Annotated in this window: 50 protein-coding genes, 1 pseudogene and 1 riboswitch (2 of these 52 cut by a window edge); of the genes and pseudogenes, 29 read left to right on the top strand and 22 right to left on the bottom strand. The window is 69.3% G+C overall.

Annotation, left to right across the window (positions count from 1 at the left end; genetic code table 11):
• Together EV192_RS37170 and EV192_RS37165 are read left to right on the top strand one after the other, a co-directional pair.
• A protein-coding gene (locus tag EV192_RS37170) for a low temperature requirement protein A (RefSeq protein WP_132123307.1) crosses the window boundary here: on the top strand, window positions 1-856 show its 3' portion. 332 nt of this gene lie to the left of the window's left edge; the window shows 856 of its 1188 coding nt (coding positions 333-1188); the start codon falls outside the window, past its left edge; it ends in the stop codon at window positions 854-856.
• A 154-nt stretch (window positions 857-1010) separates the two neighbouring features.
• Window positions 1011-2582, top strand: a complete 1572-nt coding sequence (locus tag EV192_RS37165; RefSeq protein ID WP_132123306.1) for an alpha/beta hydrolase — start codon at window positions 1011-1013, stop codon at window positions 2580-2582.
• Here the strand turns inward: EV192_RS37165 and EV192_RS37160 are convergent.
• The 5 genes from EV192_RS37160 to EV192_RS37140 all read right to left on the bottom strand — a co-directional run bounded on the left by EV192_RS37160 (window position 2579) and on the right by EV192_RS37140 (window position 7068).
• On the bottom strand, window positions 2579-3322 hold the full coding sequence (locus EV192_RS37160; RefSeq protein WP_132123305.1) for a macro domain-containing protein: 744 nt from the start codon (window positions 3320-3322) through the stop codon (window positions 2579-2581). The genes EV192_RS37165 and EV192_RS37160 overlap by 4 nt on opposite strands.
• 68 nt (window positions 3323-3390) lie before the next feature.
• Window positions 3391-4014, bottom strand: a complete 624-nt coding sequence (locus EV192_RS37155; protein WP_132123304.1) for a hypothetical protein — start codon at window positions 4012-4014, stop codon at window positions 3391-3393.
• Between the two features lie 357 nt (window positions 4015-4371).
• A complete protein-coding gene (locus EV192_RS37150; RefSeq protein WP_132123397.1) occupies window positions 4372-5013 on the bottom strand; it encodes a response regulator in 642 nt (213 codons plus the stop codon).
• A gap of 26 nt (window positions 5014-5039) precedes the next feature.
• The gene (locus EV192_RS37145; RefSeq protein WP_132123303.1) at window positions 5040-6191 is read right to left on the bottom strand and encodes a sensor histidine kinase; all 1152 of its coding nucleotides are present in this window, start codon (window positions 6189-6191) and stop codon (window positions 5040-5042) included.
• Between the two features lie 82 nt (window positions 6192-6273).
• A complete protein-coding gene (locus tag EV192_RS37140) occupies window positions 6274-7068 on the bottom strand; it encodes a TIGR02569 family protein (RefSeq protein WP_132123302.1) in 795 nt (264 codons plus the stop codon).
• A 97-nt stretch (window positions 7069-7165) separates the two neighbouring features.
• Here EV192_RS37140 and EV192_RS37135 point away from each other — a divergent pair, with 97 nt between their 5' ends.
• Window positions 7166-9469: an RCC1-like domain-containing protein gene (locus EV192_RS37135; protein ID WP_165960831.1), complete on the top strand. Its 2304-nt coding sequence runs from the start codon at window positions 7166-7168 to the stop codon at window positions 9467-9469.
• 1 nt (window position 9470) lies between these two features.
• On the opposite strand, the gene EV192_RS37130 is transcribed toward EV192_RS37135, so the two are convergent.
• Window positions 9471-10430, bottom strand: coding sequence for a U32 family peptidase (locus EV192_RS37130; protein ID WP_132123300.1), 960 nt, complete (start codon window positions 10428-10430; stop codon window positions 9471-9473).
• Between the two features lie 152 nt (window positions 10431-10582).
• On the opposite strand from EV192_RS37130, the gene EV192_RS37125 reads away from it, so the two are divergent.
• From EV192_RS37125 to EV192_RS37100, 6 genes are all read left to right on the top strand, one after another.
• Window positions 10583-11350: an IclR family transcriptional regulator gene (locus tag EV192_RS37125; RefSeq protein ID WP_132123299.1), complete on the top strand. Its 768-nt coding sequence runs from the start codon at window positions 10583-10585 to the stop codon at window positions 11348-11350.
• Between the two features lie 125 nt (window positions 11351-11475).
• Window positions 11476-12771 carry an alpha-galactosidase gene (gene melA / locus EV192_RS37120; RefSeq protein WP_132123298.1) on the top strand — a complete coding sequence of 432 codons (1296 nt, stop codon included), beginning with the start codon at window positions 11476-11478 and terminating at the stop codon, window positions 12769-12771.
• Window positions 12772-12785: 14 nt separating this feature from the next.
• Complete coding sequence (locus tag EV192_RS37115) at window positions 12786-13841, top strand: amidohydrolase family protein (protein WP_132123297.1); 1056 nt, start codon at window positions 12786-12788, stop codon at window positions 13839-13841.
• Window positions 13838-14758: a carbohydrate ABC transporter permease gene (locus EV192_RS37110; protein WP_132123296.1), complete on the top strand. Its 921-nt coding sequence runs from the start codon at window positions 13838-13840 to the stop codon at window positions 14756-14758. Before EV192_RS37115 ends, EV192_RS37110 begins: the two co-directional genes overlap by 4 nt.
• A gap of 8 nt (window positions 14759-14766) precedes the next feature.
• Window positions 14767-15657 carry a carbohydrate ABC transporter permease gene (locus EV192_RS37105; RefSeq protein ID WP_132123295.1) on the top strand — a complete coding sequence of 297 codons (891 nt, stop codon included), beginning with the start codon at window positions 14767-14769 and terminating at the stop codon, window positions 15655-15657.
• Window positions 15654-16970, top strand: a complete 1317-nt coding sequence (locus EV192_RS37100; RefSeq protein WP_132123294.1) for an ABC transporter substrate-binding protein — start codon at window positions 15654-15656, stop codon at window positions 16968-16970. The genes EV192_RS37105 and EV192_RS37100 overlap by 4 nt, the downstream gene beginning before the upstream one ends.
• On the opposite strand, the gene EV192_RS37095 is transcribed toward EV192_RS37100, so the two are convergent.
• The gene (locus tag EV192_RS37095) at window positions 16971-17687 is read right to left on the bottom strand and encodes a methyltransferase domain-containing protein (RefSeq protein ID WP_243727315.1); all 717 of its coding nucleotides are present in this window, start codon (window positions 17685-17687) and stop codon (window positions 16971-16973) included.
• 233 nt (window positions 17688-17920) lie between these two features.
• Window positions 17921-18535 (bottom strand): TetR/AcrR family transcriptional regulator, encoded by a 615-nt coding sequence (locus EV192_RS37090; RefSeq protein ID WP_132123292.1) that lies wholly within the window; start codon window positions 18533-18535, stop codon window positions 17921-17923.
• Window positions 18536-18635: 100 nt separating this feature from the next.
• Between EV192_RS37090 and EV192_RS37085 the strand changes: the two genes are divergently transcribed.
• The 3 genes from EV192_RS37085 to EV192_RS37075 are packed head-to-tail and all read left to right on the top strand — an operon-like array spanning window position 18636 to window position 20268.
• Entirely contained in the window at window positions 18636-19094 is a 459-nt protein-coding gene (locus EV192_RS37085; protein WP_132123291.1) for a nuclear transport factor 2 family protein, read from the top strand.
• Entirely contained in the window at window positions 19091-19936 is an 846-nt protein-coding gene (locus EV192_RS37080) for an NAD(P)H-binding protein (RefSeq protein ID WP_132123290.1), read from the top strand. Before EV192_RS37085 ends, EV192_RS37080 begins: the two co-directional genes overlap by 4 nt.
• A gap of 26 nt (window positions 19937-19962) precedes the next feature.
• Window positions 19963-20268, top strand: coding sequence for a hypothetical protein (locus tag EV192_RS37075; RefSeq protein WP_132123289.1), 306 nt, complete (start codon window positions 19963-19965; stop codon window positions 20266-20268).
• Between the two features lie 73 nt (window positions 20269-20341).
• Here the strand turns inward: EV192_RS37075 and EV192_RS37070 are convergent, their stop codons facing one another.
• From EV192_RS37070 to EV192_RS37055, 4 genes are all read right to left on the bottom strand, one after another.
• Window positions 20342-21745, bottom strand: a complete 1404-nt coding sequence (locus EV192_RS37070; protein WP_132123288.1) for a leucyl aminopeptidase — start codon at window positions 21743-21745, stop codon at window positions 20342-20344.
• Window positions 21742-24249: a tetratricopeptide repeat protein gene (locus EV192_RS37065; RefSeq protein WP_132123287.1), complete on the bottom strand. Its 2508-nt coding sequence runs from the start codon at window positions 24247-24249 to the stop codon at window positions 21742-21744. The genes EV192_RS37070 and EV192_RS37065 overlap by 4 nt, the downstream gene beginning before the upstream one ends.
• Window positions 24250-24524: 275 nt before the next feature.
• Complete coding sequence (locus EV192_RS37060; RefSeq protein ID WP_165960830.1) at window positions 24525-25640, bottom strand: aminotransferase class V-fold PLP-dependent enzyme; 1116 nt, start codon at window positions 25638-25640, stop codon at window positions 24525-24527.
• Window positions 25637-26827 (bottom strand): MFS transporter, encoded by a 1191-nt coding sequence (locus EV192_RS37055; RefSeq protein ID WP_165960829.1) that lies wholly within the window; start codon window positions 26825-26827, stop codon window positions 25637-25639. The genes EV192_RS37060 and EV192_RS37055 overlap by 4 nt, the downstream gene beginning before the upstream one ends.
• 128 nt (window positions 26828-26955) lie before the next feature.
• Here EV192_RS37055 and EV192_RS37050 point away from each other — a divergent pair, with 128 nt between their 5' ends.
• Together EV192_RS37050 and EV192_RS37045 are read left to right on the top strand one after the other, a co-directional pair.
• A complete protein-coding gene (locus EV192_RS37050) occupies window positions 26956-27780 on the top strand; it encodes a methyltransferase domain-containing protein (protein WP_132123284.1) in 825 nt (274 codons plus the stop codon).
• A gap of 43 nt (window positions 27781-27823) precedes the next feature.
• Entirely contained in the window at window positions 27824-29101 is a 1278-nt protein-coding gene (locus EV192_RS37045) for a cation:proton antiporter (protein WP_243727314.1), read from the top strand.
• Here the strand turns inward: EV192_RS37045 and EV192_RS37040 are convergent.
• Entirely contained in the window at window positions 29075-29701 is a 627-nt protein-coding gene (locus EV192_RS37040; protein ID WP_132123283.1) for a DJ-1/PfpI family protein, read from the bottom strand. The two genes, EV192_RS37045 and EV192_RS37040, sit on opposite strands and share 27 nt — an antisense overlap.
• A 13-nt stretch (window positions 29702-29714) precedes the next feature.
• Window positions 29715-29888, bottom strand: a complete 174-nt coding sequence (locus EV192_RS54305; protein ID WP_165960801.1) for a hypothetical protein — start codon at window positions 29886-29888, stop codon at window positions 29715-29717.
• Between the two features lies 1 nt (window position 29889).
• Between EV192_RS54305 and EV192_RS37035 the strand changes: the two genes are divergently transcribed.
• The 3 genes from EV192_RS37035 to EV192_RS37025 are packed head-to-tail and all read left to right on the top strand — an operon-like array spanning window position 29890 to window position 34250.
• Window positions 29890-30786 carry an alpha/beta hydrolase gene (locus tag EV192_RS37035; RefSeq protein ID WP_207926512.1) on the top strand — a complete coding sequence of 299 codons (897 nt, stop codon included), beginning with the start codon at window positions 29890-29892 and terminating at the stop codon, window positions 30784-30786.
• A 9-nt stretch (window positions 30787-30795) separates the two neighbouring features.
• Window positions 30796-32511, top strand: a complete 1716-nt coding sequence (locus EV192_RS37030; protein ID WP_132123281.1) for an ABC transporter ATP-binding protein — start codon at window positions 30796-30798, stop codon at window positions 32509-32511.
• Entirely contained in the window at window positions 32508-34250 is a 1743-nt protein-coding gene (locus EV192_RS37025) for an ABC transporter ATP-binding protein (RefSeq protein ID WP_132123280.1), read from the top strand. The genes EV192_RS37030 and EV192_RS37025 overlap by 4 nt, the downstream gene beginning before the upstream one ends.
• Here EV192_RS37025 and EV192_RS37020 read toward each other — a convergent pair.
• Complete coding sequence (locus EV192_RS37020) at window positions 34213-34635, bottom strand: hypothetical protein (RefSeq protein ID WP_132123279.1); 423 nt, start codon at window positions 34633-34635, stop codon at window positions 34213-34215. The two genes, EV192_RS37025 and EV192_RS37020, sit on opposite strands and share 38 nt — an antisense overlap.
• Window position 34636: 1 nt before the next feature.
• On the bottom strand, window positions 34637-35164 hold the full coding sequence (locus tag EV192_RS37015; RefSeq protein ID WP_132123278.1) for a DUF2231 domain-containing protein: 528 nt from the start codon (window positions 35162-35164) through the stop codon (window positions 34637-34639).
• Window positions 35165-35291: 127 nt separating this feature from the next.
• On the opposite strand from EV192_RS37015, the gene EV192_RS37010 reads away from it, so the two are divergent.
• Complete coding sequence (locus tag EV192_RS37010) at window positions 35292-35981, top strand: helix-turn-helix transcriptional regulator (RefSeq protein WP_132123277.1); 690 nt, start codon at window positions 35292-35294, stop codon at window positions 35979-35981.
• Here the strand turns inward: EV192_RS37010 and EV192_RS37005 are convergent.
• Together EV192_RS37005 and EV192_RS37000 are read right to left on the bottom strand one after the other, a co-directional pair.
• On the bottom strand, window positions 35978-36889 hold the full coding sequence (locus EV192_RS37005) for an NADP-dependent oxidoreductase (RefSeq protein ID WP_132123276.1): 912 nt from the start codon (window positions 36887-36889) through the stop codon (window positions 35978-35980). The two genes, EV192_RS37010 and EV192_RS37005, sit on opposite strands and share 4 nt — an antisense overlap.
• A gap of 172 nt (window positions 36890-37061) precedes the next feature.
• Window positions 37062-38975 carry a gamma-glutamyltransferase family protein gene (locus EV192_RS37000; protein ID WP_132123275.1) on the bottom strand — a complete coding sequence of 638 codons (1914 nt, stop codon included), beginning with the start codon at window positions 38973-38975 and terminating at the stop codon, window positions 37062-37064.
• A 148-nt stretch (window positions 38976-39123) separates the two neighbouring features.
• Here EV192_RS37000 and EV192_RS36995 point away from each other — a divergent pair, with 148 nt between their 5' ends.
• Window positions 39124-40158 carry a ThiF family adenylyltransferase gene (locus EV192_RS36995; protein WP_132123274.1) on the top strand — a complete coding sequence of 345 codons (1035 nt, stop codon included), beginning with the start codon at window positions 39124-39126 and terminating at the stop codon, window positions 40156-40158.
• Here EV192_RS36995 and EV192_RS36990 read toward each other — a convergent pair.
• Both EV192_RS36990 and EV192_RS36985 read right to left on the bottom strand, forming a co-directional pair.
• On the bottom strand, window positions 40142-41227 hold the full coding sequence (locus tag EV192_RS36990) for a sensor histidine kinase (RefSeq protein WP_132123273.1): 1086 nt from the start codon (window positions 41225-41227) through the stop codon (window positions 40142-40144). The two genes, EV192_RS36995 and EV192_RS36990, sit on opposite strands and share 17 nt — an antisense overlap.
• A complete protein-coding gene (locus EV192_RS36985; protein WP_132123272.1) occupies window positions 41224-41880 on the bottom strand; it encodes a response regulator transcription factor in 657 nt (218 codons plus the stop codon). Before EV192_RS36985 ends, EV192_RS36990 begins: the two co-directional genes overlap by 4 nt.
• Before the next feature lie 86 nt (window positions 41881-41966).
• On the opposite strand from EV192_RS36985, the gene dacB reads away from it, so the two are divergent.
• Genes dacB through EV192_RS36970 form a run of 3 tightly spaced genes read left to right on the top strand, consistent with a single transcriptional unit; the run spans window position 41967 to window position 45405 of the window.
• Window positions 41967-43499 (top strand): D-alanyl-D-alanine carboxypeptidase/D-alanyl-D-alanine endopeptidase, encoded by a 1533-nt coding sequence (dacB, locus tag EV192_RS36980; protein ID WP_132123271.1) that lies wholly within the window; start codon window positions 41967-41969, stop codon window positions 43497-43499.
• Complete coding sequence (locus EV192_RS36975; RefSeq protein WP_132123270.1) at window positions 43499-44524, top strand: serine hydrolase domain-containing protein; 1026 nt, start codon at window positions 43499-43501, stop codon at window positions 44522-44524. The genes dacB and EV192_RS36975 overlap by 1 nt, the downstream gene beginning before the upstream one ends.
• Before the next feature lie 17 nt (window positions 44525-44541).
• Window positions 44542-45405, top strand: coding sequence for a class II glutamine amidotransferase (locus tag EV192_RS36970; protein ID WP_132123269.1), 864 nt, complete (start codon window positions 44542-44544; stop codon window positions 45403-45405).
• Here EV192_RS36970 and pcaB read toward each other — a convergent pair.
• Together pcaB and EV192_RS36960 are read right to left on the bottom strand one after the other, a co-directional pair.
• Window positions 45394-46773, bottom strand: coding sequence for a 3-carboxy-cis,cis-muconate cycloisomerase (gene pcaB / locus EV192_RS36965; RefSeq protein WP_132123268.1), 1380 nt, complete (start codon window positions 46771-46773; stop codon window positions 45394-45396). The genes EV192_RS36970 and pcaB overlap by 12 nt on opposite strands.
• A complete protein-coding gene (locus EV192_RS36960; protein ID WP_207926480.1) occupies window positions 46773-48713 on the bottom strand; it encodes an FAD/NAD(P)-binding protein in 1941 nt (646 codons plus the stop codon). The genes pcaB and EV192_RS36960 overlap by 1 nt, the downstream gene beginning before the upstream one ends.
• 556 nt (window positions 48714-49269) lie before the next feature.
• Here EV192_RS36960 and EV192_RS36955 point away from each other — a divergent pair.
• The 7 genes and pseudogenes from EV192_RS36955 to EV192_RS36925 form a co-directional block, all read left to right on the top strand.
• Window positions 49270-50319: a prenyltransferase/squalene oxidase repeat-containing protein gene (locus EV192_RS36955; protein WP_132123266.1), complete on the top strand. Its 1050-nt coding sequence runs from the start codon at window positions 49270-49272 to the stop codon at window positions 50317-50319.
• 85 nt (window positions 50320-50404) lie between these two features.
• A riboswitch (adenosylcobalamin (AdoCbl) riboswitch) is annotated at window positions 50405-50546 on the top strand.
• 43 nt (window positions 50547-50589) lie between these two features.
• Window positions 50590-53061 (top strand): prenyltransferase/squalene oxidase repeat-containing protein, encoded by a 2472-nt coding sequence (locus tag EV192_RS36950; RefSeq protein WP_243727312.1) that lies wholly within the window; start codon window positions 50590-50592, stop codon window positions 53059-53061.
• Entirely contained in the window at window positions 53058-53909 is an 852-nt protein-coding gene (locus EV192_RS36945; RefSeq protein WP_243727311.1) for an ABC transporter substrate-binding protein, read from the top strand. Before EV192_RS36950 ends, EV192_RS36945 begins: the two co-directional genes overlap by 4 nt.
• Window positions 53906-54907 carry an ABC transporter substrate-binding protein gene (locus tag EV192_RS36940; RefSeq protein ID WP_132123264.1) on the top strand — a complete coding sequence of 334 codons (1002 nt, stop codon included), beginning with the start codon at window positions 53906-53908 and terminating at the stop codon, window positions 54905-54907. The genes EV192_RS36945 and EV192_RS36940 overlap by 4 nt, the downstream gene beginning before the upstream one ends.
• A 4-nt stretch (window positions 54908-54911) precedes the next feature.
• Window positions 54912-56021, top strand: coding sequence for an energy-coupling factor transporter transmembrane component T (locus EV192_RS36935; protein WP_132123263.1), 1110 nt, complete (start codon window positions 54912-54914; stop codon window positions 56019-56021).
• A complete protein-coding gene (locus EV192_RS36930; RefSeq protein ID WP_132123262.1) occupies window positions 56018-57622 on the top strand; it encodes an ABC transporter ATP-binding protein in 1605 nt (534 codons plus the stop codon). The genes EV192_RS36935 and EV192_RS36930 overlap by 4 nt, the downstream gene beginning before the upstream one ends.
• A pseudogene (locus EV192_RS36925) lies at window positions 57619-57671 on the top strand (ECF transporter S component family protein) (its annotated part continues 754 nt past the right edge of the window); the annotation flags it as partial. The gene EV192_RS36930 and the pseudogene EV192_RS36925, both read left to right, overlap by 4 nt.

Raw genomic sequence — 57671 nt, 5'->3', positions numbered from 1 at the left:
CACCGCGATCGGGGTGAACGCGTTCCAGCGGTCGGGAATGGTGTTGCTCACGTGGACGGCCGCGTCCCAGAACGCCGGGCTGGTGCCGTGGGTCGTCTCGTTCTGGGTCGGCAACCCGTGGTGGAAGCTGGGACTGTGGCTGTTCGGCATCGCCCTCACCATGTTCGCGAGTGTGCTGATGAGCCGCGGCGACCACGAGGAGATGCTGACACGGCTGAACGAGCGGCTCGCGAAGCGGGCCGAACGGCAGCCACGGGGGAGCAAGGAACCGGGATGGACCGCGCTCGTCGCCGCCCGGTTGGACGCCGGGCATCTCGGCGAACGGTTCGGGTTGTTCGTGATCATCGTGCTCGGCGAGGCGATGCTGCAGCTCGTCGGCGCGGTCGCCGCGATCGAGGACTGGCGGCCGGGCGGCGGCGAGGGGTGGCTGCTGCTGCTCACCGTCGTGTCCGCGTTCCTGCTGCTGATCACGTTGTGGGGGCTGAACGTCCGGCACGCCTTCGCCGAGGAGACGCATTTCCCACCCGCGCTGCTGCTGCCCGCGCACTTCGTGGTGATCGCGTCGATCACGACCGTCGCGGCCGGGCTGGGGGCGGCCGCCGCCGGGTCGGCCGACCACCTGAATCCGTCGTCGACCTGGCTGATGTGCGGCGGTGTGTCCGCGTTCCTGCTGGTCGTCAACCTGCTGGTGACGCACACTCGCCTTTGGCCGGTGCGCGCGGTCGCCGTGCTGTTGCCGTTGGTGGTCGCCGTGGTCGCGCCGTGGCTGCCGGCTGCGGTGATCGTGACTGTGTTGGCTGTCGCCGCCGGTGGACAGTTGATGTCGTTGTTCGCCGTGTCCCGGTCGGACAAGTGATCCTCGCGGGTGCCATCCACAATGGTCTCACGGTCACGCATCTGGGCGTAGGTCTCGCGGGGGAGGCGGTTTCGGTCCTGCGGGAGAGGCGTTCAGAGCTCACTGTGCCTAGCGTTTTCGTGTGTCGAGTTCGAAATCTCACGCGAGGACACAGATGAACAATCGCATTGCTGCCCTGGTGGTGGCCGCCGCGGCGCTCGTCGGGGTTCAGTCGTCCGCAGGAGTCGCGGAAGCCCAGGCACTGACCCGGTTCGAACATCAGCGGATCGCTTGGCACGACTGCCGGACTGGCCCCGACGATCCCCTGGGCGCGCAGCTGGCGTCGGTCGGCGCGCGCTGCGCCGAGGTCACCGTTCCCCTGGACTACGCCGATCCCGGCGGGCGGACGATCTCGCTGGCGATCGCTCGGCGCGCCGCGACCGACCAGGCGCACCGGCGGGGCACGTTGATGGTCAACACAGGCGGCCCTGGCCCGTCCCGGGACGGCGTCGTGTGGCTTACCCAAGGCCTTCCCCCGGAAGTGCCGCAGAGCGCCCCGGCGGTGGCGGCCGGCTACGACCTGGTTGGGATGGACCCGCGGTTCTTCGGGTTAAGCACCCCGTTGGAGTGTGGGTGGCCCGCTGACCGGTATCTGGCCAGTGCCCAGTGGTCGGGCCTGGACCGGGCCGCGTTCGACCGCAGCGTGGCAGTCGCGAAGGACCTGGCGGCCAAGTGCGCCTCGCGACGGGATGTCCTGCCGTACGTCTCGACGAGGAACGTCGCGCGGGACATGGACATCGTGCGTGCCGCACTGGGCGAGCCGAAGGTCTCCTACCTGGGTTGGTCCTTCGGCGCCTATCTCGGTGCGGTCTACTCGCAGATGTTCGGCGACCGCCTCGACCGGCTTGTGATCGACAGTGTCGCCGCCCCTGACGCCCCAGGCCCCCGCTTCACCCGTGACACCGCGCCGGCGGACGCCGCCGCGTTGCGGGACTGGGCGACTTGGGCCGCACGACGCGACAACGAATACCACCTCGGCTCCACCACGAATCGTGTGCTGGCCGCGGTGGACGAGATCGTCCGCGCCGCCACCCGGGAGCCGCTGAAGGTCGGCACGTACCGGATCGAGGCGCCGATGATCCCGGGAATGCTGCTGACCGTCGACGACTCCGACGACTTCTACGCGGCGTTGAGCACACAGGTCCGGGAGATGCGCGACGCCGCCAGCGGCCGCACGGTCATCCCCACCGGCATGTTGGCACAGAAGCTCGCGCTGTACACCACCACCGACGTGATCCCAGCGTTCGGCTTCAGCGCCACGGTCGCGAACCACTGCGCGGACCGCACAGGCTCCCGCGACCCGGAGACCTACTACCGTGACATCCAAGTACACCGCGCCACCGAACCCCTGTTCGGCCCGCTGGCCCGGCAGATCACCCCGTGCGCCTTCTGGCCCACCGCGCCGGCCGAACCGCCCACCAAGATCGCCAACTCCCACCCGGCACTGATCATCAGCGCGTCCGGCGACCCGGCCCTGCCCTATCCCGGCCAGCAAGCGATGCACCGAGCACTGACCGGCTCCCGCATGCTCACCCTCACCGACGCCTTCCGGCACGGCGTATACCTGGGCGACACAACGAAATGCGTACGCGAGACGGTCGAGACATACTTGCTTGACGGCACTCTGCCGGGCGCTGACGTGAGCTGTCCGCAGGATCCGTCGAGCGGTGGCGGGTCGGCGTCCTAGTCCATTTGGGCCGCGGCCGCCAACACGGCAGTGTGGTGGCGCCGGTCGTCCTTCTTGCCGTTGGTCCAGCAGTGGGCGCTGTCCTTGGTACACGCCCACTGCGGGTCAACGTCCTCGCCGCGGCGAAGACAGCCGCCCAACCGGACCAGCCCGGCTTCGGCCGCGGCGCGCACGGCCGGAACCGGCAGGCCGATCACGAACGGGATCGCGCCGGCGCCGCAGGTCGGGCAGTGCTCGACGATCGGCTTGGCCACTCCGGCGGTGAGGGCGGCATACGTCTCGTCGTCGAAGGCGACAAACCGGATCAGGTCGATGATCGGCAGCGACCGCACCGCCATGGTCGCGATCTCGGCGGCGCGCCCGGTCGGGAAACCGTAGACCCCGGTGGCGATGGCGGGAAACGCGATGCTGGCCACCTCGAGTTCCTCGGCCAGCAGCAGAGATTCCAGGTAGCAACTCGTCAACACCAGGTCCTCGCCGTGCTCCCCGCCCTCCCACACCGGTCCGACAGTGTGGATCACGTACTTCACCGGCGCGAGGTCGAACGCGGGCGTCGCGATCGCCTTCCCCGGCTCACAGGGCCCGGCCTTCGCGCCGGCGGCGGCGAGCCGGGGTCCGGCCGCCCGGTGAATCGCCCCGTCCACCCCACCACCGCCCATCAACGACTCGTTCGCGGCCGTGACGATGATCTCCACGTCCTCGGTCGTGATGTCCCCAAGAACCACCTCGATCGCGCCCATGACCTCAGCATGGCATCGGCGGACGCCACGCGTGCCTGCTTTCCGCCGATCCTGACCGGATCGGGAGGTCAGCGCAGCGCGGCCAGTATGTGGGCGGCGATCAGCACCCCGGTCTGGTTCATCTCAGTCATGTCCGGTGCCTTGTCCAGGCTCGGCGTATAGAGGTACAGGACGTCCAAGTAGTCCCCGCCCAGGCACGCGGCGATCTGCGCCTGGCCGACAAACCCGAGTGTGTCCGGCTTGAGGGTGGCCGAGCAGGAGCGGTCGCCGACCCCGACGGAGGTGTTGAAGTGCTGGAGTGGCGTTTCGGGATGGTAGTAGCTGTCGCAAGTGTCGCCGACCTCGTCCTCGGCTTGTTGTCGGGGGGTCAGGGGCCCGTTGGGAGTGCGGCTGCCGGGGCCGAACCGGGTGAGTCGCAGGCGGAGCCTGCCGCGGGGGACAGTGACGTACCCGGGTCTGCGGCGGTCGTCAATGTGCAGTCGGTCTGGACCTGGTTGAGGGTGAGATTCGGGGTGGGGGTCGCGGTCGGCGTGGGCGGCTCGCGATGTGGTTTCGGCACGGCGCGCTCGGTGAGTTCGGGCCCGACCAGCTCGCACAAGTCGTCCGGCGCGGCCGGTGGCCGTGGCGTCGTGGTCGAAGTCGTCACCGTCGGTGACCACGAGGCGGAAGGAACCGATATCGGCCCCACGCACCTCGACATGATCGCGGCAACCAGCGCCACCGTCAGCGGCGCGGCCACCCGTCCAAGCCGGGCGGGCTTGGCAACTGATGGCCGCGCGGACCCCTGAGGGTTACCCGAACCAACGGGATTCTGTTCAGACATGTCGCTCACGCTCTGGCCCGATGGGAAGACCATGGCGGTCTGTTCTCGTCGCGAGGACGGTAGCGAGGACGGATGAGATTCTGATGACACGACAAGGCTGACCGGATGTCGCGCGCCCACTGACAGGGCAGCGAAACGGTTGTGGTGGCGTCGATCCACAACGGCGTGTGGTGGACTTCACGCGCCCCGATGGCCACGCTCAGTTGCCGGGTGGCTCGGCGAGTGGTTACCGGTCGCCAGGGCGGACCACGCCGGCTTCGTAGGCGGTGACCACCGCTTGCACCCGGTCTCGGACCCGCAGTTTGGCCAGGACGTTTCCGACGTGGGTCTTCACTGTGCCGGGTGCCACTACCAGGCGTTCGGCGATCTCCGCGTTGGAGCAGCCGCGTGCCATCGCGACCAGCACTTCCCGTTCGCGCTCGGTCAGTGCCGTGACCAACAGGAGCGCGGCGGGATCGAGCGGCGGTGCCAGGTGGTCCAGCAGTCGGCGGGTGGTCGAGGCGGCCAGCACCGCGTCCCCGGCGTGCACTGTCCGCATGCCGGCCAGGAGTTCCTCCGGGGTGGCGTCCTTGAGGAGGAACCCGCTGGCGCCGGCACGGATCGCGGCGAGCGCGTGCTCGTCGAGGTCGAACGTGGTGAGCATGACCACTTTGGGCGCGTCGGGGTGGGCGAGGACCCTGCGGGTGGCTTCGACGCCGTCCAGCACCGGCATCCGGACGTCCATCAGCACCAGGTCGGGACGTAACCGCCGGGCCTGCTGTACGGCGGTGAGACCGTCGCCCGCCTCGCCGACCACGGCCAGGTCCGGTTGGGTGTCGATCACCATCCGCAGGCCCGTGCGGACCAGGACCTGGTCGTCGACCAGCATCACCCGCGCCGGGCGGTCGCCGCCGTTCACGCGGGCACCGGGATCCGCGCGGACAGGACGTGGCCGCCGCCGGGACGCGGTCTCAGCGTCACCGTGCCGCCGTAGGCGCCTGTGCGCTCACGCATGCCGGCTATCCCGTACCCACCGCTGGAGTTCGGCGTTGATCTGCCGTTGTCCAGGACGTCGATCGTCAACCCGGCAGTGGACCAGCGCACCGAGACCTCGGCGCGGGCCGTCGGGCCGGCGTGTTTCACCACGTTCGTCAGTCCTTCTTGGACGACCCGGTAGGCGGCCAGCGAAAGGCCCGGGTCCACTGTGCCGGGCGCCGGCTCGAGGGTGAGCCGGACGTCCAGCCCGCTGGTCCGCAGCCGGTCGACCAACGCGGGCACGTCGGCCAAGCCGGGTTGGGGTGCCGCCGGGCCGTCCCGCAGGATCCCGAGCACCCGCCGGATCTCGCCGAGCGCCTGCCGGGCACAGTCACCGATGGTGGCCAGCGCGGCAAGGCCGGCCTCGGGCGAGGACGCGGCCACGTAGCGCCCACCGTCGGACTGCGCGATCATCACCGCCAGGGAATGGGCGACGATGTCGTGCATCTCGCGAGCGATCCGGGTCCGTTCCGCCATCACCGCGAGCCGCGCCCGCTGATCCCGCTCGACCTCCAGCAGCCTGGCCCGGTCCGCCAGCGCCTCAGCCTGCGCCCGACGGACCTTCTGCAACACCCCGACCGCCCACGCGGCCACCACCGTGCTGGCCAGGAACGTGCCGATGACGAGGTGCATGGTCACCGAGCCGGTCAGCAGCGGCCAACTCAACCCGCCTAACACCGCACCGGACAAACCAGCGGCCAGCGCGGCCCGTCCCGCCCACGATGGTCCATAGGCAGCGGCCGCGTGCACCGCGAGGGGGACGGCGACGTTGGCCAGGAGCAGACCAGTGCTGTCCCGGAGGGTCAACCACTGTACGAACGCGACAGACGTCACCAACGTCAGGCACGCAACGACTTGCCGTCGACGCAACATCACCGGCACCAGTAAAAGCGCGGTGAACAGGAAGTACGCGGTATCCGAGCGCGTGACCAGTCCGAACAGGACACACACGGCGGCGGGCACCAGCGCCGTCAGGACATCGACCAACGACTCGTGGCCGCGCAGCCACGAATCCAACCGTTCACCAAGCATGCGGCCACCGTAGGACCGCACGGCGTCAACCCACGTCGTCACGCAGGAGGACATGGGGCATGACTTGCCTATGCCGATCGGCCTATGCCGAACGGACCAGGTCGATCACCGGCCGGTAGGCGCGGATCTGCTGCCGCGTCCACCCGGCGAGCCCGAACGCCTTGTCGTGCGTGACGATCCGGTAGATCAACGCGCGGACCAGCACCTGACCCCACTCGGGCAGGTGTGACCAGCGGGCGAGCAGGTCAGGGGAGGCGGAATACCAGCACAAGGCGTCGGCGACCGCGACCGCTGACGCCCACGAGGTGGGCCGCCAGTACGCGGGCCAGTCGATGATCGCCGGTGGCAGGCCGTCGGCGAACAGCACGTTGCCGGGCAGGTCGCCGTGCACCATCTGGGAGACAAGGTCGATCGGGCGGCGGGCACGCAAGAGTGGCGCCAGCAGCTCCATGGCGGCCGGGGACGCGTCGACGGGCAGTTCGTCCCAGGCGACACGGTCCCCATAAGACCACGGGTCCGCGCGCAGGTCCAGGAAGTCCGGCCGGGGCAGGGCGGCGATGGCCGCGTGGAACGCGATCCCGGCGCGCAGTACGTCGTCCTGACGGGTGACGTCCGGTGCGCCCGCGACGAGGCAGGTCGCCTCCCAGCCGTCGGCGATCCACGCGCTGTCCTGTGTCCTGGCCGGCCGGGCGATCCGGAACTCGGCCGAGTCCGGCAGTTCGTCGAGCACCTGGGCACGCCAGTGCGTCTCAGCCGGGAACTCCACCGGCTTGAGGACCAGGTGGCCGGCACGCCAGGTCCCGCCTTTGCCGCCGGGCAGGAGGACCGGGTCGTCCTTGACCCCGAACGCGGCGGCCGGCGGGCTCGCGGGCGGCATGGTCAAGATCGTAGGCGAATCCGGCGAAAGGTGGCTTCCCGAATATCTCCCGCTGTCTTATGCTGCCGCTGTTTGCGACGTTTTTGGGGGGATTTCAGTGCGTATCCGGCGGTCTGTCACGTTCGCGTTCGCGCTCGTGCTCGGCGCGGTCCTTGTCGGTGCTCCGGCGTCCATAGGGGCGCCGGCCAGCCCGATGCCAGTGCTCGGTGCCGCGTCCCGATACACGCCACTCGCGCCGGTTCGGGTCCTGGACACCCGCAGCGGGCTGGGCGCGCCGGCCGGTGCCGTGGGTCCGGGCCGGACGATCACTGTGGACCTGTCGGCGAAAGTGCCGGCAGGGGCGACCGCCGTGGTGGTCAACCTGACCGGCACCGGGGCGACCGCGGCCACGTATGTGACGGCATGGCCGACCGGAGAAGACCGCCCGACCGTGTCCAACATCAACCTGCTCCCGAACCAGACCAGGCCGAACGCGGTCACCGTACGGCTGGGTGCCGACCGCAAGGTGGACCTGTTCAACGATTCGGGCAGCACGCACCTGATCGTCGACCTGGCCGGCTACTACGGGCCGGACGGGTCGAAATACGCGGTGCTTGACCCGGTTCGCGTGCTGGACACCCGGAGCGCGCCGGCCGGTGCCGTGGGTCCCGGCGGGACAATCAGCCTGGACCTGTCGGCGAAAGTACCGGCGACCGCGACGGCAGTGGTGTTCAACCTGACGGGCACAGGACCTACCGCGGCGACGTTCGTGACGGCGTGGCCACACGGCCAGGCACGGCCGGTCGTGTCGAACCTGAACCTGGCGCCCGGCGAGACCGCGCCGAACCTGGTCACCGTGCGGCTGGGTGCCGACCGCAAGGTGGACCTGTTCAACGATTCGGGCAGTACACATCTGATCGCCGACCTGGCCGGCTACTACGACCCGGCCGCCGATGCGCTGTTCGTGCCGAGAACCCCGCAACGGTTGCTGGACACTCGAACCGGCCAAGGCAGGTACCCGCAGGATCCCGGACCGCTCGGCCCGGGCCAGTGGGAGCGGGTCAACCTGTGGGCGCTGACGGGTCCGTCGGACGTTGTCGGGGTGGTGGCCAACCTGACCGGCATCGTCCCGTCCGCCAACACGTTCCTGACCGCGTCGCCGGGCTACCAGGCCGTCCCGGCGGTGTCCAACCTGAACCTGGCGGCTGGCCAGATCGCCGCGAACATGATCTCGCTCGGCGCGGACCGGTACTTCAACCTGTACAACGACTCCGGCGAGACGCACGTGGCCATCGACGTCGCCGGGTACTTCGTCCGGACGTGCTCGGGTGTCAGCGGCTGCGTGTTCGCCTGGGGCCAGGCCGAGGCCGGGCAGTTGGGCGACGGGACCGTGGACACCGACCGGCCGCAGCCGAAGCCGGTGCGTGGCCTCTCCGAGGTGACCGCGGTGGCCGGTGGCCTGGCGGAGAATCTGGCGCTGCGGTCCGACGGGACCGTGTGGGCGTGGGGCACTGGTCAGGACGTGCCGGGCGGGAAGTCCCTGGTCGCCGTGCAGGTGCCCGGACTCGCCAACATCACGCGGATCTCGGCGGGCAGGAACAACGGGCTGGCGATGCGTTCCGACGGCACGGTGTGGGCGTGGGGCAAGAACGACCACGGCCAGCTCGGCGACGGTGTGGACCACGGACCGGACGGCTCTCCGACACCGGTGCGTGTGCTCGGCCTCACCGATGTGGTCGCCATCGCCACCAGTGGAACCAACGGCTATGCCGTGCGTTCCAACGGAACCGTCTTCTCGTGGGGGGACAACACATACGCTCAGCTGGGCACCGGCACGTTGTGCGACAAGCAGGTACCCGGCAGTTGCCAGTCGAACGTCCCGGTCCAGGTGTCCGGGCTGACCGGCGCGGTCGCCGTGTCCGAGGACGGATTCGCGCTGCGGTCCGACGGCACAGCCTGGACCTGGGGCACCAACTACTGGGGCGTGCTCGGTGCCAACCTACCGTTGAACAGCGTCAGCGCGGTGCCCGTGCAGGTGTACGGCCTGACCGGGGTGGCGAAGATCAGCGGCACCATGCAGAACCGGTACGCGTTGAAGTCCGACGGCACGGTCTGGTCATGGGGCCCGAACCGCGAGGGGCAGCTCGGCAACGGCACCACCGGCGGGAACACCATCGTTCCCGTCCAGGTGTCCGGCATCGCCAACGCGACGTCCATCGGGTCCGGCGAGGGCCTCAACGGGTACGCCGTCACCCCGGACGGCCAGGTCCTCGGTTGGGGCTACAACATCGCCGGCCAGCTCGGCCCGAACGCGCCGTTGAGCTCCAACGTGCCCGTCCGGGTCACGGGGCTCGCCGGAGCGACCGAGGTCAGCGGTTACTACGCGGGTGCGATCGCGCTCGTTCCCCATCCGGCGAACTGAGTCACACCACGGGAATCGCCAGGCCGGTGGCGTGCGGGACGGAGTGGGTGGCGGTGGAACCGGCTCGTTCCAACAGGTCCAGCCCCAGTCTGGCCCTGCGGACCCGCTCCTTGGACAGGGCGATCGCGAGCGGTTCGAGGTGGCTGCCGGACGGGTAGATGTCCGGCGCGTTGCGCAGGCCGAACTTGACGTGCACCGGCGCGGCGAGCTGGACCAGCCTCGGCAGCTCGTAGTGGCGGACGAACCCGCCCAGGTTGTCCGGCGCCTCCACGTACACGTCGAGGGGGATCGGCACCGCGACCCGGATCGTCGCGATCTGCGCCAGGGTCAGGTCTGTGGGCAGGTTCAGGGTGTCGGCGCCGAGCTGGTCGAGCACCTGCGCGGTGGCCGGGTTGGCGACCGGGATCATGGCCGAGACCTTCGAGCGCATGTCCCCAGGCAACACTCCGCTCGCCCGCAGCCGGCCGAAGATGTGCAGCACCCCGAGGTCCGCGATCAGGACACTGCGGACACCGAGGTCGGCGGCCCGTCTGATCTCGTCGACGACGGCGGCCACCTGGTCCTGGCCTCGGGCGGCGGCGGCCAGCAGCCCGCCGGCCGGGGCCATCGACATCGCGGACGCGTCCCAGCCCGCGCACGGCCGGGCGAACATGCTCAGCTCGATCCCGGCCGAGGCGCAGAGCGTCACCATCGCCCGGATCTCGGCGTCGGTGAGCAGCCCGATCCCGGTGCCCTGGGAGACCCGGGTGACCGGCACCCGGAGCCGGTCGGCTTCGGCGAGCACCGCTTCCAGACACGCCGGGCCTTCGACGCTGGGGATCTCGACCCGGTGGTGCGCGCCGTCCGGGAACCGCCCGGTCGCGCCGGGGAGCGCCGGCAGGTCCTCGTCCGGCAGACCTAGGCCGACGAGTAACTCGCCAGTGGTCTGCACGGGACGCGCGGTGAGGCTCTGTCCGCTCATCTGCCCTCGACTCTGTTCGAGGTATCGAACATGATACGATATTCCGTTAGTGACGGTAGGCAAGTAAGGAAACGCTGTCAACGAGCGATCCGCCTGGCCCGACGACTACGGTTCCTCATCGACTTCAGCCGCCTGCCGAGAGGATGACGATCATGGGCCGCGCTGTGCCGGCGGTCAGCCGCGCGCTGGACATTCTGGAGCTCTTCCTGGACGCGACGACGCTGTCGACGCCGCAGATCGTCGAGCGTCTCAACCTGCCGAGGACCACGGTGCACGAGCTGGTCGGGACGCTGGCCGAGCGGGGATATCTCACCCCGGCCGGCGGCCAGCCCGCGCACTACCGGCTCGGCCTGCGGCTGTTCCAGCTCGGCAGCGGCTTCGCGGAGAACATCGACCTGGTCCGCGAGGCGCAGGACGTGGCGACCGAGGTCGCGTCGGCGTGCGACGAGGCGGTGCACGTCGCGATCCTCGACGGCACCGACGTCGTCTACATCGCCCGAGTCGACAGCACGCACCCCGTGCGGATGGTCTCCGCGGTCGGCCGCCGGCTGCCCGCGCACTGCACCGGGCTGGGAAAGATGCTGCTCTCGGGGCTGTCCCCGGAGTCGTTCGACGCCCGGTACCCGGCCGGGCAGCGGCTGCCGGCGATGACGCCGCGGAGCATCACGTCGGTGACGAGGCTGCGGCTGTTGGTGACCGCGATAGCCGCCACCGGGGTCGCGTACGACGACGCCGAGTCCAATGACGACGTGTACTGCGTGGCCGCCCCGGTGTACGACCATTCCGGGACGATGGTGGCCGCGATGAGCATCTCGGTGCCCGGCGCGCGCTGGTCCCCGCAGCGGCGCGACGAGTGGACCGAACTGGTCCGCCGGGGGTCCGCCGGCCTGTCGGAGCGGCTCGGCTACCAGGCCCACTAGTTCGGTATCTCGAACACGCGGCGATATCCCGGATTGGCGCATTGACACGCTGACTGGCTGCCCCCTACCGTCCTCATGACGTAATACCGGACCACGTCCGAAATCTCGAACGACGTGGAGGTGTGATGGCGAGGATCGTTCTTCTCGGCGCGGGCAGCATGGTCTTCACCAAGAACCTGCTGTCCGACCTGCTCAGCTATCCGGAGTTGGCCGAGTCGACGCTGGTTCTGCACGACATCGACGGGCTGCGGCTCAGCGACGCCCGCCTGCTGGCCGAACGGATGGTGGCCGGTGCCGGCAGCGGGATCCTGATCGAGTCCCACCTCGACCAGGATCCCGCGCTCGACGGCGCCGACTACGTGATCAACGAGATCATGGTCGGCGGCATGGCGAGCGCCGAGACCGACTTCCAGATCGCCGCCGGGTACGGCGTCCGGCAGACCATCGCGGACACGCTCGGGATCGGCGGCGTCTTCCGGGCGCTGCGCACGATCCCGGTGATGGTCGCGTTGGGCGACAACATGGCCCGGCGATGCCCGGACAGTCTGCTGTTGAACTACACCAATCCGATGTCCATGGTGCCGTGGGGCGTCTACGCGGGCAGTCCGTTCCAGCGGGTCGTCGGCATCTGCCACTCGGTGCGGGACACCCAGGCCCTGCTCGCGGACCTGGTCGGCGTCCCGGCCGCGGAGGTCGACTTCCTCACCGCCGGCGTGAACCACCAGGCGTTCGTGCTCCGGTTCGAACGTGCCGGCGAGAACCTGTACCCGTTGCTGGACAAGGTGATCGACGCGGACCCAGACGGGCTCGGCCGGCGGGTACGGGTGGCCATGTACCGGGCGCTCGGCTACTTCCCGACCGAGTCGAGCGAGCACGGCGCCGAGTACGTGCCGTGGTTCATGCGCCACGACGGGGAGATCGAGCGGTACCGCATCGAGGTCAGCGGCTACCTGCGCCGCCTCGCGGCCCACCGGGACGAGTACTACGAGGTCACCCGGCAGCTCGCCGACGGCGAGCCGGTCCGGCCGGAGCCGACGAACGAGCTGGCGCCGTTGATCATCCGGTCGATCGAGACCGGCACGCCGGCGATCGTGCACGGCAACGTGCGCAACGGATCCAAGATCACCAACCTGCCCGCCGACGCGTGCGTGGAAGTGCCCTGCCAGGTCGACGGTTCGGGTGTGCACCCGATGACGATCGGAGACCTGCCACCGCAACTGGCCGCGCTGAACCGGAACTTCCTCAACGTGAGCGAGCTGACCGTGCGGGCCGTCCTGGAAGGCCGGCGGGACTACGTGTACCACGCGGCCATGCTCGACCCGAACACCGCGGCGACCCTGCCGCTGAGTCGGATCCGCCAGATGGTGGACGACTACTTCGCCGTCTACCGCGACTCGCTGCCACCAGGCCTCCGCCGTTGAAGAAGGACGGTCCGATGCCCCACATCCCGCTGCTGAGCCAGTTCCGGCCGCGGAGCACCCTACGGGCGCCCGAACACCACGTGCTGCGCGCCCGGTTTCCGGCGGTCGACGCGCACGCCCATCTCGGCCGCTGGCTCGCGTCCTGGGTCGGTGACGGTCGTGAATGGACAGTTCGGCACGTGCCCACGCTGCTGGCGACCATGGAGGCGCACAACATCCGGGCGATGGTGAACCTGGACGGCCGGTGGGGTGACGAGCTGGAGGTCAACCTGGACCGGTACGACCGGGCGCATCCGGGCCGCTTCGCCACGTTCTGTCACGTCGACTGGCAGGACGTGGACTCGCCGGAGGCGTTGGTGGGCAGCCTGGCCGCGTCGGCCGCGGCCGGTGCCGCCGGGCTCAAGGTCTGGAAGGATCTCGGGCTCGAGGTCCGGGACTCCGGCGGCCGGCTCGTCCTGCTCGACGACCAACGGCTTGATCCACTGTGGACTGCGGCGGGCGAGCTGAACCTGCCGGTGTGGGTGCACTCCGCCGATCCCGTGGCGTTCTTCGATCCGGTCGACGAGCGCAACGAGAAGCTGGACGCGCTGATCGGCCGACCGGACTGGTCGTTCGCCGACCCGTCCTTCCCGGCCTTCCGGACGCTGATCGACAGCCTGGAATCGGTCGTGGCGGCGCACCCGGGGACGTGTTTCGTCGGGGTGCACGGCGGCTGCTATCCGGAGAACCTCGGCTGGGTGAGCCGGATGCTGGACACGTACGCCAACTTCCACGTCGACATCGCGGCACGGATCTCCGAGCTGGGCCGTCAGCCCCGCGCGGCCCGTACGTTGATCCTGCGGCACCCTGGCCGGGTGCTGTTCGGGGTGGACGAGATCCCCGTGGCCGGCCGCGAATACCCGTACTACTTCCGGTTCCTGGAGACAGCGGACGAGCATTTCCCGTACTCGCCGGACGATCCACCGCCGCTGGGGCGGTGGGCCATCCACGGCCTGGATCTGCCGGACGGCGTGCTGCGCCAAGTCTACTCCGACAACGCGGCCCGACTGGTGCCAAGGCTCGCGTCATGACCGTCGCCTTACCCCGCGAGACGGTCAAGCCGACGGTCGCGTCCGGCGGGCGACGACGGGATGGTCGAGCCGCCTTCTGGTTCCTGCTTCCGGCGGTCGCCGGTTTCCTGGTCTTCTATGTCTATCCGACCGTCCGCGGGCTGTGGATCTCCACCACCGACTGGACCATGCTCAGCCCGCCGTCCGGCATCGGTCTGGACAACTACCGGGAACTCGCACACGACCCGCTGTTCTGGAACGCACTGAAAGTCACCGGCTACTACGTGGCGCTTTCGTTGGCCGTGCAGACCGTGTTAGCCCTTGGGCTGGCCGCGCTCATGCACAGGCTTACTCGTTCAGTGGCGCTGCGGGTGACGTTGCTGCTGCCCTGGCTGGTTCCCAACGTCACCACGGCGCTGCTGTGGTTGTGGCTGCTGGACGGGAACATCGGTTTCGTCAACAGCGTGCTGCAGTCGCTCGGCCTGTCCACGCACGGCTTCTTCAGCGCGCCCGGCGAGGCGATGCCGACGATCGTCTTGGTCAACACGTGGGCGTTCACCGGGTACACCGCCTTGCTGTACTACGCCGGGATGCTGCAGATCCCCCAGGACGTCTACGAGGCGGCGGCGCTGGACGGGTCCGGTGAGATCCGCACGTTCTTCCGGATCACGCTGCCGCTGCTGCGGCCGGTTCTCGCGCTGGTGCTGGTCGTCTCGCTGATCGGGTCGTTCCAGATCTTCGACACCGTCGCGGTCACCACCTCCGGCGGGCCGGTGCACGCCACCAGGGTGGTCTACTACTACATCTACGAACTGGCGTTCCGGCAGTTCCGGATGGGATACGCGACCGCGATCGCCATCACGCTGATCGCCGTTCTCAGCGTGTTCACATATGTCCAAATGCGACTCTTGCGAGCGTCCTCATCGGACCTTTCCTAGGGAGATGTATGCGTGCGGGCCGGATTCTCGCGTGGGCACTGTTGTGGCTGGCGGTCCTGCTCACGGTCTTCCCGTTCTACTGGATGGTACGGACGTCGCTGACCGACAACGACACGGTCTACGCGAGCAACGGCTCACTGGTGCCGCCCGGATTGACCCTGAGCAACTTCGCCAGGGTGCTCGGCCTGACCGACCTGTCCTCGGCGCAGGCGGCCGGCGGCTCCGGGGCGAAGGTGAATTTCCTGGTGTACCTGCGGAACTCGGTCATCTTCACGGCGCTGATCGTGGTCGGGCAGACGCTGTGCTGCGCGATGGCCGGCTACGCGTTGGCCAGGCTGCGGTTCCGCGGCCGCGAGCTGGTGTTCTCGGTCTTCGTCGGATCGCTGATGGTCCCGCCGATTCTGACCTTGCTGCCGAACTTCACCATGGTCAAGAGCCTCGGCCTGCTGAACACGTTCGCCGGGCTGGTCGCGCCGACCATGCTGATGACCCCGTTCGCGGTCTTCTTCCTGCGGCAGTTCTTCCTGTCCACGCCAAGGGAGGTGGAGGAGGCGGCGCGGATCGACGGGGCCGGCACGTGGATGGTGTTCTGGCGGGTCGTGCTGCCGATGAACGTCGGCCCGCTGCTCACCATCGGCCTCACCACAGCGGTCTGGACGTGGAAGGACTACTTGTGGCCGTTGCTCGTCGGCCCCAAGGACGACACGCGCGTGCTCACCGCGGCGCTCGGCATTTTCCTGCAGCAGCAACCGACTGCGCACCCGGACTGGACCGGCCTGATGGCGGCGTCCACGCTCACTGTGGTCCCGGTGCTGATCCTGCTGCTCCTGTTCGGCAGGCGGCTGGTCGCCGCCCTCGATTTCACCGGAGTGACACCCCGGAAGGGAGCCAGCACATGATCAGGTCCAGATTGGCCGGCGTGGCGCTCGCGATCGTGGTCACCGCCGGTTGCGCTACCGAGGAAAGTGGCGCGGCCGTCACCCTCAACTACGCGATGTGGGTCGCGAACCAGGTTCCGCCGTACCAGAAGTGCGCGGACGCGTTCCACGCCAAGAACCCGTCGATCACTGTCAAGATCACCCAGACCGGGTGGACCGACTACTGGCAGAACCTCACCACCCAGGTGGTCTCCGGCGAGGCGCCGGACGTGTTCCGCGACTCGGTCGCCTACTACCCGACGTACCAGAAGAACAACCAGATCCGGGACATCACGCCGATGGTCCAGCGCGACCACGTGGACCTGGCGCGCTACCAGCCGGGCTTGGCCGACCTGTGGGTGCGCGACGGCAAACGGTACGGCCTGCCGCTCGACTGGGACACCATCGCTGTTGTCTACAACACCGAACTGGTCAAGCAGGCCGGCGTCGACCTGTCGGACCTCAGCTGGAACCCGCGTGACGGTGGGGACTTCGAGCGGGCGCTGGCGAAGCTGACCGTGGACACCGCCGGCCGCCGGGCCGACCAGCCCGGGTTCGACAAGAACAACGTCAAGACGTTCGGCTTCATCCCCGATCTCGCGTCCGGCGCGAACGGCCAGACGTCGTGGGGGAACTTCGCGGTGAGCAACGGGTTCACGTTCACCGACCGGAACCCGTTCGGCACCCACTACAACTACGACGATCCGCGGTTCGTCGAGACGATCGGCTGGTTCGCCGGGCTGGCCGGCAAGGGGATCAGCCCGCCGTACGACAAGACCGGCCGGCTCGGCAGCCAGGCGCTTCTTGAGTCCGGCCGCGCCGCGATCGGCATCACCGGCAGCTGGATGGCCACCACGTACCTGGACGACCAGAAGCAGAAGTTCGCCTTCGCGCCGTTGCCGAAAGGCCCGGTCGGCCGCCGTTCCGCGATCAACTCGGTCTCCGACGCCATCTATGCCGGCACGAAACACCCGGAGGAAGCGTGGAAATGGGTCCAGTTCACCGGTTCGGCGGAATGCCAGGACCTGGTCGCCGACAGCGCCGTGGTCCTGCCGGCCATCAAGTCCAGTTCGGACCGTGCCCTAGCCGCGCACAAAGCCGCCGGCCGTGATGTGCAGGTGTTCCTTGACGAGGCGAACGCACCGGCCGGCACGTTCCAGCTGCCGTTGACCGACAACGCGGAACGGATCAGCGAACTGGTGCAGAGCGCGATGGACACCGTCTGGCTGGGCCAGTCCACCGCCAAAGACGCGATGACGAAGGTCAACGGCGACGTCAATGCCCTCTTCAAGTGATCACCCGGTTGGACACACCGCCTGGCTTTGGTCGGGTTCGTGGTGGAGGATTGCGAGATATTCGTGCTGCTCCCGCAGAAGTTCGCCCATGCCTGGGTGCGGCGACGGCGATAGCACTCGGTCTCCGACGACGATCTTGGTCAGTGTCAGACCGGTGCCGGTCAGCAGTAGGGCCAGGTCGGCGGGTGTGTAACACCGTAGGACCTGGCTGATCTGTCGGTCGGGGCTCGTGGTCTCCCACCAAGTGTCGATCGCGGTGCACATCACCGGGTCGAAACTCGTCCGCTCTCGCAGTTCGTGGTCGTAGCCGGCGGCGGCGTCCGGGGCCAGGTGCTCCTCGTCACCGTCCCATCGGGACCAGACGAACGGGTTGAACACGTCGATCAGGGCGACCCCGCCCGGCCGAAGCCATTCGGCCGCGATCCGCACCAGCAGTCGACGCTGCTCGGCGTCGGATCCGACGCCGAAGCCGTTCCAGTAGCAGACGATGTCGAACCGATCCTCCAGGTCCAGTTCGTAGAAGTCCGCCTTGTGTACGGTCAGCGACCCCGGAGCCACATCCTTGGCCAACCCGCTGGTGACGTCCGCGCGATTGCTGACCTCGACCGCCGTCACCGAATAACCCGCCCGCGCGGCGGCGGCGGCCGTCGCCCCATAGCCCGACCCGAGTTCTAGCACCCGCCCCACGTCGCCACCGTGGTCATGCAGGAGACGCACCCTGCGATGGTCCCGATCAGTGACCCGCGCATCTGCCTTCGCCCACCACGAGCCAGTCCTCGAGTAGAACTCCCGCACCCAGTCCATGAGCCACAGTCAAGCAAATAACCCGACCAACCGACCACGCGGTTTCACCCTCCGAGCACCTGCTCAACGACAGTGCGGCCGTGGCCGACATCCGTGCTCCACCACCGGACTCCCGACCACCCGGCACTCCCATTCACAATCGTGGTTCACGAAGGGGGTGCGGTGTGGGCGCCGAGTGCGCGCAGGATGTGGTCGACGAGTTGGTCGAGGTAGGTGGGTTCGATCGGGGCCTGGCGGACGGTCAGCCGCCAGTAGATGGGGGCGGCGGTCAGGTCGAGGGCGAGTTCGAGGTTGAGGTTGGTGGGTAGTTCGCCCCGGTTGATCGCGCGGCGGAGGGTGGCCGCGCCGAGTGCCCGCCGTGGTTCGCCGATGGTGGCCGCGATTGCGGCGGCCAGTGTTGGGTTGCGTGCGGCTTCGGCGGTGAGGTCGGGCAGGATGGTGGCGAAGCGAGGATGAGTCAGCCAGTCGTGGACCGCGCGCAGGGTCTCCAGCAGGTCTCCGCGTAGTGATCCCGTGTCGGGAATCTCGGCTAGCGGCACACTGAATTCCGAGAGTACCGCGATCACCATGTCCTGTTTGGATGGCCAGCGGCGGTACAGCGCGCTCTTGCTCACGTCGGCGCGTTTGGCCACCGCCTCCATGGACAGCCGGCCGTAGCCCTGTGCGGCGAGTTCGTCCAACACGGCTTCGGTGATGGCTGAGGTGATGTGTGGTTGCAGGACGGCGGCGCCGGTAGGGGCGCGCCGGGGGCGGTCGGTCATACCGCGGAGTCTACGTGTGGACGGTACCGACCCGTCGTGCCTATAGTAGCGGTCGGGACGGGTCCGTACCGTCCGCGCATTGTGGAAGGGGAGTCACCCCGTGACCGAACCATCTCGTACCGTCCGCGGCCTATTTGCCGAGTCGCTGCGATTGCTGCTGGCCAAGGACATGATCGGCTACGCCGGGTTGTGGGCTGTCGACGGTGTGATGGAGTTCCCGTTCGCCACGGCGAACTATCCGGCACGGCTGGAGGGTCGTGCGGCAGTCGAGGACTACCTGCGGGGCTATCCCGACCTGTTGGACGTGCAAGAGATCACCGAGCAAACCGTCCACCAGGCGACCGACCCCGATGTCGTCGTGGCCGAGTTCGAGGCGGCGGGCAGGGTGGTGGCCACCGGCCGGCTGTATCGGATGCGCTACGTCGCCGTCATCACCGCAAGGGACGGTGAGATCGTGTCCTACCGTGACTATTGGAGTCCGCTGGCCGGCGCCGAGATCCTTGGCGGGCTGGACGAATTCACGGCCGCCTTCACCGGTGGTGGGGAGTCAACCGGATGAGCACGCAGGTGACCGTGTTGGTCATCGGCGGGACCGGCACCACCGGCAGCCGGATCGCCGCCCTGTTGCGTGAGCAGGCAGCCACGGTGCGCATCGGCACCAGGAAACCCACCCACGGACACCCGGAACACGTCGGGTTCGACTGGAGCGAGCCGGCCACGCACGGCCCCGCGGTGGCCGGCGTGGACCGGGTCTATGTACTCGCGCCGCTCGGCGTAGCCGAGCCCGGGCGACTGGTCGAGGGGTTTCTCGCAGAAGCGAGGCGGGCTGGAGTCCGGCGAGTGGTTCTGCTCAGTTCCTCCGCGGTACCTGATGGCACGTCCGGGTTGGGCGCCCTGCCCCCTCTTGTCCGAGCGGCGATGCCCGAGTGGGGTGTGCTGCGGCCGTCCTGGTTCATGCAGAATTTCGTCGGCCAACTCGCGGCGGGTATCCGGGAACGCGGGGAGATCATCACCGCGACCGGGCCGGGCCGGGTCGGGTTCGTCGACGCGGCCGACATCGCCGCGGTAGCAGCCAAGGCTCTGCTGGATCCCGTGCCGCACAACACCGATCACCTGATCACCGGTCCCGAAGCCCTCAGCTACGCCGACGCCGCCGCGATCATTGCCGACACCACCGGTCGGGTCGTCCGGCACCGCGCCGTCAGCACCGCCGAGATGACCACCCGGTTGGTCGCCACCGGTCTGTCGCCGGAATACGCCGCCCTGTTGGCCGGCCTTGATGAGGACATCCGGCACGGCGCGGAGGACCGCGTCGCCCCGACCGTGCAGGACGTCACCGGACGGCCCTCCCGATCGTTCCGCGAGTTCGTCTCGGCCCACCGAGACGCCTTCGCCGCCTGAGGACACCCCTATCCAAGGGAGGATTCATGCGCGCCCTGCTGTTCGACGACAACCAGCAGTTCTGGTTCGAAACATTGCGCGTGCTCGGCCACGCCACCTACGGCGGATCACACCCGGCGACTACCACAGTTGGCACGATGCCTGGCTGGCCGCCGCCGAGCGGGTCGCGACCGAGGCGGCCCACAGGGATGCCGCCGGACCGACTGACCGCTCCCAAGACCTTCCTGCGCTTCACCAGTGCGGAAGGTGCCGGCGCGCACTGTCACAGCGGGGCACAACGGCTTGCGATGAGCCGCATCTACGACTGGCTCGATGACAATCTGCGCAAGTAGTGAGCACCGGGTTGGAATCGCGGGTAGGGGTTGCGGCTGGCCGTAGCTGTAGGCGTAGTGGGCCGGCACGCGCTCACGCCACTGGGCCGGACCCTGCTTGACCGTTGACCAGGAGCTCGACCAGGGTGCGGACGCCGAACCCGGTGCCGCCGGCGACCCATTCGCCGTCGTCGGCGTCGCAGATCGCGGTGGCCTGGATGTCCATGTGCGCCCATGGGATGCCGGGTGGCACGAACTCACGGAGGAACAGGCCGGCGAGCAACGCTGTGCCGTGCCGGTTTCCGCTTGTGTAGTTGACGAGGTCGGCCACCGCGGAGTCGAGTTGGGGCCGGTAGATGTCGGGCAACGGCAAGGGCCACACCGGTTCGCCGGCCCGCTCGGCCGCGGCGCACACCTGGCCCACCCAGGCTTCGTCGTTGCCCATCACGGCGGCGAACTTGCGGCCCAACGCGATCGCCGCCGCGTCGGTGAGGGTGGCCACGTCGACGATCGCGTCCGGCGCGGTCTCCCCGGCCAGGACGAGCGCGTCCGCCATGATCAGGCGGCCTTCGGCGTCGGCGTTGCGGATCTCGACCGTGGTGCCGTCCCGGATCCGCAGCACGTCACCGATCCGGATCGGGTCGGCGTTGAGCATGTTCTCGGTCAACGGTAGCCAGCCGTCCACCCGGACCCGGCACCCGAGCGGGGCGAGCACGGACATGGCGCCGAGCACGACGGCGGCGCCGGCCATGTCGGCCTTCATGTCCAGCATCTGCGGGGTCGGTTTGAGCGACAGGCCACCCGCGTCGAACGTGACTCCCTTGCCCACCAACGCGATGTGCGCCACCGGCTGGTCGGGTTCGTACACCAGCCGGACCAGCCGGGGTGGCCGGGGCGAGCCGCGGCTGACGCCGAGCAGGCCGCCCAGCCGTTCCCCGGCGATCCGATCGGCGTCCCAGACCTCGCACTTCAGGCCGATCGCGCCGGCCCGGTCGGCGAAGACAGCCGGGGTGAGCGCGTCACCGGGCTCGTTGACCAGGTCACGCGCCAACAGCACGCTGTCCGCCAGCAGCCGTCCACTGTCCACTGAGGACTGATGGTCGACGGACGCGACCACGTCGATCCGGTCGGGCCCCACCGGGGGAGTGGTGGACTTGTAACGGGTGAACCGATACCCGCCCAGGGCGAAGCCCTCCACGAAGACGCGCAGCAACAAAGGCGGCAACGACAGGTCGACTGTGCACGTGCGGTAACGCCGAATCTCTCTGGCCAGGCAAGCCGCGGCACGCCGGACAGCCTCGCTGTCAAGATCCTGCTCACGGCCAAGCCCAAGCAGTACCTGAGGTGGCTCGCCGGGCAGGTGCAGGACCTCGCCCACGCCGCCGCCGAAGCCAGGCCCGGCAGGGAGTCCAGGCGGGAGTGCGTCCGCGAACGCCGGCAGCACCACCGCGTCGGTATCGGTGGACGGTGACGGCACCAGTCGCCATTCGGTCGTCATGTCGTGCGCGCTGCCTGACGGGCCGCGCCCCACTGTTCCAGGCCGTCGGCGTACTCCGCGGCCAGTTCAGGAATCCCGGTGGCGACTCGGCGCCAGCCACGCGCCGCCGACACCGCGTGCGGATCGACTCGCAGCGCCTGCACGAAGCAGTCTTCGGCCAGCACCGGTAGCCCGGCCCGCTCGAAACACTCGCCCGCCAAGGCGTAACCGCGTGCCGTGCCGATCGGCCCGAGCCTGGCCGTGCGCAGGTAGCTGTTCCCCGCTTCCAACGGGTTTCCCTGCAGCAGAAGGGTTTCCGCCAGCTCCATGTGGGTCTTGGGCTCGTACGGGTCGATCTGGAGGACTTCCAGCACCCGGCGGTGTCCCAGGTCGTTCTCGCCGAAGCCGAACGCCTCCTTGGACCGGCTCTCCACACACGCGCGCAGGTTTTCTTGTTTGAGGAACTCCTCGTACGGGGTGGTCGGCTCGACCGACCGGGCGAGCTCCTCGGCCCGGTCCATCTCGGCAGCAAGGGTTCGCGTGTCCCGTCGCAGGAACGGCACATACGTGACGCTTCGGTAGAACCGGCTCTCCATCATCGCCTTCTCGAACGGCGTGTACCCGGCACTGGCGAGCAACTCGTCCAGGCAGCTTTGCGCCTTGTCACGCCACTTGCTGGCCTCGTCGAGCGATTTGGTCTCCCTGGCGTGGAACACGACCGCGAACACCGAGATGACGAACCGCAAGTGGGTCGGACAGTCGGGATGGTCGGCGACCTCGAACGACGCTCGTGGTTCGACGACGGCGCCGCCGATCGACCCGACGTAACGAACGACGTCACGCCAGTGCTGGATCCGCAGTTCTCGTGGGTCGCGCAACTGCGCGATCGGGCGAGCGGGGACGAGGTCGAGGACGACTTTCCCGAAGCCCAGCCGGAACAGGATCATGGCGGTCAGGTACTGGCGGTCCACATCGGACTCAGAGAACTCGGCGACCCACTGGCACAGCTGGTTCCACGCCGGGGTGCGCAGCTCTTGGGGCAGCTCGGCGGGGTGGGTCACGGCGAAGTCGGTGAGGCCGGACTCGCGGACCAGGTTGGCGCGGAACGCCGGTGGCATGAGCCGCTGCCAGTTCGTGTCCGGCGGCGCGCCCAGCTCGGCGAACTCGTAGGCCAGCGAAGGCAGTCTGGCGTACAGGCACGGCGACTGCGACTCGCCGAGATTGAAGTACGAGGCGTACATCTGGTAGTGCCAGTTGCCTTCGTGCGGTTGTTCGGGCGTGGCGGCGCGACGCGCCACCTCGGCCATCGGTTCGTCGCCGGCGGACTGGCAGATCTCCACCAGCGCGTCGCGGGTTCTCGCCGACCGTGGTGCGGTACGGAACGCGCGCTCGGTGAGGACACGCGCGAACTCGTTGTGGCCCAAGCGTTGCGCGGATCTGGCGGCGGCGAGCAATGCGAACGCCGTGCCGTACGGGCCGAGCCGGGCGGCCAACAAGTACTCGGCCAGCGCCTTCTCGTCGTCGCCGTCGCGTTCGGTCGCCTGCGCCGCCTGCATGCGGATCTTCACGTCGTACGGGTCGAGCGCGAGCCCCTCGGCGATGCCCTGCCACTCGGCTTCGCGGTCCTGCCGGCGGACCGCGATGTCGACCCGCCGGTCGATCAGCCGCCGCCACATCTCGGCCCTGACCGCCTTGTCCTCGCTGGTCACCGGACTGGCCTCGGACACGATGTCGGACGCCGAGCCGAGCAGCCGCCAGGCCAGGTCGAAGTCACGGCGCCGCTCGGCGGCCATCACCTCACGCAACCGCAGCCTGGCGAGCAGCACCGCGTGATCGAATCCGGTGAGCTCACCGGCGAGCACTTTGAGCAGCTCACCAGCTCGCGCGAAGTACATCGACGACGCCGAGTCGTCCTGGGCGTGCCGGGACAGCAGATAACCCCACGCGGCCACCGCCTGTGCCTGCGGAACTGTCGCAACGGGGTTATCAATCAATTGTCGATATGCGGACGCGGTTCGTTCGGAAAGCCCTTCGACCGCGAACAGTGCATTGGCTCGTGCCAATTGCAGGGTGCCGACGACCGGATTGCCGCATTTCGCTTCGGTCAGGTCGGCCGGCGCGATATCGAGCACCGATTCCGGCAGGCACACGGCAATGAGCCAGCCGGCCAGCCCGGCGCGGTCGACGTCGTCCAGATCGTCCTTTCGGTCGAATGCGTCGGCCAGTGTGCGCCAGTTCGTGGACGCGAGTTCACGCGGTAGGTCGGCCGGTCCGCGCACCCGATAAGCCGCCAGTCGGGACTCGTCGGTAAGTAACCGACGGTAACTCGCCGGCATGCTCATCCCGTATCTCAGCGCGGTCGGCAGACGCTGTTCGAACCGTCGGGCGGCCAGCAGGCTCGCCCGCGCGTGCACGGTCGCCAGCGGCGAGTCGGCGCCGTCGAAATAGGGCCGGTGCACCTCGAACGTCAGCCAGCTCGGCGCGTTCACCCCGATCCGGCCGTGCGTGAACTCCCAGCGATCCATGGTCGGCTCCGGTCGGTCGGGGCTCCGCGCGGGGGCTGCCCGCGCGGAGCCGGTCACAGTGTGATCATCGGGCGATCACTGGTCGACCAGGCAGACCCAGCAGTCAGCGGCGCCCGTGCTGATCTCGACCTCGTCGGCCAGCGATTCCCAGGTCTCGTAAGTCATATAAGCCTCCGTTGTTCGTCGGAAACAGTGGGGTGTTTCTCCTGGAGAAGAAACAAACAATATCGCGGCGCGACGCTTTGAACAAGTGTCGAATATCAATGATAACAATGTCAAATAATGCGTTTCCTGACCGCGTGTAGAAAGGCCGTCAACTCAGCGTCACTTGTCCAGTAGTGCGGCGCGATTCTGATCTTGCCGTCCGGCTGGGATACGTGGAACCCGGTCGCGACCAGTTCCTCGACCGTTCGGACGCTGTCCAGATCCGGATGGGTGAAACTGACAATGCCGGACCACGAGCCGTCGTCGTTCCCGGCGGAAATCGCACAGCCCAGACCGGTGAGCTCGTCGTGCAGCCGCTGGGTCAGTCGGCGGATCCGGGCGGCCACGGTCTCGACGCCGACCTGGTTGAGTTCCCGAAGCGCGGCCGCCAGGCCGACCATGCCGAGGACGTTGTACATCCCGCCCTCGGCCTGGGCGGCGGTCGGGACCAGCGGCAGGTCGTAGCTGAAGTGGCCGGCGCCTTTGGCGAGCATGTCGTTGGCGCCCGCGTAGCCGAACCAGCCCGCCGGCAGCCGCAGCAGCGGCAACCGGCTGGCGCGGCAGAAGAACACGCCGGTGCCGACCGGGCCGTTGAGCCACTTGTGTGCGCCGGCCGCGAGGAAGTCGACCGGTGCGCGGGCCATGGACAGCGGCAGGGTGCCGAGACTCTGGATCGCGTCCACACAGACAAGGGCGCCTTGCTGGTGCGCGAGGGCGCACACCGCGTCCAGGTCGATGCGGAAACCGGTGGCGAAGTTGACGTGGCTGACGGCGACCAGCCGGGTCGCCGGCCGGATCGCGGCCTCGACGTCGTCCAGCAGGTAGCCGCCGGCCCGCATCGGCACCCACGCCAACCGGACGCCCTGGTCGCGCAGGGCTCGCCACGGATGGACGTTGGCGGGGAAGTCACGCTCGAACACGACGACCTCGTCGCCCGGCCGCCAGTCCATCCCGTCGGCCACCAGATGGATGCCGGTCGACGTGTTCGGCACGAACGCGATCTCCTCGGGCGCGCAGCCGAGCAGGTCGGCGACAGCGAACCGGGCCTCGCGACGGGCCGGGAAGATGCGGCCGATCTCCGCGCTGCCGTGGGGAAGTACGTCGGTCAACGCCTCCCGCATGGCCCGCACGGCCGGTTCCCGCAGGCGCCCCAGGCCCGCGTAGTCGAGGTACGCGTGGATGGTCACCGCGAGCGCAGCCGGATCGCCGACCACGCGGCCGCGAGCAGCGGGATGCCGTGCAGCAGCAGGACCCACTGGGGCACCCAACTCGGGCTGAGCACGAGACTGGTCGCGACGAGACCGGCCATGAAGCCGCTGTTCACCACGACCTGCGACAGCCCGAACACCGCGCCACGGTCTTCGTCAGGCAGCCGTTGCACCGCTTGTTTGAACGCCACCTCGCTGAACGCGTCGCCCACGCCGGCCACCGCCGCGGCGAGCAGGCGCAGCCACAGCGGGTCCAGCCAGAAGATCCCGACGAACCCGACCGACATCACCATGGTGGCCACGCAGAACACCACCCCGGGCGTCCGCGCGATGATCCGGTTGGCCAACGGCCGGAGCACGAAACTGCCGAGCAGCAGGCCGGCGGCCCACGCGCTCCACACCGCGCCGGCCAACTCGGTCGGCGCCTCGGGCCGCAACTGCCCGCCGAGGATGGGGATGCCCACGTGCTGCGACGAACTGCCGACCGCGTCCAGGCAGCGCACCACCAGCAACGGCACCAGTCCGGCGGCGACCACCGCCGGCCACACCACCGGTTTTCGCTCGACCGCCCGGCGCGCGGCGCTGTCCTCCCGGAACCGCACCCGGATCGACAGCAACACCAGCGCCGACAAGGCGTAGCTGGCCGCGTCCAACGTGAAGACACCACGGTAGCCGACCCACTGGACCGCGATCACCGACAGCCCCATGCCGACCATGAACGCGATGCCCTTGAGACCGGCGAGCACGCTGTTCACCAGCTGGGTGCGTTCCCCCGCGAGCACCGGGGTGGCCGCCGACATCGTCGCCTCGAACACCGAACGCCCGACTCCGACCAGGAAGACGGCGACGTACAACCACCAGTCCTGGGCGCGGTCCGGGAGCACGGCCAGCAGCACGAGCACAACCATCCGCACCACGTCGGCGGTGACCATCGCCGAGCGCCGGGCCCACCGGTTGCCGTACGTGTGACCGAGCCGCCCGCCGACGATCGCCCCGGCGTACAGCACCACGCTCACCAGACCGGTCGACAACGCCGACTGGGTGCGTTCCCACACGAAGATCGACAGGCAGACGAAGTCCAACCCGTACCCGATGTCCGAAACAGCCTTGGCGCCCAACAGGACGGACAGCTGGCGGGTCCGGCTGGGCGCTTGGATCGACGACACAGAGCCATCTAAGCCGGAAATCCCGGCAGGGCAATCCTCCCTTCGGTTCTCTTCCCGGCCGATGACATCGTTTCCGACTGTTTTCCCGCCACCATTGGGCCAATTGCGGGGTGGCTACACTCGCGGGCATGTCCGATGTTGATCAGCCTGTGTCGTTCCAGGCTCCGAAAGGCGTCAGCAACGACGCCGACCTGCAGCGGCTCACCATGGCTTTGGACGTGCAGGCCAAGCTGCTCAGCGTGCGGCGGCTGCGGTCCTGGGCGCACGACGCGCTCGCCCCCCGGCCAGGTCACCGTGCGGTCGACGTCGGCGCGGGCACCGGCGAGGAACTGCAGGTGCTGGCGATCAGTGTGGGACCGTCCGGTGACGCGATCGGTATCGAACCCAACGCAGGGTTGCGGGCTGAGGCCGAACGCCGCGCCGAGGCAGCCGGATCCACGGCGCGGTTCGTCGACGGGGACGCCTACGCGTTGCCGTTCGAGAACTCCTCAGTGGACCTGGTGCGCTGTGAGCGGGTCTGGCAGCACCTCGCGGAGCCCGAGCGGGCCGCCGCGGAGATCTTCCGGGTGTTGCGGCCCGGCGGCCGCGCGGTCGTGATCGACACCGACTGGGCGACCACCATCCTGCATCCCGGCGACCCGGCGGTCGTCGACGCCATGGTCCAGTCCTGGCTCAACGGACACCCCAACCCGTTCTCCGGCCGCCGGCTGGCCGGCCTGCTCACCGCCGCCGGACTGGCCGTGGCCGACATCGGCTCGCAGGCGCAGATCCACGACGCCGGCCTGATCGAGATGGTGCGCAAGTCGATGGGCGCCGGTGCCGTGGAGGCCGGCGTGATCACCGAACAGCAGCTCGACCAGTTGCTCACCGACCTCTATGCCGGCGCCGACCGTGGCGACTTTCACTCGTCCGTGACGATGTTCGCGCCGGTGGCCCACAAGACGGGCGACTGACCCGCGGTCCTCTTCGGACTCCTGATCGTGAGATCCTGGTCGGGTGAGCTTCCTGTTCTTCATGGTCGCCGTCGCGATCGCGGTGCGGTCGCTGGCGGCGTCCCGTTTGGACCGGTGGAATCTCGGGGCGCCCGTGGTCATGGTGGCGGCCGGCGTCGCCGTCGGTGTGCTCAACGAGGATTCCATCGCGGCCGGGTTGAACATCGAAGCGGTGCAGCGCGGCGCGGAGATCATCCTCGCCGTGCTGCTGTTCGTCGACGCGACGGAAGTGCGCGGCGGACGGCTGTGGGGCGGTTCGCCGGGGCTGGTGGCGCGGGTGTTGTTCGTGGCGCTCCCGCTCAGCCTCGGCCTGGCGATGCTCGCCGGCTGGGCGCTGTTCCCGGAGCTGCCGTGGCCGGTGCTGCTGCTGATCGGCTGCGTCGTGGTACCGACCGACTTCGCTCCCGCCGATCGCCTGGTCCGTGATCGCGCGGTGCCGTCCAGGGTGCGGGTCGTGCTCAATGTGGAGAGTGGCTACAACGACGGCATCGTCTCGCCGATCTTCCTGTTCGCGCTGATCCTGGCGGGCGACCAGAGCCGGCCGCAAACACCGGGCGACGCGCTGTTGACCGCCGTTCCCTTCGCGCTGAAGGCCGTGTTCGTCGGTGTCGTGCTTGGAGCCGTCCTCGCCTGGCTGATGGACCGTGCCCAGCAGGCCGGGTGGATGACCCGCCAGTCCGCGCGCGTCACCGTGCTGCTGACGCCACTGCTGACCTACTCGGTGACCGTCGGCATCGACGGGAACGGGTTCGTCGCCTCCTTCGTCTGCGGTATCGCGTTCCGGTACGTGCACCGGCTGGCCAAGGCGCACCGGATCCACCACGATCCGGCCAGCCGGGGGAACCGGACCGGTGTCCTGAACGAGGACTTCCAACTCCTGGAGGACGTCACCTCGGTGCTGACCATGACGATGTGGTTCACCATGGGGATCGCGGCGGTGCTCGCGGTCTACATCGGGGTCTCCTGGCAGGTCGTGCTGTTCTGCGCGGCCGCGTTGACGCTGGTCCGGCTGGTACCGGTGCTGGTGGCGCTGCTGGGATCCCGGCTGTCCCAGCGGGAGCGCCTGCTCGTGGGCGTGCTGGGGCCCAGGGGGACGACCACGATCGTGTTCGGGCTGCTGGCGTTCAACCGGCTGCCGGAGGGCTCGGCCGCGGACACGATCCTGATCATGACGGTTACGTGCGTTCTCGGCAGTGTGCTCGTGCACGGTATCGGCGCGAGATGGCTGACCCGCGTGCTGACGGGAAAGCCGACGTCACCCGCTGGTGAAGGCGTTTCGTAGGGCGGCGACGATGTCGGCGGGCGCCTTGTCCACCGAGCCGCTGTCGAACGGTGGCCGCGGGTCGTACTCGAGCGCGAGTTGGATCGCCTGGGCCGTCCACTCGTCCCACAGGATGGCGGCGAGGGTGAGCGCCATGTCGATCCCGGCCGAGACGCCGGCGGCGGTGATCACGTCCCCGTCGACGACCACGCGTTCGGTGCGGACGTCGGCGCCGTGGGCGGCCAGGGCGTCCCGGACCGCCCAGTGCGTCGTGGCTGGACGACCAGTGAGCAGGCCGGCTTTGGCCAGCAGGGTGGATCCGGTGCAGACCGCCGCGGTCCAGGTGGCCGTCGGGGAGATCGCGGCCAGCCAGGCGATGAGCTGCTCGTCGTCCAGCGCCCGCAGCCAGCGTGAACTGCCCGGGACCACCAGGACGTCCGCTGTGGACAGATCGTCGAAGCCGACGTCCGCGTGCAGCGTGAGGCCGTTGTCGCAGCGCACCGGCCCGACCTGCGCGGCGGCGAACAACGGCTGCACGTCGTGATGGCCCGCCAACGTCTCATAGGGGCCGACGATGTCGAGCGCGGTCATCTGGTCGTACAACACGAACACCACGTCCACGGTGGGGATCTCCTCACGGGTAACGCTGTCGTCCTGCGGTAAGCCTCGCCGAGTCGCCGGGTGTCAACAAGGACAGGTATCCCACGGATCCGGACATCTGGCCGCGCCGTTCGGCGCGTTTTTCGGACGGGATGCGCGACAGTTGGCGGGTGATCTCGGCGGTGACGGCCGGGAGGATGACCATCATGATGGATCCCGAGCTTGAGGCCTTCGTCCCGTTGTTCCCCAAGGCTGACCTGTCCGACCCGGTCACGTCGCGCAAGAACCTGGCCGAGTTGGCCGCGTCGATACCAGCGCCGGACGTCGCCGGGATGGAGGTGACGGACCGCATCGTGCCGGCCGATCCGGACGTGCCCGTTCGCATCTACCACCCGCAGGACGCGCACGGCGCGATCGTCTGGCTGCACGGTGGTGGCTTCGTGATGGGCAGCCTGGCCACCGAGCACCCGTGGGCCACCCGGGTCGCGGAGAGTTCCGGCGCGGTGGTGATCTCGGTGGGCTACCGGCTGGCGCCGGAACACCGGTTCCCGGCCGCCCTGGACGACGTCTACGCGGTGCTGTGCTGGGCGGCCGAACACGCCGCCGAACTCGGCGTCGACCCGGAGCGGATCGCGGTCGGCGGCCACAGCGCGGGCGCGGCGCTCGCGGCGGCGGTGGCGCTGCGGGCGCGGGACCAGCACGGGCCGTCGATCCGCTGCCAGCTGCTCAACCAGCCCGGCCTGGACGACCGGCAGGAGACCTGGTCGGCGCAGGCGTTCACGGACACGCCGTGGATGACCAAGACCAAGATCGGCCAGATCTGGCAGCACTACCTGGGCTCCCGGCCGGCCACGCCGTACGCCGCCCCCGCGCGGGCCACCGACCTGTCCGGCCTGCCGCCCGCCCACATCGCGACCGCCGAGTACTGCCCGAACCGCGACGAGGGCATCGGTTACGCGCTGCGGCTGATGCAGGCCGGCGTGTCGGTCGAGCTGCACCAGTGGCCCGGCACGTTCCACGGGTCGCAGGCCATCCTGTCCGCCGAGGTGTCCCAGCGGCAGCTCGCCGAACTCGCCGCGGCCCTGCGCCGGGCCCTGGCCGAGTGACGTGCGGCGATGACCACCGTGTCAGCGCTGGTGCGCCCGTATCGATGGAGTTTCGCGGCCGTCGTCGTCCTGCAGGTCATCGGTGCCATCGTGGGGTTGGCACCGCTGCTCGCAGTCGTCGAACTCGGCCGTGCGCTGCTGTCGCCCGATCACGGCCACGTGTGGACCATCGTGACTGTGGGCGCGGTCGGCCTGTTCGTCCGGCTGCTGTTCACCGCCGCGTCGTCCGGGCTCGGGCACATCGTCGACGGCCACGTTCAACTGTCCTTCCGTCGGCAGTTGGCCGCGCGGCTGGGGCGGGTCCCGATCGGGTGGTTCTCCCGGCGCCGGACCGGTGAGCTGGCTAAACTCGTGGGTGAGGACGTCAGCGCCGTGCACCCGTTCATCGCCCACGCTCCCGGCGAGCTCGTTTCCGCGTTCGTGGTGCCGCTGGTGTCATTGGTCTACCTGGTCACCGTCGACTGGCGGCTCACGCTGATCACGTTGATCCCGGTGGTGCTGGCGGTCGCGCTGGTCCCGTTGATGATGACGCCGGCCCGGACACGTGCGCAGCACGAGTTCGACGCGGCCATGGGACGGATCTCGAGTTCCGTCGTCGAGTTCGTCCAGGGCATCTCGGTGGTCAAGGCGTTCGGCGGATCCCGGCGCGCCCATCGGAAGTTCGGCACGGCCGTGGACGACTTCGTCAGCATGTTCCTCCGGTGGGTTCGCGGGGTGTCCGTGATCGCGGCCGGGATGCAGCTGGCGCTGTCGCCGCCGTTCGTCCTGCTGGTCGTGCTGATCGGGGGCGCGTCGCGGATCACGGGCGGTGGCATGGCCCCGGCCGACCTGCTGCCGTTCCTGCTGCTCGGACTGGGCCTGACGGCGCCGGTGGCAGCCCTCGGCCACGCCTTCGACGACCTGACGGCCGCGGGGCGTGCGCTCGGCCGGATCCGGGACGTGCTCCAGGTGCGGTCGCTGCCGGAGCCGACGCACCCGGTCGCGCCGCGAGGCCACCGAGTGGAACTGCGGGACGTCCGGTTCGCCTACGAACCCGACCACGAAGTGCTGCGCGGGATCGACCTGGTGCTCGAACCGGGGACGGTGACCGCCATCGTCGGGCCGTCCGGCAGCGGAAAGTCCACTGTGGTCCAACTGCTGCCGCGGTTCTTCGACCCGACCCACGGCTCGGTCACCGTGGGCGGTGTCGACCTGCGCGACCTCGGCAGCCGTGAGCTCTACCGGATGGTGTCGTTCGTCTTCCAGGACGTTCGCCTGCTGCGCGCGTCGGTCGCGGACAACATCGCGCTGGCGGTGCCGTACGCGGATCTCGACGACGTGGTCCGCGCCGCCCGGCTGGCGAACATCCACGACCGTGTCCTGAAGTTGCCGTTCGGGTACGAGACCGTGATCGGGGAAGACGTCAAACTGTCAGGCGGCGAGGCACAGCGGATCTCGATCGCCCGCGCACTGCTCGCCGACGCGCCCGTTCTGGTGCTCGACGAGGCGACCGCGTTCGCCGACCCGCAGACCGAACAGGCGGTGCGCGGCGCCCTGGCGACGCTGAGAGGCGACCGGACGATCCTGGTCATCGCCCACCGGCTGGAGACGATCGCCGACGCGGACACCGTCGCGGTGCTGGAGAACGGGTCGATCGTCGAGCGCGGCAAACCGGCCGAGCTGTTGGCACAGAACGGAAAGTTCGCCGCGTTCTGGAGGACAAGGCAAGGAGACGAGCCTCGATGATTCGACTGCTGCTTCGTGTGCTGGGACGCGAGTACGCCCAGCCGATGCGTCGCACAGTGGCCCTGATGACGACGACCGCGGTGGTCGAGGGCCTGTCCTACGCGCTTCTCGTTCCGGTGCTCCGGGCACTGTTCGGGAGCACGCCCGCGGATGCCTGGTCCTGGCTGATCGCGTTCGGGGCCGCTGTCGTTGTCTACGCGGTACTCCGGTATATCAGCAGCCTGTCGGGTTTCCGGGTTGGGACGACGTTGTTGCGGGGCATGTACCACCGGCTCGGCGACCATCTGGCCCGGCTGTCGATCGGTTGGTACAACGCCCGCCGGGTCGGCGAAGTGTCCATTTTGGCCAGTCGCGGCCTGCTCCGGGCGATGGGGGTGGCGGCGCATCTGTTGGGGCCGCTCATCTCCGCCGCGGTGACACCGTTGACGATCGTCGGCGTGATGCTGGCGTTCAACTGGCAACTGGGGCTGGCCGCGTTGGTCGCCGCGCCGATCGTGGCGGCGATCCAGGTCTGGGCGGGACGCGCAATGTCCGCCAGTGACGCGGAGCGTCACGAACGCGACGAGGAGGCGGCCGGGCGAGTCGTCGAGTATCTTCAAGCCCAGCCGGTGTTGCGGGCCGGCGGCCGGACCGTCGAACGGTTCCGGTTGCTCGACGACTCGCTGCGGGAGGTCCAACGGACGGCTCGCCGGCAAGCGTTGTCGGCGCTGCCCGGCGTGGTGGGCATGACCCTCGCGGTGCAGGCGGTGTTCACTGTTTTGTTGGTGCTGGGCGCTTATCTCGCGCTCGGCGGGAACGTCGGCACGGCTGAGGTCCTTACAATCCTGGTCCTGGCCGCTCGCTGCGCGGATCCGCTGCTGTCGCTGGCGGAATTCGGGGCCAAACTGCGCGGCGCGCGTAGCGAGTTGGCGAGGCTCGACGCGGTGTTGCGTACCGAACCGCTGCCGGAACCGTGCGAACCGGTCCTGCCGCAACGGCATGATCTGGAGTTCGAGTCCGTCGCGTTCCGGCATGGCGACCGCGTGGTTGTGGACAACGTGTCGCTGTCCGTCCCAGAGGGACAGCGGCTTGCCGTTGTCGGACCGTCGGGTGCGGGCAAGAGCACGTTGCTGCAGTTGCTCGCGCGGTTCTACGACGTGGACGCAGGTGCGGTCCGGGTGGGCGGGGTGGATGTGCGTGACGTTGACACCGAGGCGTTGATGTCGCGGATCGCCATCGTGTTCCAGGACGTCTACCTGTTCGACGGCACCATCGAGGAGAACGTGCGGCTCGGCCGTCCCGACGCCGACGAGGCCGAGGTGCGGGCGGCGGCGTCCGCGGCGCGGTTGGACGAGGTGGTCGAGCGACTGCCCGGCGGGTGGGCGACGAACGTCGGCGAGGGCGGCGCACTGCTGTCGGGTGGGGAACGCCAGCGGGTCTCGATCGCCCGAGCGCTGTTGAAGAACGCGCCCATCGTGCTGTTGGACGAGGTGACCGCCGCGCTCGATCCGGTGAACGAGGCAGCCGTGCACGCGGGCATCGAGCGCCTGATGGCGGGCCGGACGGTGGTGATGGTGGCGCACCGGATGCGGACCGTCCGACGTGCCGACCGCGTCGTATTCCTGGACGGCGGCCGGATCGTGGAGGAAGGCGGCCACGACGACCTGCTGCGCCGCCGTGGCCGCTACGCCGATTTCTGGCAGATCGCGACTGCACCCGTGGTCACCGAAGGGCGGTCAGGAGCACCAGCACGACCGTGACGACGGCGAACAGGCCGTGGCCGCCGACGATCACGACCGGGAAATGCCGCTCGGCCGGTGGTTGGGCGGCTGCGGTGTCGGGTCCGCCGACGGTCGCGTGCGCCCGGCGGACCGAGACCCACCGCGCCAGCATCGTGAAGCCCAGCAACGCGACCGGGACGAGCAGGATGAAGGCGATCCAGGTCAGGCTGTGGTTCTTGGTGATCAGGTAGATGATCCAGACCACCAGGCCGGCGGCGGCCAGCGCGAAGTGGCCGAAGATCAGCCCGGGTGGGAAGTGGCTGGTCCGCGGCTTGCGCGTGCCGCCTTTGGCGATCCACGTGCCGAGCATGACGAAGCCACCGACGGCGGTGACCAGCCAGGTGATCAGAGCGGCGACATCCATGTCAGTTCTCCTTGTGACGTGGTGGGAAACGCTGGTAGCCGGTGGCCTGGGCGGCTTCGTCGACCACGCGCACGCCGTATCGGAACGCGAGCTTGCCGCCCAGGTAGCCGGCGACGGCCAGGACGACCAGGCTCGCCGCCGACAGCAGCAGCGGACCGAGCCCGACGTGGCCGTAGTCCGCCTGGCGCCAGAAGAAGTTGGCGGTGTAGGCGGCGGTGACGGCCAGGTTCAGTCCCATGTGGACAAGGCCGGTGCGGAACGCCGGGGTGCCGGTCGGGATGCCGAACAGGTCCAGGAAGCCGATCATCGCGGCGGCCAGGGCGCCGGCGACGCCGATGGCGATCAGCCACACCGAGCCCTTGGCCAGGAACCCGGGGTCGGGCACCCACTGGGCGGCGAGGTCGAACACCAGGCCGCTCACCCACGCCCCGATCGGCACGGTGACCAGGATCGGGTGGAACGGGTGCCCGTACGGGCCGGCCAGCATCGCGCTCACCGGTCGTTTGGCCTGGTCGAGCTCACTGGTCATCGCCGGACCTCCACCGCCGTAGTTACACCAACAAATCTTGGTGTTATGACGTGATCCGGTCAAGCCCGGCTACTCGTTTGGGGTACCGAGCGGTTGCGGACACGCTCATAGGCGTTATGGTCGTCAGGTGACGGAGTCCGCGATCAGCGCCGTCGCCGCGCTGGACGACGCGCTGCGGCGGGAGATGTACCTGTTCATCCGACAGGCGCACCAGCCGGTGACCCGCGACCAGGCGGCCGCCTCGGTCGGGATCTCCCGCAAGCTGGCCGCGTTCCACCTGGACAAACTCGTCGACGCGGGTCTGCTGCGGGCCCACTACGGGCAGGTCGGCGGCATCCGGAAGGTCGGCCGCAAGCCCAAGCTGTACGAGCCGACCGACACCGACTTCCACGTCACCATCCCGGAACGCCGGCACGCGATGCTGGCCGACATCCTGATCGACGCCGTCCTCACCGAAGGCAAGGACGAGAACGCCCACCAGGCCGCGATCCGAGCCGCCACCACCCACGGCGAGGAACTCGGCACCGCCGAACGCGACCAGGTCAAAGGCCGCCTCGGCGCGGAACGAGCACTCACCTTGTGCGAAGGCGTGCTGGTCCGCAACGGCTTCGAACCCACGCGTGAGTCACCGACGTGTGTCCGGCTGCGCAACTGTCCGTTCCACCCGCTGGCGGCCAGGGCCACGGACCTGGTGTGCGGGATGAACCACGCCTTCCTCACCGGCATGCTCACCGGCCTGGACGCCGCCAGCATCCGTGCGATCCTGACGCCCCGCCCTGGGGAATGCTGCGTCGAGCTGCGCTCCGCGGGCGACTAGCGCGTCTCGCCGACCACCAGCACGAGCTTCCCGGGCAAGTGACCGTTCTCGCTGACCCGGTGCGCCTCCGCGATCTCGGCGAGCGGAAAGGTCCGCGCGACCGGGAGCGAGAAGCGGCCGGCCTCGATCAACTCGCCGATCTCAGCGATCACGTGGACCGCGCGACCGGCGTCCCCGCTGCTGAACCTCACCCCGTGCTCGCGCGCGCCACCGAAGTCGGCGATCGTCACGACGTGCTCCGGGCCGCCCGCGAGCTCGATGAGCTCGGGCAGGACACCAGTCCCGGCCACGTCGAGCGCGGTGTCGACACCGTCCGGCGCGATCGCGCGAACCCGCTCGACAAGGCCCTCGCCGTAGGCGACCGGCTCGGCTCCCAGCGAGCGAAGATAGTCGTGGTTCGCCGGACTGGCGGTGCCGATCACACGCGCACCGCGCACCACAGCGAACTGAACCGCGGCGCTGCCGACACTCCCGGAGGCGCCGCTGATGAGGAGCGTGTCGCCGCTCCTCACGCCGAGCTGGTCGAGCGCGCGCGTGGCCGTCTCGATGGCGGCTGGCAGCGCGGCGGCGCCGGGGAAGTCAAGCGACGGCGGGATCGGCGCGTAGTAGCCCAGCACCGCCAGTTCGGCCTGTGCCGAGCCGTCAGTGGAGAAACCGAACACGCGATCGCCGACGGCCACGTCCGTGACACCTTCGCCGAGTTCGTCGACGACGCCCGCCGCTTCGTAGCCCATGGTCTGCGGGAGTTCCGCGTCCATCAGGCCCTTGCGCTTCTTCCAGTCGCTCGGGTTGACGCCGGCCGCGCGCACCGCGATCCGGACCTGGCCGGGACCTGGCCGCGGATCGGGGAGATCCACGATCTCCAGGACCTCCGGACCCCCGAACCGGGCGAAACGAGCTGCCTTCATCAATCGCTCCTATCTGGACACCAGACTGCGCTCGCCAGTCTGCCAGCCCGCGCGCCTCACCTGCCCGGCGGTGGTGATCGGGTGGTCCGTCCAGTTGGTACAGATCCGCCACCGAGCGGCTCGGTGGCGGACCAGGAGGTCCCCGTCCGCGATGGCCGGGCGGGGACGGGATCTACCAGCCGACTGCCGAGCCGTCCTTGCGGTGGTCGGAGGCGGCTCGGTAGACGCCGTTGACGGGTCCGTTGTCGCCGGTCGACGCCGGCCAGTGGCCCGGTTGCTGTGGGGTGAAGTGGATGGCCTGGTAGCCGCCCATGTTAGCGCCGTCGACCGGACGGATGTCGTGGCCCAGTGCGGCCAGTTGCGGGCCGACCAGCGCCTGCAGTGCCGGCTCCAGTTGCAGGATGTTGTCGAACTGGTCGTGGTAGAAGCGGGCCGCGTCGGTCGCGGCCTGCGGGTTCATGCCCAGGTTGACCATGTTCACCAGTTCGGTGGCCTGGGCCTGCGCCTGCTCGCTGCCGCCCATGTTGCCGAACGACAGGACCGGTCGGCCGTCCTTGGTGACGAACGCCGGGATCAAGGTGTGGAACGGGCGCTTGCGTGGGGCGACGATGTTGGGGGAGGTGGGGTCGAGGTTGAACAGCGCGGCCCGGTTCTGCAACGGGAAACCGTAGCCGGGCACGGTGACGCCGGAGCCGAACCCCTCGAACACGCTGTAGATGAACGAGGTCATGTTGCCCCACCGGTCCGCGGTCGTCAGGTAGACCGTGCCGGAGTTGACGGCGCCGCGCACTTTCGGCGGCGTGGCCCGGTTCGGGTCGATCCGCTTGCACAGTTCGGCCGCGTAGTCCTTCGACAGCAGCTTGTCCAGCGGCACGGTCACGAAGCGTGGGTCGCCGTTGTGGCGGTGTAGCTCGTCGTAGGCGAGTTTCTTGGCTTCCACCAACAGATGCCAGAACATCGGTGACCGCGGGCCGATCACCGCGAGGTCGAAGCCGCGGACCGGGGCGAGCCGCTCGACGATGTTCAGCATGATCAGCGTGGCGAAGCCCTGCGTGTTGGGCGGCAGCTGGTGCACGTCGTAGCCGTGGTAGTCGACGTGGATCGAGTCGACCCACTCGGGACGGAAGTCCGCGAGGTCCGCGCGGTTGAGCGCACCGCCCAGCCGTCGACTCTTCGCGAGGATGGCGTCGGCGATGTCGCCTCGATAGAACGCGTCCGGTCCGTGCTGCTGCAGGGTTCGGTACGCCTTGGCCAGGTCGGGGTTTCGGAAAATGGAGTACAACGCCGGGGCGTGGCCGTCCACCAGGTAGGTGCGGGCCGAGTCCGGGTCCTTCGCGAGCAGCGCGACCGCGCGAGTCCAGTCGCGGTGGATGCGTTCGGTGACACCGAATCCCTCCGTGGCGAGTTTGGCGGCCGGCGCCAGGACCGTGTCGAATCCGCGGCTGCCGAAGCGTTTGAGCAACGCGTCCCAACCCGCCACCGCGCCGGGCACGCTGACCGAGTCGATGCCCCGTTCGGGCATGCCGGTGTCGGCGTTGTAGCCGCGTTGCCGGAAGTAGTCCGGGGTCCACGCGCTCGGCGACGGGCCGCTGCCGTTGAGACCGAAGACCTTCCGGTCCCGGGCCGAGTAGTGCAGGACGAACATGTCGCCGCCGATGCCCGCGCTGCCCGGTTCGACCAGCCCGAGCACCGCCGCGGTGGCGACCGCGGCGTCCACCGAGTTGCCGCCGTCGATCATGATCCGGAGACCCGCCTGCGCCGCGACGGACTGGCTGGTGGCGACCACGCCGTTGCGGGCCACGACTTCCGCGCGGGTCTGCTGGCTCCAGCCGGCGGGGCGGTCACCACCCACCGCGGTGATGGCCGCGCCGGGTACCGGGGTGGCGGCGGTGGGTGCCCCGAACGGTGTCTGGCTCACCGTGCCGGGCTTGCCCACGGCGCCCTGGGCGACTGTCTCCTTCGCTGTGGCCGTTGCTTGGCTCGTCGTGATGGCGACTGTCGCCGCGACACTGCCCTTGAGAAATGTCCGCCTTGTCCCGGCCGAGCCGGCTTGGTCCGAGAACTCTGGGGGTGACGTCGTTGACACACCGATCTCCTCATCTGGAGTGCGAGGTCGATACCAGTGGCGAACTCATTCAACTGCCGAACCAACAACGCTGTCACCGTACGGACGTCGGGTCGGTTGACATCCGATGTATCTTTGACTCAGTCAACTAGTTTGATTGAGGGAGTCAATGATCGTCGATCTGGACGGCTTACGTGCGGCCGTTGACCAGCCGGTCACCTGGCGGCCGGTGCTGGTCCGCCTGGCAACCGGGCAACGGGCGGGCTTGAAGGAGTTGTGCCGGCGGCACGGGATCGCGGTGCTGGACACGATCGAGCGACAGCTGGCGGAGTTGGCCCGGGTGCGGTTCCCGTCGGACAAGCAGGTCGAGGATCGCCGGCGGTTCGTCGCCGACGTCGGGTCCGCGAACTACGGTGTCTGGGTCTACTTCCCCTGGGCGGACACGATCGCCCATGTGCTGGCGCCGGACGACTACTTCGACGTGATCACCAGCCGTAACCGGGACAAGATCACCCACGGGGAACAGCGTGCGCTGCGGGACAAGTGCGTCGGGGTGGTGGGCCTGTCGGTCGGCGGCGAGGCGGCGGTCACGCTGGCTCAGGAGACCCTGTGCGGGCATCTCAAGCTGGCCGACTTCGACCTGCTCGACCTGTCGAACCTCAACCGCCTCAACGCCGGCGTCACCGATCTCGGCGTGCCCAAGGCGTGGATCGCGGTGCGTCGGATCGCGACCATCAACCCGTTCCTCCGCCTCACGGTCGTCGACGAGGCAGTGACGACAACCAACGCCGCCGAGTTCCTGGACGGCCTGGACCTGCTCGTGGAGGAGTGCGACGGCCTGCAGGTCAAGTACGACATCCGGCAGCTGGCCCGCAAGCGCGGGATCGACGTGATCTACGCGGCCGACGAGCGCGGCTTCCTCAGCGTCGAGCCGTACCGAACGCACCCCGACCTGGACGTCTTTCACGGCGAGCACCCGGGGGACCTCGTGCAGTGGCTCGGTGGATGGGACAACCTGTCGGAACGCGCCCGACGCTCGGTCGGGCAGATCGGCATCTCGCTGGGCGGCTACCCCCAACTGGCCGGCGAAGCCCGGTACGCCGCGGCGCAACTCGCGAACGTGGCCCGTCGGCTGCTCCTCGGCGAACGAATCGCCCCCACCCACCGCCACTTCGACCTGGAGGACCTCATCCCGGGCGAATGAACCGCACGGTCACGTCCAGCCCGCCGGTCGCGGGCGCGCACATCGTGATCTCGCCGTCGTGGGCGTCCACCACCGCACGGACAATGGCCAGCCCGAGCCCCGCCCCACCGCGCGTCGACGTTCCACGGACGAACGGGCGCAGCAAATCGTCCACAGTAGACTCGACGACCCGCGGCCCGGTGTTGACCACCCGAAGGAAAGGGCCGCCCGAAACTCCCGTGGTCACCCACAGCCGACCGTGCGGGTGGTTGTATCGAACGGCGTTGTCGATCAGGTTGGCAGTCATCCGTTCGAGCAGAACGGGTTCGCCGCGCACGTGCGCCGGGTGCAGCTCGGCGTGTGCGGTGATGTCCGACACCGCGGCGAGAACCCGACCGGCCAGCGCGGCGAGATCCACGTGGTGCCGCGAGATCGGCCCGGCCTGGCTGCGCGCCAGGGACAGCAGCCCGTCCAGGGTACGACGGCTGTGATCGACGGCCGTCCGCACATCGCGGGCCATGGCAACCAGCTCGGCCGTGTCGGGCGACCCGTCCAGCGTGACGTCGATCGCGGTCCGGATGGTCGTCAACGGAGTCCGCAGCTCGTGCGCCGCGTTGGCGGTGAACATGCGTTGGCTGGCCAGCACCCGGTCGCGCTCGTCGATGCCGCGCTGGATCCGGTCCAGCATGCCGTTGACGGTGGTGGCCAGGGCGGCCATCTCGTCGGCGGGCGGGTTGACCGGGACACGCTCGGACAGGTTCTCCGCCGACAGCCGACGTGCCGTGGCCGAGATGACCCGGATCGGCCGCAGCACCCGCCCGGCGACCAGCCACCCCAGCACCGCGGCGAGGACCACGACCAGTCCCAGCGCGATCGACGCCTGGACCAGCAGCTGGGACAGGGTCGCCGACCGCACCTGCTCGGCCACGTCCGGGATCTGCGGCGGCGGAGATCCGACGCCGAGTCGCAGGTACTGGAACCGGCGGCCGAGGCTCTGTCGCATGAGGACGTACGTGAGCGTGGTCAACGCGGCCGCGGCGACCAGGACCAGCCCGGTGTACAGCAGCGCCAGCCGGGTGCGGGCGGTCACGGCTCGATCCGGTATCCCGCGCCGGTGACCGTCTCGACGATCGGCGGCTCCCCGAGTTTGCGGCGCAACGTGCCGACCGTGATCCGGATGGCGTTGGTGAACGGGTCGGCGTGCTCGTCCCACACCTTGTCCAGCAACGTCTCCGCGCTGACCACGGCGCCGGACGCGGCCAACAGCTGTTCCAGGACGCCGAACTCCTTGGGGGTCAAGTGCACCGCCCGCCCCGCGCGCTCCGCAGTCCGCCGCGCGGGATCGACAACGACGTCCGCGGCACGCAACACCGGCGGCCGAGCCGGAGCGCTGCGCCTCGCCAGAGCACGGATCCGCGCGACGAGTTCGGAGAACGCGAACGGCTTGCCCAGGTAGTCGTCAGCGCCGAGAGTGAGTCCGTCGACACGGTCCTCGACCGTCCCGGACGCGGTGAGCATCAGCACACGTGCCGTACCACGCGAAGCCAGCTGGCGGCACACCGTATCGCCATGGACGACAGGCAGATCCCGATCCAGCACCACGACGTCGTACGGCGTGACCTCGCACTTCTCCAACGCCGTCCGACCGTCCACCGCGACGTCGACGGCGAACCCGTGTTTGCGCAGCCCGGCCGCGATGTACCCGGCCAACGGCTGCTCGTCCTCGACCAGCAACACCCGCATTCGTCGAGGATCGCGGCAGGCGCATATGGATCACATATGGGTCGACGATCGGCCGGCGATCGGCTCGCGTCGGTAGAAGTCTCGCCATGACGACAAGACGCTCAGTGCTGGGCATGCTCGGCGCGGTCCCGCTCGCGCTCGCCGCCAGGCCCGCGTTCGCGAGCCCGAACGACCTGGACGAGCTGGACGACACAATCCAGCGGGTCATCCAGAAGTTTCCGGGCTCGACGTGGGGGATGGCGTTCAGCGCGCCGGATTCGTCCGACATCCTCTACTCGCTGCGGCCCGACCAGCTGTTCGTGGCCGCGTCCTCGATGAAGGTGTTCATCGCCGGCACCGCGTTCGCCACGCTCGGCGCCGACCACCGGTTCCGTACCCGGATCGTGCGCACCGGACCTGTGCACGACGGCGTCCTGCGCGGTGACCTGGTGCTGGTCGCGGGCGGGGACCTGCTGGTCGGCGGTCGGGTGCGGCCGGACGGGACGCTCCTGCTGCCCGATCCGGACCACACGTACGGCACCGCGCCGGGGGCGGCGCCGCTGCACAGCGACCCGCTGGGGACGCTGCGCCGGTTCGCGGACGACGTCGCAGCGGCCGGGATCACCCGGGTCGACGGCCGGGTGCTGGTGGACGTCTCGATGTTCCGCGAAGGCCGGGAGGACATCGCCAACGGCGGCCTGTTCGTGACGACCTCCGCGATGATGCTGAACGACAACGTGATGGACGTCGTGGTCACCCCAGGGCCGACCGTCGGCGCACCGGCCGCGCTCCGGATCACGCCGGACGTCGGCTACGTGCGGATCCTGAACCAGACGCGCACCACCGCGTCCCCCGGGCAGATGCTCAACTTCGTCAACGACGTCGCCAACCCGGACGGCACGCACGCCGTCGCACTAGTCGGAGACGTTCCGATCGACGCCCCTGGCCTGTTCTGCTGCTACTACGTCCCCGAACCAGGCCGATTCGCCGCAGCGGCCTTCGCCAAAGCGTTGCGGGACAATGGAGTGGACGCCACCGCCGACCTGCTCGGCACACCACAGCGGCACGGGTCCCGGCTGACCGAGCAGGTGTCGCTGCCGTTGTCCGAACAGGTCAAGGTCATGCTCAAGGTGAGTTCCAACGTGCACACGGCCACCTGGCCGTACGTGGTCGGCGCCGCCTGCGACCCGCGCAACCCCGTCGCCGCCTACAAGGACCTGCGCGCTCGGCTGTACTCGAAGGCGGGTCTGGATCCGCATCCGGCGGGCGAGGACGACGGCCGCTACACCGCCGACTTCTTCGTGAAGTTCCTGAACCACGTCAAAGGCCAGCCGTACTATCCGCGGTTCCGGACCGCGCTGCCGATCATGGGCCGGGACGGCAGCCTCGCCAACGTGCAGGTCAACTCGCCGGCCGCCGGGCACGTGTACGCCAAGACAGGCACGGCCATGGTGATCGGCCCCGATTCGGTCCTGCACAAGGCGCTCGCCGGGTACATCGTCCCGCCAAGCGGCCGCCCGGTCGCCTTCTCACAGATGATGACCGTACCGGGCAACCCGGAAACCGTCATGCGGACCGCCGCGCAGGTCGCGGAAGCGATGGGCGAGATCGCCACGGCCGTCTACCTGGCGGTGCGCTGATGAGCACGAGCAGGCGGACAGTGCTGACGGCGATGGGTGCGGTGCCGGTGCTCGCCTCCGTCCGTCCGGCCAAGGATCTCGACCTTGGCCAGGACTTCTCCGGCACCGTCCTGATCGCCCGGCACGACCGGCCGCTGCTGGTCCGCGCCGCCGGCAAGGCCAACGGGTCCCTACCCAACCGGCCGGACACCAAGTTCGTGCTCGCGTCGATGACCAAGATGATCACCGGGGTGGCGGTCGGCCAACTCGCCCAGGACGGCCGGATCGCGTTCCCTGGCAAGCTTTCGACGTACCTCGACGGCTTCCCGCCGGACGTCACCGTCCACCAGTTGCTGACCCACACGTCCGGCGTCGGCCGGCCCGCGCTGGGGTCGGGACCACCGCCGACGTGGACGTCGATCGACGAGACCGTCCGGGGCACCCTGGAGATCATCCGGACCACGCCGCCGCGGTTCACCCCAGGCACCCGCTACGAGTACAGCAACGACGCGTTCTGGCTGCTCGGCGCGATCGTCTCCCAGGTCACCGGACTGTCCTATTACGACTACGTCCGCCGGAACATCCTCACCCCGGCCGGCATGACCAGGTCGGACTTCCTCACCAGACCGCAGGTCCTCGCGGCCGTGGACGTCGCCCATCCTTATTGGACACAACCGGACGGAACCGTCACGGATTTCACCACGTCACCGTACTTCGCGTTCATCGGCGGCCCGGACAACGGCCTGTACTCGACGGCCGAGGACATCCTCCGGTTCACCGTCGCGCTGCGCGGCGGAAAGCTGCTGTCCCGGCCGTTCACCGACATCGTGACCGGTGGGAAGGTGCCGGTCTCCGCGACGGAGTTCGCCGGATACGGGTTCCGCGATCTCCTCGTCGACGGGCAGCGGGTGTTCGGACACCCCGGCGGCGGCCCCGGCCAGGCGACCAACCTGGACGTCGGCACCGACTGGGCCGCGGTGGTGCTGAGCAACCACGACACCAGGCTCGACCCGATCGTCAACCAGATCCGGCAGATGTTCACCTAGTGCGCGATGATGGCCCCATGTGTCGACTGTTCGGGATGTCCAGCGGGCCGCGCCGGGTCCGGGCCACGTTCTGGTTGCTGGACGCACCGGACAGCCTGGCCGAGCAAAGCCGGCGGGAACCGGACGGAACGGGACTGGGGACGTTCGACGCGGACGGCACACCGCGGGTGGAGAAGCAGCCGATCGCGGCGTACCAGGACAAGGAGTTCGCGCGCGAGGCCCGGGAACGCGAGTCGTCGACGTTCATCGCGCACATCCGGTACGCCTCGACCGGCGGACTGGATGTCCGCAACACGCACCCGTTCTGCCAGCACAACCGCCTTTTCGCGCACAACGGCGTGATCGCCTCGTTGGACGCCCTGGAGGCGGAGCTGGGGGAGTACCGCGAGTTGGTGGCGGGGGACACCGACTCGGAGCGGTTCTTCGCGTTGATCACCAAGCATGTGGACCTCGCGAACGGCGACGTCACGGCGGGAATCACCGCCGCGTCCCGCTGGGTGGCCGACAACCTGCCGCTGTACGCCATCAACCTGGTGCTGACGACGGCGACCGAGCTGTGGGCGCTGCGATATCCGGCGACCCACGACCTGTTCGTGCTCGACCGCGCCGCCGGTGGCCGACGCGGTGACCGGCACCTGGACCACGCCAGCCCGGCGGGCACGGTCCGGACCCGATCCGGGGACCTGGCCAGGAATGCGGCCGTGGTGGTGGCCACCGAGCGGATGGACGAGGACCCGGACTGGCGGGCCCTGGAACCGGGCGAACTCCTGCACGTGTCCTCGTCCTTGCGGCTGACCCGGCACATGGCGGTCGACCACCCACCGGCACACCTGTTGTCGCTCGACGAGCTCAGCGACCGGGCCGCGTTGTCACAGAGCTGACCTTTCGGCCTGGTGTCGTTGGAGGGTCCGGTCCACGAGCACGGGTGCCGCGCCGAGGTAGTGGTCCGGGGACGCGTACTGGCCCAGGTCGGCCTCGGTCACCGAGTGACCTCGTTGGCGTAGTCCTTGGCAGAGCAGCACTACCAGATCGTCGCCTGATTTCGCGGCCGCGTCGGCGACCTCGGTGAGCAGTGCTTTGGCGGCCACTTTGCCGATCATGGGTGCGAGTACGGTGTTGAGTCGTTCGGAGACGACGGCGCTGCCGGTCAGGGCGAGGTTGTCCCGCATCCGGTCCGGCAGTGCGGTCAGGCCCTCAGCGAGTTCGGCGGCGTTGGCCGCGGCGCCGGCCGCGAGGCGCAGGCATTCGCGCAGCGGCTGCCATTCGGCGTGCCACCCGCCCGCCGACCGCTCGTCCTCCGACATCATGCTCGCGTACAGGATCCCTGTGTACGAAGGAAGTTGCCGGGCCGAGGTGACGATCAGCGTGGCCAGCACGGGGTTGTGCTTCTGGGGCATGGTGGACGACGCGCCCCGGCTGGGCGCGGCCGGCTCGACCACTTCGGCGATCTCGGTGCGGGCCAGTACCTGGACGTCGATGGCGAACTTGCCGAGCGCGCCGCCGACGAACGCCAGCGCCGACGCCACGTCCACGATCGGGGTACGGACGGAGTGCCAGGGCACCAACGGCGCCCGCAGGTCCAGTTCCGCCGCGAACGCGTCCATCAACTCGACCCCGCCACCCTGGGCCGCGCCGGCCAGCGTGGCGTATTCGGCGTAGGCGGACAGTGTGCCGGCCGCGCCACCGAGGCTGGCCGGGGTCGAGTCACGGGCAGCGCGACACCGGGCCAACGCGTCCAGGACCAGGTTGAGCCACGTGGCGACCTTCAGGCCGAACGTGACCGGGACGGCGTGCTGGGTCAGGGTTCGGCCGACCTGCACGGTGTCGCGATGTCGAGCCGCGAGCGCGGCGAGGGCGTCCGCGCATCGCACCAGGTCGTCAACGATCCGGGTGAGTACGCGGCGACACAGCAGCATGAGCGCGCTGTCGAGCACGTCCTGACTGGTGCAGCCACGATGGACGTACTCGGCCGCGTCCGGGTCCACCGCGGATCCGAGTTGGGCGACGAACGAGACCACCGGGTTGGCGGTGGCACGTACGCCTTCGGCGAGTGCGTCGATGTCGATGGCGTCGGCGGTGACCGCGGCGATCGCCTCGGCTGCGGTCGCGGGGATCACGCCGAACTTCGCCTGCGCCCTTGCCAACGCCGTCTCGACAGCGAGCATCGCCCGCACGAACTCCGCCGCACTGACCAGGTCGTCCACTCCTGTGCCGGCCCAGCCGGGCGAGAACACGCCGTGGTCGGACATTAGAACGCACCTCCGGTCGACGTGATCAAGGTGCCCTTGGTCTCGCCGAGTGCGACGGTGATCGCGGCCTGCGCGATCGCGTCGGAGTCGGTGAGGGTCACCGAGTTCACGCCGGGACGGATACCGGCGGCGGTGATCCAGTGCACCGACTCGGTCGGCACGCCGAAAGCGAAGCGCCTGGGGTGCACTCGGCCGCTGGCCTCGACGATCCGATATGGACGTTCGGTCACGTCGAGTCCGTCGGTCTCGTAGTAACCGCCGTCCAGGTCGGGAACGCGGTAACGCCGACAGCGACCGCGCGCTTGGAGGTACGACATCAGCGGGTCGGCGGTGCGGTGCAGGCTGATGTCGGGCAGGCGCGCGTCGATGAGGGTGGTCACCGGCACGTCGGAACCCGGCACGGCCAACGAACGCAGCACGAACGTGTTCGCCGCGGCATCCAGCTCGGCCTCGGTGTTCGGACCGATGACCTCCAGGATCCCCGCCCTGATCAGGGCGAGGGCTTCCTCGATCCGCCGGATCGGCGGGCCGATCGACAGGTAGGCGTTCAGCGGCGTGTACCAGTGGTCCAGGTCCCGTTGGTGCGAGGTGCCGGTCAGGCCGCCGTGGTCGACCACGAGACGGACCTCGTTGCGCAGGTCGCGCAGCACGTCCAGGGCGGCCTTCAGCGGCCCGTCGACATTGCCCGCGCGCGCCTCGGCGACGTCCTGATGGAGGTACTCGACCAGCCAGGACCGGAAGTCGGCCGGCCCGCTGAACGTCCGCGACCCGTAGGGCCGGGCGATCCGGTCCCAGTCCCAGCGTTGGTCGGCCGGCACGCCGACCTTGTCGAGCAGATGCCGTTCCCCTTCGCTGCCCCAACGCGCCGCGAGATACCGGACGCGGAACCGTGCGGCCTGCCGGCTGCCGCGTTCCGCGGTGAGATAAGTGGTGTAGTAGACCGTCTCGACCTCCTTGGCCACCAGCGGCCAGATGTCGCGGCGGAAGTCGAGGCCGCCCTTGGCCCGCAGCCGGGCGATCAGCTCGATCGTCAGCACCGACGGGATGTGCCGGCCGTGCGCGCCTTTCTGGTTCTCGCCCCGGGAATGGTAGGGAACGCCCCGCCGCGAGCCGGCGAACAGCCGTGGTTCGCGACCGGACGGCAGGTAGACGAGCTCGCCGCTTTCCTCGTGGCCGAACGCCCCGCCGCGGCCCACCGTGAACAACGCCATGTAGTCGAAGAAATTCAGGCCAAGGCCGAGCAGACCTACCCGCTCACCCGGTCGCACCGCGTGCAGGACGACATTCGCGGGATTCACCGGCCCCACATAGCGTAATCCGTGGTCCGCCGCGAAATCGACCAGTTCGTTCTCGCGTGCGCTTGGCACAGTGGGAAGATGCCCTTGGGCGAGGACAACCGCGTCCAGATCGGGTAATACCGTGCCGTCCTGCAGGCGCAGGATCTGTGTGGCGCCTTGCGTGTCGTCGAGCGCGACCGCGCGCGTGGTGTGAACGTGAATACGTACGCGGTCGGGCGCGTTGTGCCACACGTGCCGGAACACCCATTCCAAGTAGCGCCCGTACAACGGCCGGCTGGGATAGGACTCCGGACCGAGCGCGGCGACCTCGGCGAGGACTTCCTGGCTGTACCGGTGGTCGTCGAACGTACCGATGAGCGTGACAAAACGCGCCCACTCGTACAGGCTGGGGCCGGGACACAGCGGGCCTTCCAGGTCGACGGTGTCGTCGGTGAACATGGTCACCTGGGACGCCACGGTGTTCATCAGCAGGTGCCGTGATTGTGTTGTGCGCCAGACGTTTCCGGCGCCTGCCGGGTGCGGGTCGACGATGTGCACGTCCGCCTCGACGTCCGGCAATCGGTGCCGCACGAAGGCACATATCCGTTCAAGGACCGAAAGGCCGCGAGGGCCCGCACCGACAATGGCCAACTGAATTCGCATGGTCGCTCCCATCGCTGTGGCGTACGGGAGTCAGGGCGCAGCTGCAGACTGGAGGCCGATTTCACCCTCGTACGTAACTGATTGCGCGCCTGGCGCGAATGGTAGCGCCGCTCCGGCCGGGCCGCACAACCCCCGGATCGGAGGTGTTCACTCAGTGGAACTCATGCGGCACAGCGGATTCCGCATGCGACCAAGGCATTCCACCGACGGGAATGAACGCGCTCGACCAGATGGCCGATGTGTTCGCCGAAACCCGGCTCGCCGCTAATTTCGCCGAATTTCTTTGGTGAAATTGTGCGATGCGCCACGCTGTTGGACGTATTGACGTACGATCGGCCGGCGCCGAGACTGGCGCGACAACTGAACACGCCCGGCGGTGGGGAAAGTCCGGTGAGAGTCCGGCACTGACCCGCAACGGTGAGCCACCCCACGGTGGCGAGTCCGACTTCCCGCGACCGGGTGCGATCGATCCCTCCCGTCGTGGTTCGCGGGCCGGACGTGCTCGGGCCAGCGCCCGGGCTGCCGTGCCGTGAGCCCGAGAAAGGCTCGTTCTGGCATGAGATTGCGTTCCCTTGCGGTCGCGTTGCTGTGTGTCACAACTATGGCGGTCGCCGTTCCCGGTGCCGCGGTCGCGGACGGCGGGCGGACCGTCGACCGGGCCGACGCCGCGGCCGGCTGGCTGGCCCGCCAACTGGTCGACGGCGAACGATTCGAAGTGGACTTCAACGGGACCAAGTTTCCCGACCAGGGTCTGACCATCGACGCGATCCTCGCCTTCGCGTCGGCCGGGGTGTCGGGCACCAACGGCGGCAAGGCGATCGCGTGGCTGGCCAAACCGGAAATCCTCAGCGGCTATATCGGTGACGGCGGGACCGAGGCGTACGCGGGTGCCACCGCGAAGGCCACCTTGGCCGCTGAGGTGCGCGGGGTGAACCCGGCGAGCTTCGGGGGTGTGGACCTGCCGACGCGGCTGCGCGGGCTGCTCACGCCGGCCGGCCGGTTCTCGGATCGTTCGCAGTTCGGCGACTTCAGCAACGCCTTCAGCCAGTCCCTGGCCATCATCGCGTTGAAGCGGACACCCGGTGGGGTGCCCGTGTCCGCGGTGGACTTCGCCGTGGGCACCCAGTGCCCGGACGGTGGGTTCCCGTTGTTCTTCGGGGCGTCGACGTGCGTGAGCGACACGGACTCCACGGCGATGGTCGTGCAGGCCCTGCTGGCGGTCGGCCGGACCACCGACGCGAACGAGGGCCTGGCCTGGCTGGTGAGCAAGCAGCAGGCCAACGGCGGAATCTCGGTGGGCTCCGGGGACGCCGCAACTGCGCCGAACACCAACACGACCGGCCTCGCTGGCCAGGCACTGAAGGCGGGCGGGCGGCTGCTGGCCGCCGTAAAGGCGAAGCGGTTCATCGTGAGCGTGCAGGTGGGCTGCGCCGGTCAGCCGGCCGACCGCGGCGCGATCGCCTACGACAGTTCCGGCGTGAACCCGGCGACTGTGGTCCGTGCCACCGCGCAGGCGATCCTGGGCCTTGGCGGGCCGAGCCTGGCGCAGCTCTCGGCGGCCGGATCGCGGCCCGGGGCGCCCGAGCTGGCCTGCCGGGCGGCCTGACGTGACAGCGGCACCTGTCACGTCACACGTGCGCAGGTGCCGCACACCGCCGGCGGAATGTTATGGTCGGCTGGTTTGAACGGGAACAACTCAACAATGTCCGTCCGTGGTGGGGAAGCCGGTCGAAGTCCGGCACTGTCGCGCAACCGTGGGTCACTTCGGTGACAAGTCGGGATACCACCTGGGCGGGTGGATGTCAGGCCGCTGCCGCGAAAGCAGGGGTGACTTCGACGAAACATGTCGGTCTCGCCCCGGACGAAGGACGAGACCGTGGAATCATCATTACGCAGGCGTGGCGCCGCGTTGGCGGCCGCGTTGTCGGTTCTCGTGGCAGGCGTCGCCGTCACTGTCCAGACCGGCACCGCCTGGGCGTCCGCTGAACGGGCCGCCGCCAAAGCCAACTCCCGGTGGCTGGCCAAGCAGCTGGCCCCGGACGGCACCCTGAACAATCCCAACGGCGGCGACCTGCCCGACCACGGCCTGATGATCGACACCCTGTTCGCGATGTACGCCTCGGGTGACGGCAAGCTGGCCGCGCCGATCGTGAAGTACATGGACGCCCACGCCACCGACTACTACACGTGGGACGGCCTGCTGCCCGGCCAGGGCTACGACGCCATCATCGTCGGCGGCGCCACCGCGAAGGTCCTCGTCGCCGCCGAGATGGCCGGCCGGGACCCGCGTACGTTCGGCGGTCACGACATGGTCGCCGAGACCCAGGGCGCGATCATGCGGTCCGGCCCGGACAAGGGCCGCGTCAGCGACTACGCCAAGAAGCCCGAGATGGCCGACATTGTGAGCAACAACGCCAACATGTTCGGCCAGGCGCTCGGTGTGATCGGGTTGGCCGCGGTGGGCGAGAACGACCAGCTGGCCATCGACAAGCTGCTGACCCAGCAGTGTTCCGAGGGGTACTTCCGGATCTTCTTCGGCCACGTCAAGACCACCGAGACGGGCGACCACGTCACCCCCGACGGGTACAAAGTGTCCACATGCGACGAAGGCAAGCCGTTCGACCAGTCCGGCCCGGACGGCGACGCCACGGGCATGGCGTTGTCGGCACTGCTCGCCGCCCGCAAAGCCGGTGCGGCGAACCTCGACGCTCCCATCGACAAGACGGTCGCGTGGCTGAAGGCGCACCAGCCGGCGGGCGGTGGCTGGCATGGCGGCGTCACCACGGACGCCCCCAACACCAACAGCACCGGCTTGATCGTCCAGGCGCTCGCCGAAGCGGGCGGCGCGGACGACGCTGTGCGCAAGGGAACCGCGTACCTCAAGGCGTCCCAGGCGTCGGACGCTGACGCCGGCAACGCGCTGACCAACGACATCGGCGCGATCGCCTATACGCCGGAGCAGTACCACTCGGCCCGCACCACCGGCGTGACCGGGCTGGACACGTGGATCCGGGCGGGCGCGCAGGCGTCGCTCGGGCTGTCCCAGGTCGGCTTCTACGACCTCGCCCAAGGCCGCGTGCCCCCCGACGAGCCGACTTCGCAGACGCCCACGCCGTCGCAGACACCGACCGGGGGATCGCCGTCGCCGGAACCCAGCCACGAGCCCACGGGCTCACCGCCGCCGGCCAACCCACCTGCCGCCGGCACCGGCACCCGCCCGCCGCCGGCAACCCGCCGAGGCGGCACCGTCGTCACCCCGTCGACCAGCCCGCCGGACGAGCCGTCCGTGGCGGCCACTCCGCCCGTTCCCGGGCCGCCCGCTCCGGCCACGGCACTGGGCGGCTACCTGGCGGGCAAGCTGGTCAACGGTGACCACGTGGAGGTCACCCAGGACGGCAGGACGTTCGTCGACTACGACGCCACGGCTGACCTGTTGCTCGCGCTGCGCACGCTCGGCGAGCAGCCGGAGGCCGTCGACCGCGTGTCGAAGTTCCTGCTGACACCGGAGTCGGTCAAGGCGTACGCCCACGGCGTCCCGTACGAACAAGCGGACGCCGCGTACGCGGAACCGTTGGCCAAGCTGCTGATCATCGCGCGGTTTCAACCACCCGGACCAGACGACGTCATTGGCCAATTGGCCAACGACCTGGCCAGATTGCGCACCGACAGCGGTGAGTTCGTCGACACGGGCGGGTTCGCCGACACCAGCCGGTCCGTCCAGCACCAGGCGTGGGCGATCCTGGCCACCGGGGCCGACCCTGACGTGTTGATCGCCCGCCAGTGCAAGGACGGCACGTTCCCCAGCGACCTCACCAAGAAGGATTGCGACACGGGCGATCTCGCCGCGACAGCCATCGCCGTCGAGGCGTTGAACAGTGGCCGTCCTGACGAGTGGACGAAGAAGCACGCCACCGCGTTGGAGACCGCGGCCGGCGCACTTCAGTCCACAGTAGACGACCCCGTACTGGCCGCCAGAATGACCGCCGCGCGGGCCTCGGTGGGATTGGACGTGAGCGAGACCGTACGTGCGGTCGGCGCGTTGCTGTTGGCGGACGGCGGGATGGCGAAGACCGAAGGGGCGGGCAGCGACCTGGCCACCAGCATCGCGGTCGCGCCCGGTGTCGCCGGCAGGTCGTGGACGCAGAGCCCCGGTTCGCCGGTGGTTGCGGCGGTCCGGTTGCCACTGACCAGGTCCGGCGACGATCCGCGGCCGGTCGCGCAGGCCAGCGTTCCGTCCGCGCCGACGTTGAGCTGGATCGCTCTGGGTTTCGTGCTCGCCGCCGCGGTCGCGGTTGGCGGGCGCGTGGTGCTGGGTCTCAGGAAACGAACCAAGGGGGTTGCCCGATGAGAAAGTTGTTGACGCTGGCGTTGCTGACCGGGGCAGTGATAGCCACGGCCACACCGGCGAACGCGGTCGATCCGACCAAGGGCTACAACGGGATCTGCACCGGAGCCGACGCGTTGACCGGCGTCACCGTGGTGATCGACTTCCAGGAACTGGACGGCAACGGCGGTACCGCCGCGCCGACGATCACCCGCTGCTCGCCCAACGCCAACCCCGGCACCGACCGGACGGGTGTGAAGGCGTTGCAGGACGCCGGAATCGCGGTGACCGGCACGGCCAGGTGGGGACTGGGCTTCATCTGCCGGCTGGAGAACAGGCCGTCGTCGACCGAGGCCATTCCGCGCACGGCCAGCCCCACCTACCACGAGGCGTGCGTCAACACGCCGCCCGGCGACGCCTACTGGGCGTACTGGCACGCCGACGGTTCGGGCAGCACGTGGACGTACAGCAGTTTCGGCGCGTTGAACCGTAACGTGGTCCCGGGCGGGTTCGAGGGCTGGTCGTTCTCGCTCAACAAGACCGCGTCGACCAACCCGGCACCGCGGGTGACGCCGACCAACCCGGCGGTGAACCCGAACAACCCGACGGTCGGCCTGTCCGTCGACGACCTGGACCGCAAGATCACCTTGGGCCAGAGCACCACGCTGACCTGGACCTCGACCCACGCCACCGCGGTCACGGCGGCGTCGGTGTCCCCGGCGTCCGGCGGCGGCAGCTGGTCGGGGTCGTTGGCCGTGCCGGGCGGGACGCGGACGATCACCCCGACCGCCAAGGGCACGTACACGTACACCGTCAGCGCGACAGGGGCGGGCGGAACGGTGTACTCGACAGCGACACTGACGGTGCAATGAAACGAACGACACGCAAACTCGCCGGCCTGGCAGCGGTTCTCGTCCTCGCTGCCGGGCCGGCGCCCGCGTGGGCGGTCGACCAGTCCAAGGGCCACCCAGGCTTCTGCACGGACGGCACCGGGGTCACGGTCGTCGTCGACTTCCAGCAGCTGGGCGGCACGACCGTCGTGCGCTGCAACCCGCAAGGCACCCGTGGCACGGGCCTGGACGCGTTGAAGGGTGCGGGTTTCCAGATCGCCGGTGTGCAACGCTGGGGCGAGGCGTTCATCTGCCGGGTCGAGAACCGGCCGTCCGCGGTGGAGAAACTGCCTGTCACGGGCAAGGAAGGCTACCGGGAAGCGTGCGTCGACACGCCGCCCGCGGCCGCGTACTGGTCTTATTGGCACGCGGGTAATAACTGTCCGTGGGCGTACAGCCAGTGGGGTGTGAAAAACCGCGACTTCGCGCCCGGCGGGTTCGAAGGCTGGTCGTTCTCCCTCAACGCCACGGCCGACAGCAACCCGAAACCGCGGATCGCCGCCGTGCGCCCGGGAACGGCAGGCGAAGCATGCACCACGCCAGACGAACCGGCACCGACCTCCAACGACCCGAACGAGAGGCAGCAACCCCAGCCACTGCCCGGCCCGAACCCAGGCACAGGCTCCCCGACCCCTGGCAAGCCCAGCGGGGGAGCGGGCCCAGGCGGGGCAGCCGGCCCGGGGACGGGCGGCGGCACATCCCCAGGCACGTCGACGCAGCCCGGGGGAGGCGACCCCGCGACCGGCGGTGGGACGGGTGCGTTGCCGCCGCCGAAACCAAGGCCCAGCGCGGTCGCCGACGACCCGGCCCGCAACGTGGCCTTCACCGGCGGCGAGAGCCTCGGCGACGTCAACAAGGAGATCAAGGACCAGTCCGGGGCCAGCGACTACGCCCCCTGGGTGGCGGGCGGCGCGGTCGTGATCCTGATCGCGGCGACGTGGCTGACCGCCAGGCGCCGCAAGCGGACGCGGGAGTCCTAGAACCTTGTTCACCAGGTACTTCCTGCCCCGGGACCTGCATCCGGCCGCGTGGTGGATGTGGGCGCTCGGCCTGGCGGTCGCGGCGAGCCGCACCACCAACCCGTGGCTGCTGCTCACGATCGTCGCGGTCGCGTGTTACGTGGTGGTCGCCCGGCGTTCGGAAGCCCCATGGGCGATGGCGTTCCGGCTGTACCTGTACCTCGGCGTGATGATCATTGTCCTCCGGGTGTTCTTCCGGGTGATCTTCGGCGGAGCCGAGGGCACGACGATCATCCTGCGGCTGCCGGAGATCCCGTTGCCCGCGTGGGCCGCCGGGATCCGCCTGCTGGGTGACGTGTCGGCGGAGTCGTTGCTTGGCGGGCTGTACGACGGGCTCCGCCTGGCCGCGATGGTGATCTGCCTGGGCGCGGCCAACGCGTTGGCCAACCCGAAACGTCTGCTCAAGTCGTTGCCGCCGGCGCTGTACGAGATCGGCACGGCCGTGATCGTCGCCTTGTCGGTGTTCCCTCAGCTGGCGGAAAGCGCGTTGCGCGTTCGGCGTGCGCGCAAACTGCGCGGTGGCAGCAGCGGCAAGAAGTTCCGCGCGCTGCGCGCGATCATCATCCCGGTGTTGGAGGACGCGCTGGACCGGTCGCTGCGGCTGGCCGCCTCGATGGATTCCCGTGGATACGGCCGCGCCGGGTTGGTCCAAGCCCGAACCCGGTTGGTCACCGGGGCGCTGATGATCGTCGGGCTGATCGGGGTGTGCGTGGGTGTCTACGCCACGCTCGACGGTTCCACTCCTCGTTTTCTGGCGGGGCCAGTGCTGTTCACCGGACTCGCGATCGCGTTGGTCGGGTTCCGGCTCGCGGGCAAGCGGGTGCATCGCTCCCGCTACCGGCCCGACCGGTGGCGCCTGGCCGAGATCGTCGTGGCTCTCAGCGGTGTCGGGGTCGCCGTGGTGATGTTCGCGACGTCCAGCGTCGACCCCACCAACCTGAACCCGTCGCTGATCACACTGTCGTGGCCGTTGCTGTCCTGGGTGCCGTTGTGTGGTGTGCTGGTCGGCGTGCTGCCGTCGGTCCTGTCCCCAGCCCCGGAACCGCCGTATGTCGCCGAGGAGGTGCCCGCGTGATCGAGCTCGACCACGTCACCTTCTACTACGACGGCCAGCCCGACCCCGTGTTGACCGATGTGACGCTGTCCATCGGCGAGGGCGAGCTGGTGGTGCTCACCGGCCACACCGGCGCGGGGAAGTCGACCCTGCTCGGCACGCTCAACGGGCTCGTCCCGCACTTCACCGGCGGTCACCTCGACGGAGTCGTGTCCGTGGACGGCATCGCCACCAGTTCCCGGCCGCCCCGGGAGTTCGCCCATCTGGTGGGCATGGTCGGGCAGGACCCGCTCGCCGGGTTCGTCACCGACACCGTGGAGGAGGAACTGGCGTACGGGATGGAGCAACTCGGCGTCCCGCCCCAGGTCATGCGCCGTCGCGTCGAGGAGACCCTGGACCTGCTGGGCATCGCCGACCTGCGGCGCCGGGCGTTGCGCAGCCTGTCCGGCGGTCAGCAGCAACGCGTCGCGATCGGCTCGGTCCTCACCACCCACCCGAAGGTGCTCGTGCTGGACGAGCCGACCTCCGCGCTGGACCCGACCGCGGCCGAGGACGTGCTGGCCACGCTGGCCCGGCTGGTCCAGGACCTCGGAACGACGGTGATCATGGCCGAGCACCGGATGGAACGGGTCGTGCCGTTCGCCGACCGGATGCTGTACCTGCCCGGGGACACGACCGTGCTCGACGGGCCGCCGGCGGAGATCCTCAAGGACACCCCGATCGCGCCTCCGATCGTCCACTTGGGACGCGTCGCGCATTGGGATCCGCTGCCGCTGTCGGTGCGTGACGCCCGTCGGCAGGCAGGTCCGCTGCGCGATCGGCTCACCCTGCCGGCTCCGCGGCCGTCCGCCACCGACGGCGTCGCGTTGCTGACCGGCTCGTCGATCGTGGTCCGCTATGGCCCTACGGTCGCTGTCCGTGGCATCGACCTGGCTCTGCACGCCGGGAGGGTCGTGGCCATGATGGGCCGCAACGGGTCTGGCAAGTCGTCGCTGTTGTGGGCGTTGCAGGGGTCTGGTCCGCGCCAGGGCGGATCGGTGCGTACCCAGGACGCCGACCCGAAAGACCTGTCCAGCGCCAAGGCACGCAAACTCGTCGGTCTCGTTCCGCAGACCGCGAGCGACCTGCTGTACCTGGAGACCGTGGCCGACGAGTGCGCTGCGGCCGACCGGGAGTCCGGCGCCGAACCCGGGTTGTGCCGAAGCCTGCTGGACCGGCTCGTGCCCGGCATCGACCCGGAGAAACATCCGCGCGACCTGTCGGAAGGCCAACGCCTCGCGCTCGTGTTGGCGGTCCAGCTGTCGGCCGCGCCGCAGGTGATGCTGTTGGACGAACCCACTCGCGGTCTGGACTACACGGCGAAAGCCGCGCTGCGCACCATGATCGCGGGACTCGCGGCCGAGGGGAAGGCGGTCGTGGTGGCGACCCACGACGTCGAGTTCGTGGCCACGGTCGCCGACCGGGTGATCGTCATGGCCGAGGGGGAGATCGTCTCCGACGGGTCCACAGTGGAGGTTCTGGGCGGCTCGCCGGCCTTCGCCACCCAGGTCGCGAAGGTCCTGGGCGCGGACTGGCTCACTGTCGCCGACGTGCTGGCCGCGCTGCCGCAGGAGGTTCGATGAGGGGGAGAGCGGTCCGGGTCGGTCCCCGTTCGGCGATCGTGCTGGGGCT

The organism is Actinocrispum wychmicini (assembly GCF_004345645.1).
GTDB lineage: Bacteria > Actinomycetota > Actinomycetes > Mycobacteriales > Pseudonocardiaceae > Kibdelosporangium > Kibdelosporangium wychmicini.
This window is presented reverse-complemented; position numbering and strand designations above follow the sequence as displayed.

Coding starts and splice junctions, on each gene's coding strand:
- EV192_RS37150 (WP_132123397.1), bottom strand. CDS start 5,013: ATGCTGGTCGACGACCAGGTCCTGGTCCGCACGGGCCTGCGGATGGTG.
- EV192_RS37035 (WP_207926512.1), top strand. CDS start 29,890: ATGGATCCCGAGCTTGAGGCCTTCGTCCCGTTGTTCCCCAAGGCTGAC.
- EV192_RS37165 (WP_132123306.1), top strand. CDS start 1,011: ATGAACAATCGCATTGCTGCCCTGGTGGTGGCCGCCGCGGCGCTCGTC.
- EV192_RS37050 (WP_132123284.1), top strand. CDS start 26,956: ATGTCCGATGTTGATCAGCCTGTGTCGTTCCAGGCTCCGAAAGGCGTC.
- EV192_RS37080 (WP_132123290.1), top strand. CDS start 19,091: ATGAGCACGCAGGTGACCGTGTTGGTCATCGGCGGGACCGGCACCACC.
- EV192_RS37125 (WP_132123299.1), top strand. CDS start 10,583: ATGGGCCGCGCTGTGCCGGCGGTCAGCCGCGCGCTGGACATTCTGGAG.
- EV192_RS37100 (WP_132123294.1), top strand. CDS start 15,654: ATGATCAGGTCCAGATTGGCCGGCGTGGCGCTCGCGATCGTGGTCACC.
- EV192_RS37075 (WP_132123289.1), top strand. CDS start 19,963: ATGCGCGCCCTGCTGTTCGACGACAACCAGCAGTTCTGGTTCGAAACA.
- EV192_RS37105 (WP_132123295.1), top strand. CDS start 14,767: ATGCGTGCGGGCCGGATTCTCGCGTGGGCACTGTTGTGGCTGGCGGTC.
- EV192_RS36940 (WP_132123264.1), top strand. CDS start 53,906: ATGAAACGAACGACACGCAAACTCGCCGGCCTGGCAGCGGTTCTCGTC.
- EV192_RS37145 (WP_132123303.1), bottom strand. CDS start 6,191: ATGCTTGGTGAACGGTTGGATTCGTGGCTGCGCGGCCACGAGTCGTTG.
- EV192_RS36960 (WP_207926480.1), bottom strand. CDS start 48,713: ATGCGAATTCAGTTGGCCATTGTCGGTGCGGGCCCTCGCGGCCTTTCG.
- EV192_RS54305 (WP_165960801.1), bottom strand. CDS start 29,888: ATGATGGTCATCCTCCCGGCCGTCACCGCCGAGATCACCCGCCAACTG.
- EV192_RS37160 (WP_132123305.1), bottom strand. CDS start 3,322: ATGGGCGCGATCGAGGTGGTTCTTGGGGACATCACGACCGAGGACGTG.
- EV192_RS37065 (WP_132123287.1), bottom strand. CDS start 24,249: ATGGATCGCTGGGAGTTCACGCACGGCCGGATCGGGGTGAACGCGCCG.
- EV192_RS37070 (WP_132123288.1), bottom strand. CDS start 21,745: ATGACGACCGAATGGCGACTGGTGCCGTCACCGTCCACCGATACCGAC.
- EV192_RS36955 (WP_132123266.1), top strand. CDS start 49,270: ATGAGATTGCGTTCCCTTGCGGTCGCGTTGCTGTGTGTCACAACTATG.
- EV192_RS37130 (WP_132123300.1), bottom strand. CDS start 10,430: ATGAGCGGACAGAGCCTCACCGCGCGTCCCGTGCAGACCACTGGCGAG.
- EV192_RS37140 (WP_132123302.1), bottom strand. CDS start 7,068: ATGCCGCCCGCGAGCCCGCCGGCCGCCGCGTTCGGGGTCAAGGACGAC.
- EV192_RS36975 (WP_132123270.1), top strand. CDS start 43,499: ATGAGCACGAGCAGGCGGACAGTGCTGACGGCGATGGGTGCGGTGCCG.
- EV192_RS37115 (WP_132123297.1), top strand. CDS start 12,786: ATGCCCCACATCCCGCTGCTGAGCCAGTTCCGGCCGCGGAGCACCCTA.
- EV192_RS36985 (WP_132123272.1), bottom strand. CDS start 41,880: ATGCGGGTGTTGCTGGTCGAGGACGAGCAGCCGTTGGCCGGGTACATC.
- EV192_RS37015 (WP_132123278.1), bottom strand. CDS start 35,164: ATGACCAGTGAGCTCGACCAGGCCAAACGACCGGTGAGCGCGATGCTG.
- EV192_RS36970 (WP_132123269.1), top strand. CDS start 44,542: ATGTGTCGACTGTTCGGGATGTCCAGCGGGCCGCGCCGGGTCCGGGCC.
- EV192_RS37110 (WP_132123296.1), top strand. CDS start 13,838: ATGACCGTCGCCTTACCCCGCGAGACGGTCAAGCCGACGGTCGCGTCC.
- EV192_RS37025 (WP_132123280.1), top strand. CDS start 32,508: ATGATTCGACTGCTGCTTCGTGTGCTGGGACGCGAGTACGCCCAGCCG.
- EV192_RS37005 (WP_132123276.1), bottom strand. CDS start 36,889: ATGAAGGCAGCTCGTTTCGCCCGGTTCGGGGGTCCGGAGGTCCTGGAG.
- EV192_RS37090 (WP_132123292.1), bottom strand. CDS start 18,535: ATGACCGACCGCCCCCGGCGCGCCCCTACCGGCGCCGCCGTCCTGCAA.
- EV192_RS36945 (WP_243727311.1), top strand. CDS start 53,058: ATGAGAAAGTTGTTGACGCTGGCGTTGCTGACCGGGGCAGTGATAGCC.
- dacB (WP_132123271.1), top strand. CDS start 41,967: ATGACGACAAGACGCTCAGTGCTGGGCATGCTCGGCGCGGTCCCGCTC.
- EV192_RS37030 (WP_132123281.1), top strand. CDS start 30,796: ATGACCACCGTGTCAGCGCTGGTGCGCCCGTATCGATGGAGTTTCGCG.
- EV192_RS36995 (WP_132123274.1), top strand. CDS start 39,124: ATGATCGTCGATCTGGACGGCTTACGTGCGGCCGTTGACCAGCCGGTC.
- pcaB (WP_132123268.1), bottom strand. CDS start 46,773: ATGTCCGACCACGGCGTGTTCTCGCCCGGCTGGGCCGGCACAGGAGTG.
- melA (WP_132123298.1), top strand. CDS start 11,476: ATGGCGAGGATCGTTCTTCTCGGCGCGGGCAGCATGGTCTTCACCAAG.
- EV192_RS37020 (WP_132123279.1), bottom strand. CDS start 34,635: ATGGATGTCGCCGCTCTGATCACCTGGCTGGTCACCGCCGTCGGTGGC.